This window comes from Mycobacterium sp. 1165178.9 (genome assembly GCF_001673555.1).
Classification (GTDB): domain Bacteria; phylum Actinomycetota; class Actinomycetes; order Mycobacteriales; family Mycobacteriaceae; genus Mycobacterium.
Genome location: NZ_LZMB01000055.1, coordinates 1 through 42,453 on the forward strand (window position 1 = coordinate 1; position 42,453 = coordinate 42,453).

The following is a 42,453-nucleotide window of genomic DNA, read 5'->3' on the forward strand; positions in this document are numbered from 1 at the left end:
CCTTCGTCTTGTGCGGCTCGGCCGATCCCTTGCCCACACCGGCGGCCTTGAGCAGCAGCTTGGCGGCGGGCGGCGTCTTGAGCGCGAAGGTGAAGCTGCGGTCCTCGTAGACCGTGATCTCCACCGGGATGACGTTGCCGCGCTGGTTCTCCGTGGCAGCGTTGTATGCCTTGCAGAACTCCATGATGTTGACGCCGCCCGCCGCCAAGCTGCTGCTCAAGGCCGCCGGTGTGGGCAAGGGATCGGCCGAGCCGCACAAGACGAAGGTCGCCAAGGTCAGCTGGGATCAGGTCAAGGAGATCGCCGAGACCAAGAAGGCCGATCTGAACGCCAACGACATCGACGCGGCGGCCAAGATCATCGCCGGTACCGCCCGGTCGATGGGTATCACCGTCGAGTAATACCCGCATCACCACCGTGGGAGGGCCAGCTTCGGCCCGCTTCCAACCACGACCCAACACGATTGGATGAATCAATGAGCAAGAACAGCAAGGCATACCGCGCCGCCGCCGAGAAGGTGGACCGCGACAACCTCTACACCCCGCTGGAGGCGGCCAAGCTCGCCAAGGAGACGTCGTCGAGCAAGCAGGACTCGACCGTCGAGGTGGCGATCCGGCTCGGCGTCGACCCGCGCAAGGCCGACCAGATGGTCCGTGGCACGGTCAACCTCCCGCACGGCACCGGCAAGACGGCCCGCGTCGCGGTGTTCGCGGTGGGCGACAAGGCCGAGCAGGCCCAGGCCGCCGGCGCCGACATCGTGGGCAGCGACGACCTGATCGAGAAGATCCAGGGCGGCTGGCTGGAATTCGACGCCGCGATCGCCACCCCGGACCAGATGGCCAAGGTGGGTCGCATCGCTCGCGTGCTCGGTCCCCGCGGCCTGATGCCGAACCCCAAGACGGGCACTGTGACTCCCGACGTCGCCAAGGCCGTCGCCGACATCAAGGGCGGCAAGATCAACTTCCGCATCGACAAGCAGGCCAACCTGCACTTCGTGATCGGCAAGGCCTCGTTCGACGAGAAGGCCTTGGCCGAGAACTACGGCGCCGCGCTGGACGAGGTGCTGCGGCTCAAGCCGTCCGCCTCCAAGGGCCGCTACCTGCGCAAGATCGTGGTCTCGACGACCACCGGACCGGGCATCCCGGTCGACCCGGCCGTCACCCGCAACTTCTCGGAGGGCTAACCCCCGCACTCGACGATGCGGCGCCGCAGAAACGCGCGGCCGGGGTCGGATCCATTGGCCTGGAACGCCACTCGATACCAGTCGAGGGCTGCGGCGGTTCTCCCCGCGCGCCGCAGCAGGTCCGCGCGCACAGTCGCGACGAGATTGGAGCGGGTTAGCCGCGGGTCGTGTGCCACCTTGTCCAGGGCGGCCAAGCCGGCGTCGGGGCCGTCGCGGAATCCGATCGCCAGCGCCCTATTGGCGGCCACTACCGGCGATTCGGTCAGTCTGAACAGCCGGTCGTAGGCGGCGCAGATCCTCACCCAGTCGGTCTGCTCCCAGGACGGCGCCGTGGCATGCAGCGCGGCGATCACCGCCTGGGGCAGATAGGCGCCCGTCGACCCCTGGGCGCGCCGCAACCGGTCGAGCCCGCGCGAAATGCGCCCGCGGTCCCACCGGCGCCGGTCCTGGTCCTCGAGCGGCACCAGCATCCCGGTATCGTCCACCCGGGTCGCGCGCCGCGAATCATGCAGCAGCATCAGGGCGGATAAGGCGTGCGCCTCCGGCTCGTCGGGCAGCAGCGCGCACAACTCCGCGCCCAGCCGGATCCCTTCGTCACACAGGTCGTCCCGGATGGCCGACGGTCCCGCGGTCGACCAGTAGCCCTCGGTGAACACCGAATAGACGCAACCGAACACGTGCGGGGTGCGTTCGGGCAGCAACTCCGGCGGTGGCACCCGCAGCGGGATGTTGGCGTGCCGAATCTTGTTCTTGGCGCGCGTGATTCGCTGACCGATGGCCGCCTCGGTCTGCAGCAGCGCACGCGCGATCTCGCCGACGGTCAAACCGGAGACCAGCCGCAGCGTCAGGGCCAATTGCGACTGCCGGTCCAGCGCCGGGTGGGCGCAGGTGAACATCATCCGCAACTCGTCGTCGCGAACCGGATGCGGGTCGGTGCGATCGGTACGCGCCCTGACGTCGTCCAGCACAGCCGCCAATTCCTTTCCGGGACGCGCGGACTCGCGGCGCAGCCGGTCCCGCGCCCGGTTACGGCCGACTGTTACCAGCCAGCCGCCCGGGTTGGCGGGCACCCCATCGTGCGGCCAGGTGCGCAGCGCTTCGGCGCAGGCCTCCTGGACGGCGTCTTCGGCGACGGTGAGGTCACCGGACCACCGAGCGAGGGCGGCCACGGCGGGTCCCCATTCCCGGCGGAAGACGCCGTCCAGGTTCGCCATGCTCTTAGAGGGCCGAGACTCCAGCCAGCTGCCGCAACTGCACCGTCGAGGCGGGGATCATCGACGCGATCTTGACGGCCTCGTCGCGGTCTGCGGCGCCCAGCAGGTAGATCCCGGTAGCGATTTCGGCGCCCTCCACGTATGGCCCGTCGGTGATCAGCACCTCGCCGTTGCGCACGCGCACGGTCGTCGCCGTGGATCGATCGTGCAACGCGGCACCGCCGATGATGTGATCGCCCGCGGCCGCGTGGAGGTCGGCGTGCTTGGCTGCCACCGCCTCCCACTCCGGTGTGCCCGGCGTGTGGGCGGAGGCGGGCGGCTCCAGCAGCAGCGCGAGCCAGTCGTTGCCGGTGAGCTTGCGGGACAGCTCAACTGAGTGGACCGTAGGCCACACTTCCACGGCCCCGAACGCGGCGAGCGGGACGTCGCGCGCCAGCGCCAGCGCCTCGTCGAGGTTTTCCGCCTCGAACAAGTAGTAGCCGCAGGCCACCTCCGCGGTCTCGGCAAAGGGCCCGTCGGTGACCACCGGCGCGTCCGGGCCGCCGGTGATGACCGCCGCTGCGGCGGCGGGAGCCAGTGCATCTCCAGACTTGATCGCGGGGCCGGCTTTGGCGTGGAAGTTCTCCCATTCCGCCATCGCGGCGGCCGCATCGTCGGGTGTGCGGTCTTGCTCTTGGCTGATCAACAGCGCGAAGTACTGCATGTTCGTCACCTCCGGTTGTGAGCGAAGCCCCGTGCTCCACTCTCTACCCATTCGACGAACGCCGCAGCGCCGATCCGACAGTGAATCAGGCGGCGGCTCCCGGCTTGAGGTAGGTCACCAGGCTGACATCGAGCATCTCCTCGGTGAAGTAGTGCTCGCAGCCGCGCAGATACTTGATGTAGCGGTTGTAAACCTCTTCCGAGGTGACCTCGATGGCCTTGTCCCGGTTCGACTCGAGCGTGTCGCCCCAGATGTGCAGCGTCTTGATGTAGTGCGGCCGCAGTGAAAGCGGTTCGGGCACAACAAATCCCGCCTTCTCGCCGTGGTCGACCATCATCTGGGTGGACGGTAACCGGCCGCCCGGGAAGATCTCGGTGACAATGAACTTGATGAACCGCGCCGTCTCGAAGCTCAGCTTCTTGCCGCGCGCCGCCAGGTCGTACGGGTGGTAGCTGACGCTGCTTTGCACGGTCATCCGGCCGTCGTCGGGCATGATGTCGAACGTCCGCTTGAAGAAGTCGTCGTAGTTCTCGTGACCGAAGTGCTCGAAGGCCTCGATCGACACGATGCGGTCGACGGGCTCGTTGAAGTCCTCCCAGTTCTGCAGGCGAACCTGGCGCGAGCGCTCGCTGTCGATCGAACCGAGCAACGCCTCGGCGCGGGCGTGCTGGTTCTTGGACAGCGTCAGGCCGATGACGTTGACGTCGAATCGCTCGACCGCGCGCTTCATGGTGGTGCCCCACCCGCAGCCGATGTCGAGCAGCGTCATGCCCGGCTTGAGGTCCAATTTGTCCAGGTTGAGATCGATCTTGGCGTACTGGGCCTCTTCCAGGGTCATGTCGTCGCGCTCGAAGTAGGCGCAGCTGTAGATCCGGGACGGGTCCTGGAACAGACCGAAGAAGTCGTCGGAGACGTCGTAATGCGCCTGGATGTCCTCCGAACGCGTCCGCGTCTTCGTCGGGCTAGTCGGTTGCTCAGCCATTTTCGTCCTGTTCTCCTCCGATGAGGTGCACTTCCTGCGATCCGCGCACGCACCGGCGGGGGTCGCGTGTGACCAGCAACGATACCCAACGTCGAGACGTGAATCCGAAAGGGTGCACGTGCGCGTCGCGGTCCCGGCCGCAGACATGAAGTCTACTTTTCCAGGGTGAACTGACTCACGCCGACCCACCCCGACGGGGACGTGTCGGCGCGGCCTGGCCTGGCGCTATTTGGTGAGCGTGTACTGGGCCACGTTGGAGATGCCTTTGCGGAAAAGCTCCGCGCAGCCGGTCAGATAGCGCATGAACCGCTCGTAGACCTCTTCGGACTGGATCGCGATGGCGCGTTCGCGATTTGCCGCGAGATTGGCCGCCCACATGTCGAGCGTGCGCGCGTAATGCGGTTGCAGATATTGGGTGTGCTCGAGCGTGAATCCGCTGGCTCGGGAATTGTCGACGATATCGGGCTCGCCGCACATGTTCCCCCCGGGGAAGATTTCCTTGCCGAGGAAGCGCAAGAATCGCAGATCCGACATCGTGATCGTGATGCCGTGCTCGTGCCAGTAGTTCTGCGGGTGCGTGAAAATGCTGTGCATCAGCATTCGGCTCCCGTCGGGAAGGGTCTTATAAGCCCAATCCCAGAACGCGGGCCAACGTTCTTTTTTGAATGCGTCGAAGGCCTCGAAGCTGACGATTCGATCGACTTGCTCGTCGAATTCTTCCCAGCCCTGCAACCGGGCCTCGGTGCGCCGTGTCGTCGGGATCGCCGCCAGCCGCGCCTTGGTGCGCGCGTAGTGGTTGCGGCTCAGCGTGATGCCAATGACATTCACGTCGTACTTCTCCACCGCCCGGACCACGGCGCCGCCCCAGCCGCATCCGACGTCGAGCACGGTCATTCCCGGCTCGAGTTGCATCTTGTCCAGCGCCAGATCAATCTTGGCGAGCTGCGCCTCTTCCAGGGTCATGTCGTCGTTCTTGAAGTAGGCGCAGGTGTACACCATGTTCGGGTCGAGGAACAGCGCGAAGAAGTCGTCCGAAATGTCGTAGGTCGCCTGCGACTCTTCGTAATACGGCCTCAGCTTGGCCATTTGCGACACCCACCCTTCTGTGCCAACCGTACAACCCTGCGACATGTACCGAAAATCACGGGGATGCGTTTTGCATCAAATGTTTTTGGCTAGCGCGCCTCATTGAAGTTTTTCGCTAGCACGCCGATCACCTGATCCCACAACTGCTGTGGAAGATCATGACCCATGCCGTCGTATGTCACCAGTCGGGCCCCATCGATCGCCCGCGCCACGGCGCGCCCGCCGGACGGGCGCATCAGCTTGTCGGCCCGGCCGTGGATCACCACGGTGGGTGCGGTGGTCTGGCGGTTGTAGCGACGCAGGCTGCCGCTGCCCAGCACGGCGTCGAAGTGCCGGGCGACGCCCCACGGGTAGTAGCTCCGCTCGTAGCTTTCGATGGCCTCCGCCCGCAGTTGCTCCTCGGAAGCCAGATATCGCGGGCTGCCGATGATCTTGCTGACGCGAATGGCGTTGTCGATGATCACGTCGCGCGGGGAGCTCGGCGCCGGTCCCTTGATGAGCGCCAGCAATTGGCGAGGCCCGGGGGGCGGCAGGAACGCCGAATTGTTGCTGGAGAAGATGATTGCGAGTGATTTCGTCCGCTGCTGGAATCGCCCGGCGAAAATCTGGGCGATCATGCCGCCCATCGAAGCGCCCACGATGTGCGCCTGCTCGATGCCCAGGTGATCGAGCACGGCCGCAGCGTCGTCGGCCATGTCCTCTAGCTTGTACGCCGCTTTGCTCGGCAGACCCACAAAGGAGCGGGCCAACCGCGTCACCAGCGGCTGCCCGGCGCCGCGACGCTGGGTCTTACTCGAGAGGCCGACGTCGCGGTTGTCGTACCGGATGACGCGCAGGCCTTGGCCGACCAGCTTCTCGCAGAACGCCGTTCGCCACAGCAGCAGCTGGGCGCCCAGCCCCATGATGAGCAGCACGGGCGGGTCGTCGATGTCGCCCATGTCCTCGTAGTACAGCTTCAAGTCGCCTGACGTGGCGTTCCCGGTGCGGACCTCCATCAGACCTCGACGTCGGAGGAGTGCTCGCGGCTGACTTCGACCATGAAGTTCGCGAAATAGCCCGTCAGTTGCGGATCCGACATCATCTGCCACCTGGGCGCCAGCAGCTTCATGTACCGCTCGACGTAAAGGAACTGCTTGCCGATCAGCACCAGCTCGCGGGGGAGCTTGACGTCGTAGGCGTCGGCCAGCGTCGACAACTGCCGGCCGATGTCGGCGTAGGACATGTCGCCCAGCGTCTGCATGGTCAGCGGGGTCGCGAACTTCTCCAGGTCCTTGGCGGCCTCGGCCTCGGGCTTCATGGTGCCGACGGCGCCCATCAGCACCACGATCTTGCCCGCCGCGGCGTGGTCCTTCTTGACCAGCAGCGCGTACACCAGCTCGCGCAGCAGCCAGCGGGTGCGGGGATCGATGCGGCCCATGATGCCGAAATCGAAGAAGACGATGCGGCCCTGGTCGTCGACGTAGAGGTTGCCGGCGTGCAGGTCGCCGTGGAACAGCCCGTGCCGCAGCCCACCCTCGAACAGCGAGAACAGCAGCGCCTTGACCAGCTCGACGCCGTCGAACCCGGCCTTACGGATGGCCGCGACGTCGTCGATCCGGATGCCCTGCACCCGCTCCATGGTCAGCACCCGGTCGCTGGTGAAATCCCAGAACACCTGCGGCACCCGGATGTTCTTGCCCAGCGGGGAGGCGTGCAGGTGCGACACCCAGGCCTCCATCGACTGGGCCTCCAGCCGGAAGTTCAACTCCTCGGCCAGGTTGTCGGAGAAGTCGGCGACCACGTCTTGCGCCGAAAGCCGGCGGCCCAGCTTGGCCAGTTCGACGGCCTGTGCGAAACGCTTGAGGATCTGCAGGTCGGCCGCGACCCGGCGCCGGATGCCCGGCCGCTGGATCTTGACGACCACCTCCTCGCCGGTGTGCAGGGTGGCGTAGTGCACCTGCGCGATGGACGCCGACGCGAACGGCGTCTCGTCCCATTTGGCGAACAACTCCGACGGGTCGCCGCCGAGGTCTTCGACGATGAGCTTGTGCACTTCGCCGGAATCGGCGGGCGGCACCCGGTCGAGCAGGCCGCGGAACTCCCGGGACAAGGACTCGCCGAACGCCCCGGGACTGGACGCGATGATCTGCCCGAACTTGACGTACGTCGGTCCCAGGTCGGCGAAGGTCTGCGGCAGCTGCTTGATCACCTTCTGCTGCCACGGACCCCTACCCGGCAGCTTGGTGAGGATGCGAGCGCCCGTGCGGGTGACCTGCCAACCCGTCACGGCTACCCGGGCCGCTTCGACCGGCAACGGCACCCGGTCGAGCTTGGCCCCCTCTCGATGTTTGGTAGAGCTCATCAGTGCAGTGTGCCAAACCCGCACGGATGAATCCCAATCGTCAACTCGGGCGCCGACTGCTTTCCTCACTGTTCCAGGGCTGCACCCAGCCCTCGATCGCCCAGCCCTCCCGCGCGGCGATCAGCTCGTACATGGTGGCGCCGTCGATCGTCTCCCGGATGATGTCGGCGTGCCCGGCATGCCTGGCCAGCTCGTTGATCACGTGCAGGATCGCCCAGCGCACCGACCAGGCCTGCTGATCCTTGGGAAACCATGGGATGTCGTGCGGAACCGGCACCGCCGCGTCCAGGTCGGCGGTCTCCACCAGCCGCAGCGATGTCGCGTTCTGCGCCTCGAACGCCGCCAGCAGCCCGGCCAGCGTCTCGTCGGGCCGCATCACGTGCTGATCGGCGAACTCTGCGGCGATCTGCTCGAACGGGCGGGGGTCTTTCGGCGGCGCGTCCGGCGCGGCGGCCACGCGCGCCATCCAGCTGCGTTGCATTCCGGTGGCGTGCTTGACCAGCCCGCCGATCGACAGGGCGCTGACCGAGGGCGTGGAACGGGCCTGGTCGTCGGTGAGGCCGTGGCTGACCGCGAAATACGCGCTCTGGTGGTACGCCAGGAATTCGCGCAGGGCGCTGCGTTCGTCGGCCACCGGCGGGGCGAGGGCGGGCATCTTCAATCCCTTCTGCTGTGGACGTAAAGGTCGCGCAAGCAAGCGATTTCGGCACCATGGTGGATCGCTTCTCTATTGATGTGCAAGACCAGCTCGCTCAGCGGGTAGTCGGCGTAGGGTCCTTCGGCCGCACCGCAGCGGCGGGTCAGGTCCCCGGCGGACAGCGACCGCACGCCGTTGATCCACGCCGCATACGCCTGGTCGAGTTGGTGCAGCGCGGTGGCGGCGTCGGTCGCATAGTCCCAGCTCTGGTAATCGGCGGCCGGTCCGCCGAAATGGTGATGGGCGCGCATCGCGAAGACGCCGACGATGATGTGCGCCATGCGCCACGCGATTGTGGTGAACGGCGCGGGGGTGGGCGTCGGGAACGCGAAGTCGATTGACCCGTCCGGATGCACGGTCCAGCAGTCGGGCACCGGTTGCCAGAAGTACTCGTCGTCGGTCAGGCCGTCCACGCGTCGGCGCAGTTGATTGCGCCAGTGCCAGTCGAGTTGGTCAGCCAGTTGGGTCGTCAGATCCGCCATAACGGTCACCTTTCCAGCCATCCTGCGTCGCCGTAAGGTGCGGGCATGCAGGTGACTTCGGTGGCCTCGACCGAGCTGTTCGTCGGACCGCCCGAGACGCCGCTGCAACTGGTGCGCCTCGGTCTTGTCGGGTGTACCAAACCGACGCGGGTCCGCATCGACGGGGACGGTCTGACCGGGGAGGCGGTCGCCGACATTGGCGACGAGCTCGTCGAGATCGCGGTGGCCGTCGAGGACCCGGTCGCCGGGCAGGTCCGGCCCGCGCGAGCGCACGCCGGCGGTCAGCGGCTGCCGTTCGAGTTCACCGTGGCGGAACCGGGCTGGACCATGTTCATGGTCAGCCACTTTCACTACGACCCGGTGTGGTGGAACACCCAGGGCGCCTATACCAGCGAGTGGGCCGAGGACCCGCCGGGGCGGGCCCGCCAGACCAATGGCTTCGACCTGGTGCATGCGCATCTGGAGATGGCGCGCCGCGACCCCGAGTACAAGTTCGTGCTGGCCGAGGTCGATTACCTCAAGCCGTACTGGGACACCCGCCCCGAGGACCGGGCCGATCTGCGCCGGTTCATCGACCAGGGCCGCGTCGAGGTGATGGGCGGCACCTACAACGAACCCAACACCAACCTCACCAGCCCCGAGACGACCATTCGAAACCTGGTGCACGGCATGGGATTTCAGCGGCATGTCGTGGGAGCGAACCCGGCCACCGCGTGGCAGCTGGACGCGTTCGGCCACGATCCGCAATTCCCCGGGATGGCCGCCGACGCGGGGCTGACGTCGAGTTCATGGGCCAGGGGACCGCACCACCAGTGGGGTCCCGTCCACGGCGGCCCCGACAGCGGCCCGGAACCGCGCGGCGTCGAGCGGATGCAGTTCTGCAGCGAGTTCGAGTGGATCTCGCCGTCGGGCCGCGGCCTGCTCACCCACTACATGCCCGCGCACTATTCGGCGGGCTGGTGGATGGATTCCGCGCCGTCACTGGGCGAGGCCGAGAGCGCCACGTACGAACTCTTCGATCAGCTCAAAAAGGTTGCACTGACGCGCAATGTGCTGCTGCCCGTCGGCACCGACTACACCCCGCCCAACAAGTGGGTCACCGAGATCCACCGGGACTGGGCCGCGCGCTACACCTGGCCGCGGTTCGTGTGCGCGCTGCCGTGCGAGTTCTTCGCGGCGGTGCGCGCCGAACTCGCGGATGGGCGCTACGCGCCTCGAGAACCATCGCCCCAGACCCGGGACATGAACCCGATCTACACCGGCAAGGACGTGTCCTACATCGACACCAAGCAGGCCAACCGGTCCGCGGAGAACGCCGTGCTGCAGGCCGAGCGCTTCGCGGTGTTCGCCGGGCTGCTGACGGGCGCCCAGTATCCACAGGCCGCCCTGGCCAAGGCTTGGGTGCAGCTGGTCTACGGCGCACACCACGACGCCATAACCGGCTCGGAATCCGACCAGGTGTACCTCGACCTGCTGACCGGATGGCGTGACGCCTGGGAGCTGGGCCGCGCGGCCCGCGACAACTCGCTGGCATCGCTGTCCGGCGCGATTGACGGCGACGTGGTCGTGTGGAATCCGTTGACTTGCCCGCGCACCGACGTCGTGACCGTGCGCCTCGACCCGCCGCTGGGCGCCCGGGTTCGGGTGCTCGGCGCCGACGGTGTCGAGCTGGCGGCGCACGTCGAGCACGACGGCAGGTCGGTGAGCTGGCTGGCGCGCGAGGTGCCGTCGCTGGGCTGGCGGGCGTTTCGGCTGGTGCCCGGCGCAGGAGGCCGGCCGGCCGGCTGGGAACCGGTGGCGGGATCTGTGATCGCTAACGAGCACTACCGCGCCCAGGTCGACCCGGCGCGCGGCGGGGGAGTCGCCTCGCTGACCCAGGACGGACGCGAGCTGATCGCCGACGGGCGGGTGGGCAACGAGCTGGCCGTCTACGAGGAGTATCCGGCGCACCCGAACCAGGGCGAGGGCCCGTGGCATCTGCTGCCCAAGGGGCCGGTGGTGTGCTCGTCCGAGGGTCCCGCGCGGGTGCAGGCTTTCCATGGGCCGCTCGGTCAGCGGGTGGTGGTGCACGGCCGGATCGGCGGGCTGCTGCGCTACACCCAGACCCTGACACTGTGGCACGGCATCGCACGGGTGGATTGCCGCACCACGATCGACGAGTTCAGCGGCGCCGATCAGCTGGTGCGGCTGCGCTGGCCGTGCCCGGTGCCGGGCGCCATGCCGGTCAGCGAGGTGGGTGACGCCGTCGTCGGCCGCGGGTTTGCGCTGCTGCACGACGGCCCCCGCTCGGTGGACACCGCCGAGCACCTGTGGACCCTGGACAACCCGGCGTACGGCTGGTTCGGCCTGTCCTCGGCGGCCCGGGTCCGTTTTTCGGACACCGGCGTGCGGGCGATGTCCGTTGCCGAGGTGGTTTCGCCGGCCGAGGCGGTGTCCGGTCCGCTGGCCCGGGAGCTGATGGTCGCGCTGGTCCGCGCCGGCGTCACGGCCACCTGCAGCTCCGCGGACAAGCCGCGCTACGGCAACCTCGAGGTCGATTCCAATCTGCCCGACGTCCGCATCGCGCTGGGCGGGCCCGCCCGCAACGCCTTCGCCGCGGCCGTGCTGGCCGACGCCCCGGCGTACGCCGCAGAACTGAAGCGCCAGTTGGTGGCGACCGGCCGGGCCCGGGTATGGGTGCCGGCCGCCACACCGCTGGACGACGTGTGGCTGCCCGACGCCGACCTGCGTGCGCTCCGCGCGCTGCCGGTGCTGGTCATCGACGGCCACGACGAGGCCGGCCTACGGGCCGCGATCGCCGCCGTGGCCGACGACCTCGGCGACGCCGAGATCACCGTGTCGCAGCAAGCGCCCTCGGGGACGGGCGTCTTCGAGGACCGCACCGTCGCCGTGCTCAACCGCGGGGTGCCCAGCTTCGCCGTCGACACCGAGGGCACGCTGCACACCGCGCTGATGCGATCCTGCACCGGCTGGCCGTCGGGCATCTGGATCGACGACCCGCGCCGCACCGCGCCGGACGGGTCCAACTTCCAACTGCAGCACTGGACCCACACGTTCGATTACGCGCTGGTCAGCGGGGCCGGCGACTGGCGGCGGGCCGAGATCCCCACCCGCAGTGCGCAGTTCTCCCAACCGCTGCTCGCCGTCGCATCGGGCAGCCGAAGGGCATCGCTGCCGCCGGCGGGGTCGCTGCTGCGCGTGGAGCCCGCCGAATCGGTTCAGCTGGCCGCGCTCAAGGCCGCGGGCAACCCGCTGGCCGCGGGCAGCGGGGCGCCGCTGGACCCGAACGCGGTCACGTTGCGCTTGGTGGAAACCACCGGCGCGGGCGCCCGCGTCGTCATCGACTCCGACGTCGCGGCGGTAAGCGACCTGCAGCGCGCCGATCTGCTGGAAACGCATCCCGAACCCGTGTCCTCGGTCGAGCTGCACGGCTACCAGGTGGCGACCGTGCTGGCCCGCTTCGGCGCGACCCGGGCAGCGACCGGCGCCCCCGACCCGGTCCAGCACGCCGAGGCCGCGCAGCCGCTGTACGCGCGGTACTGGCTGCACAATCGCGGCCCCGCGCCGCTTGGCGGGCTGCCGGCGGTCGCCCACCTGCACCCGCCGCGGGTGACCGGGGAGGCCGGCGACGCGGTGACGTTGCGCCTCACCGCGGCCAGCGACAGCACCGACGCCACGCTGCGCGGCACGGTCACCCTGCGGTGTCCGGACGGCTGGACGGCCACGCCCGCCGAGCTGCCCTTCGCCCTGCCCAGCGGCGACCACCTGCACACCGACGTGGTGGTGTCTGTCCCGGCGCGCGCCGAACCCGGCCTGTACCCGGTCCACGCCGAACTGCGCCTCACCGGCGACGAGGTCCCGGCCTGCTGGCGCCAGCCCGTCGAGGATGTCTGCGTGGTGACGGTGGGCGCGGCAGCCGGTGAGCTCGTCTACCTGGCCGACGGTCCCACCGAGGTCAGGCTCGAAGCCGGCGAAGCGGGCACCCTGACCCTCACGGTGGGCAGCCACGCCTGCGCCGACCTGAATCTGGAGGCGCATCTGATCGGCCCGTGGGGCACCTGGGAATGGATGGGTCCCGGCGCGCTCGGCGCGGTGTTACCCGCCCGCGCCACCGTCGACCTACGCTTCCAGCTGACACCGCCGGCCTGGCTGGAACCCGGCCAGTGGTGGGCGCTGGTGCGGATCGGCTGCGCCGGCCGACTGGTTTACTCGCCGGCGGTGAAAGTGACGGTGACATGAGCGTCGAGCCGATAGCGACCGTTGCCGGGGTGCCCGTTGCGGTGGGCGTGCTCGACGACGCCGAAGCGCGCCTGCGCACCTCGCGCTTCGCGGCCGGCCTGCCGGTCAGCGGCACCAGCGAGGGCCGCCAACTGCGGCGCTGGCTGACCCAACTGATCGTCACCGAGCGGGTGGTCGCCGCCGAGGTGGCCGCGCGCGGGCTGAGCGGACGCGGCGCGCCGTCGGAGGCCGAGTTGCTGCCCGACGTGACGGCCCGGCTGGAGATCGGCAGCGTCGCCGCGGCGGCGCTGGCCGACCCGCGTGCCCGTGCGTTGTTCGCCGAGGTCACCGACGCGGTGCGGGTTTCCGACACCGATGTGGCCGCCTATCACGCCCGCAATCCGCTTCGCTTCGCCGCGCCGCAACAGGGCGAACACGGCTGGCGCACAACGGCGTTAGCGGCAGCACCGCTGCACGAGGTGCGATCGGCTATCGAAGAGCATCTGCGTGGCGCCGCACGGCGGCGCGCCTTCCGGCTGTGGCTGGACGCGCGCCGCGCCGCGCTGGTCGAGCTGGCACCCGGTTACGAGCATCCCGGCGACCCTCGCCAACCCGACAACACTCACCGGCACTGAGCGCCGTGCTCACCCTCAGCCTGGACATCGGCGGCACCAAAATCGCTGTCGCGCTCGCGGATTCGGGTGGAAAGCTGGTGTACACCGCCGTCCGCCCCACGCCGATCACGCCCGCCGCCGAGGACGTCTGGGCCGTCGTCGACGCGATGATCACCGACGCGCTGCAGGCCGCGGACTCTCCGGTCGGCGCCGTCGGGATCGCGTCGGCCGGGCCGATCGATCTGCGCGGCGGAGCCGTCAGTCCGATCAACATCGACAGCTGGGACCGTTTTCCGTTGCGCGACAGGGTCGCCGCGTCGGTGCCCGGACTACCCGTGGTGCTGGCCGGTGACGGCGTCTGTATGGCCCTGGCTGAGCACTGGATTGGAGCGGGGAGAGACGCGGACGCCCAATTCATGCTGGGCATGGTGGTCTCCACCGGGGTGGGCGGCGGACTGGTGTTCGACGGCGTCCCATACTCGGGGCGCACCGGCAACGCGGGTCACGTCGGGCACGTGGTGGTCGAACTGGACGGCCGGCCCTGCGCCTGCGGTGGTCACGGTTGCGTGGAGACCGTCGCCTCCGGGCCGTGGATGGTGCGTCGGGCGCGAGAGAACGGCTGGCCAGCGCCGCCCGGCGCCGGCGCCAGCGACCTGGCCGCCGCGGCGGTGGCCGGAGACCCGTTGGCCCAGCAGGCATTCCACCATGGGGCCAACGCGCTGGCCGCGACGATCGCCTCGGTCGGCGCGGTGTGTGATCTGGATCTCGTGGTGATCGGGGGAGGCGTCGCCAAATCCGGGCCGCTGCTCTTCGACCCGCTGCGGGCGAAGCTCGCCGAATACGCCGGCCTGGACTTCTTGTCCGGGTTGCGCGTGGTGCCGGGCGAGCTCGGCGGTGACGCCGGGCTGATCGGTGCGGCCCGGCTCGCGGGCCTCAGCTGACCCGCTGCATGTGCTTTCGGCCCCAGTCGCACAGGCTCGCCAGCACCGGGCCCAGCGTCCTGCCGTATTCGGAAATCGAATAATGCACACACGGCGGCACCGTGCGCGCGTCGTGGCGCTCGATGATCCCGGCGTCGACCAATTCATGCAGGTGCCGGATGAGCATGCGCTCGGTGATGCCGGGAATGCTGCGCCGCAGCTCGGCGGTGCGCATGGGGCCGTCGCACAGCCGCCACAGGATGGTGCCCTTCCAGCGGCCGTCGATCACCGACAGCGCCGCGTCGATCGGGCAGTCGCTGACTTCCTTCTTGGATACGGCCACGAGCACCTCCGCTGACTAATTTGTCAGTACCTTGATATTTGTCAGCATAACCGCCAGTGTCGTTGCCATGAACAACAGCATCGACGCGCTCGCGGTTGTGATCACCGGACTGTTGGTCGGCGTGGAGCTGGGGGTCGCGGTCTTCTTCCACCCGCTCATCGCGCGGCTGCCCGACGACGGCTTCCGCGCGGCCCGCGGCGGTGCCGCGCGAGCGCTGGGCACGACGATGCCGTTCTGGTACGCCGTCGTCCTGCTGGTGGTGGCCGCCCTCGCCGTGCAGGAGCGCGGCGAGCAGCGCGACTGGTTGTGCGGCATCGCCGCCGGCCTGATGGCCGCGGTGATACTGCTGACGGTGACCCTGCTGGTGCCGATCAACAACCGCATCGCGAAATGGCCGAGCACCGGCGAGCTGTCCCGCGAGCTCGCCGCCCGCTGGGATCGACGGCACCGCGCTCGGGTGATCCTGCTGCTGGCGGTGTTCGTCCTGCTGGCCCTCGCCGTTACCTGAGGCGGCCGTTTTGGCTGATCGCGCGGGGCCACGCTATTGTGTTAGCCGATCCACCGAAGACCGTCGGTCACCGAGCAATCGGTTGAAGGTCCGGGAGCATCCCGGCGGCCCACGCAGGAGGACGAGGCATCAGCGCCGGCCCGCGCCGGCGTCTTTTCACGCCCCGGCCGCTTCTGCGCCGGGGCGTTCGTCGTTCTTCGGGGAATCGAGACGACACGTCGCATTGACTTTCACTTCAGGAGGTAGGCATGGCCAGGGCTGACAAGGCCGCCGCCGTTGCAGACATTGCCGAGCAGTTCAAGGAAGCGACCGCGACCCTGATCACGGAGTACCGCGGTCTGACCGTCGCCAACCTGGCCGAGCTGCGGCGCTCGCTGGGTGGGGCGGCCACCTACTCGGTGGCCAAGAACACGCTGGTCAAGCGCGCGGCCTCGGAGGCCGGGGTCGAGGGGCTCGACGAGCTCTTCGCCGGCCCGACGGCCATCGCGTTCGTCAGCGGGGAACCGGTCGACGCCGCCAAGGCCATCAAGACCTTCGCCAAGGACCACAAGGCGCTGGTCATCAAGGGCGGCTACATGGACGGCCGGGCGCTGACGGTCGCCGAAGTCGAGCGCATCGCCGACCTCGAGTCGCGCGAGGTGCTGCTGGCCAAGCTGGCGGGCGCGATGAAGGGCAACCTGGCCAAGGCGGCCGGGCTGTTCAACGCTCCGGCGTCCGGGGTCGCCCGCCTCGCGGCCGCCCTGCAAGAGAAGAAGGCCGCAGAGGGGCCGGCAGCTCCGGCAGAGCCTGCGCCCGCCGCGGAGGCCACCGGAGAACCAGCGTCGGAAACACCCACTGAGGCGCCGGAAACCCCGGCCGAAGCCGAATAACACAAACCACCCCCGGAACCTGGAAAAAACAAGGAAGGACCCATACCCATGGCAAAGATGTCTACCGACGACCTGCTCGACGCCTTCAAGGAAATGACCCTGCTGGAGCTCTCCGACTTCGTGAAGAAGTTCGAGGAGACCTTCGAGGTCACCGCGGCCGCCCCGGTCGCCGTTGCCGCCGCCGGTGGTGGCGCCGCCGGTGGTGCGCCCGCCGAGGCCGCCGAGGAGCAGTCGGAGTTCGACGTGATCCTCGAGGCCGCCGGTGACAAGAAGATCGGCGTCATCAAGGTGGTCCGCGAGATCGTCTCCGGCCTCGGCCTCAAGGAGGCCAAGGACCTGGTCGACGGCGCGCCCAAGCCGCTGCTGGAGAAGGTGGCCAAGGAGGCCGCCGACGAGGCCAAGGCCAAGCTCGAGGCCGCCGGCGCCACCGTCACCGTCAAGTAAGTCAGTGCGCGCAGACCCCCGGGATCGCCGTCCCGGGGGTTTCGCGCGTTCAGCGCCTGGCCGACTGCAGCGACTGCGCCACTCGCTCGGGTGAATCCCCAAGGGCGGCAAGCAGATTCGTAGTCATCGCGGTAAGCACCGGTAGGACCGCCGAGTCGTCGTCACCGTAGTAGCCGGCCAGCTCCAGCATGACGAACCCGTGGATCAGCGCCCAGAACTGGGCCGCGGTGGCCACGACGGACGCATCGTCGTCGGGGGCGCCCACGGTGATTCGGCCGGCCAGCATGCACCGATGCACCCCGCGCACCACGTGGGCGAAGCTGGGGTGGCGCCGCTCGATCTCGGCGACCGTCAGTGTCAGGACGTTATGGGCGGGCGCGTTGATGCCGTGTGCGCTGGTGCTGCCGAACATCAGCCGGTACATGTGCGGGCGCCGGATGGCGTAGCGGCGGTAGGCCGCACCGACGACGAATAGATCGGCGACCGGGTCGTCGGTCTGCGGCACCGTCAGCGCGGCGTCGAACTGCCGCAGTCCCTCCTCGGCCATCTCGGCGATCAGCCCGCGCATCCCGCCGAAGTGGGTGTACACCGCCATCGTGGAGGTCCCTGCGGCGCCGGCCACCTTGCGTGTCTGCAGGGCGTCGGGCCCGTGCTCATCGAGCAGGCCGACCGCGGCGTGCAGCATCTCTTCCCGAACGCTGCGCTGAACGTCTGAAGTCATCGTTGCCATCTTCCCATCGGAAGCGTAGCGTGCCAATAACGCCGAAATAACAATGTTATAGGAGCTCAGCCATGGTGACCACGACAGCCGCGAAGCCCGGCAATCCGTACCTCGAGGACTTCCTGGCGCCGGTGAGCGCGGAAGTCACCGCGCACGATCTGCGCGTCACCGGACGCATCCCCGAACACCTCGACGGCCGCTACCTGCGCAACGGGCCGAACCCCGTCGCCGAGGTGGACCCGGCGGTCTACCACTGGTTCAGCGGTGACGGCATGGTGCACGGGGTCGCGCTGCGCGACGGGCAGGCCCTCTGGTATCGCAACCGCTGGGTGCGCACCGCGCACGTGTGCAGAGCATTGCATGAGCCGGCGCCCCAAGGGCTGAACCCGCGCGCCGGGATGCTCTCCGTCGGCCCCAACACCAACGTGCTGGAACACGCCGGTCAAACGCTTGCGCTCGTCGAGGGGGGCGGGGCGAACTACCGGCTGACCGAGGAGCTGGACACCGACGGGCCGTGCGACTTCGACGGCACCCTGTCCGGGGGCTACACCGCCCATCCGCACCGCGATCCCCGCACCGGCGAATTGCACGCGGTGTCTTACGCGTTCACCCGCGGGCGGACCGTGCAGTACTCGGTGATCGACACCTCGGGACGGGCTCGTCGGACCGTCGACATCGAGGTGTCGGGGTCGCCGATGATGCACGATTTCTCCCTGACCGACAAATACGTGGTGATCTACGACCTTCCGGTGACGTTCGATCCCGTGCAGGTGATGCCGACGAACGTGCCGCGTTGGTTGAGTTTGCCGGCCCGGCTCGTTATGCAGTCATTGATCGGACGCGTCCGGGTTCCCAGTCCGGTGACCACGATGATCAACAACAATCGCGAGCCGATCAGCCGGATGCCCTACCGCTGGAATCCTGACTACCCGGCGCGCATCGGAGTCATGCCGCGCGAGGGCGGCAACAAGGACATCCGCTGGTTCGACATCGAGCCGTGTTACGTCTATCACCCGCTGAACGCCTACTCCGAGATGCGCGGTGGCGCCGAGGTTTTGGTGCTCGATGTGGTCAGCTACTCGCGGATGTTCGACCGCGACCTGCGCGGCCCCGGCGACAGCCGGCCGACGCTGGACCGCTGGACCGTCAACCTCGCGACCGGGGCGGTGACCAGCGAACGCCGCGACGATCGCCCGCAGGAGTTTCCGCGCATCAACGAGGGCCTGCTGGGCGGGCGGCACCGATTCGGCTATGCCATCGGCACCGACGGCGGCTACCTCTCGAACGGGGCGTCCGAGATGTCCACCGCGCTGTACAAGCACGACTATGAGACCGGGTCGTGCGAGGTTGCTGCGCTCGATGCCGGCCTTTTACTCGGCGAGATGTCCTTTGTGCCCAACCCCGCGGCCCGCGCTGAGGACGACGGCATCCTGATGGGGTTCGGCTATCACCGCGACCACGACGAAGGCCAACTGGTTTTGCTGGACGCGCAGTCGCTCGAGCAGGTGGCCACCATCCACTTGCCCCAGCGGGTGCCGATGGGCTTTCACGGCAACTGGGCGCCCACTGGCTAACACGTGCGTCAAATAAGTCGTGCCGTACGGGCTTCCGCGTGATCTCAGGACGGCCAATTTTTGCCGCTGTCGTTCGCATCCCTGATGCCGTGTGGCAGGCGTGCGCTACAGTGACTCATGCCACATAAAAGGGCAGGTGGCGGGCACGACTGTCGACGGAAGGATTCCCCATGGGCGTCGCTATCGAGGTGAATGGACTCACGAAGTCCTTCGGTTCCTCGAGGATTTGGGAAGACGTGACGCTGGAAATCCCCGCCGGGGAGGTCAGCGTCCTACTCGGGCCATCGGGTACCGGCAAATCGGTTTTCCTGAAGTCCCTGATCGGTTTGTTGCGACCCGAGCGCGGGTCGGTCGTCATCGACGGCACCGACATCCTGCAGTGTTCGGCCAAGGAGCTCTACGAGATCCGCACGCTGTTCGGCGTCATGTTCCAGGACGGCGCCCTGTTCGGTTCGATGAACCTGTTCGACAACGCGGCGTTCCCGCTGCGCGAGCACACCAAGAAGAAGGAAGGCGAGATCCGTGACATCGTCATGGAGAAGCTGACCCTGGTCGGTCTCGGCGGCGACGAGAAGAAGTTCCCCGGAGAGATCTCCGGTGGTATGCGCAAGCGCGCCAGCCTGGCCCGCGCCCTGGTGATGGACCCGCAGATCATCCTCTGTGACGAGCCCGACTCCGGTCTGGACCCGGTCCGTACCGCCTACCTGAGCCAGTTGATCCTCGACATCAACGCCCAGATCGACGCCACGGTGCTGATCGTTACCCACAACATCAACATCGCCCGCACCGTCCCGGACAACATGGGCATGCTGTTCCGCCGCAAGCTGGTCATGTTCGGCCCGCGCGAGGTGCTACTGACCAGCGACGAGCCCGTCGTCCGGCAGTTCCTCAACGGCCGCCGGATCGGACCGATCGGCATGTCCGAGGAAAAGGACGAGGCGACCATGGCCGAGGAGCAGGCCCTGCTCGACGCCGGTCACCACGCCGGTGGTGTCGAGGAGATCGAGGGCGTCCCGCCGCAGATCACCGCCACCCCCGGCATGCCCGAGCGCAAGGCCGTCGCCCGCCGCCAGGCCCGGGTGCGCGAGATCCTGCACACCCTGCCCAAGAACGCGCAGGCCGCCATCCTCGACGACCTCGAAGGGACCCACAAGTTCCGGTCGCACGAGTTCGGCGACTAGTGCCCGGTGTCCGCCGGGTTCCGCGATAACTCCGCGTAACACTCCCGGCCCGCCCTCTTGACGACGGGCCGTAAACGGGCCAGTCTGTTGGGCAGCATGTATCCAGTGGTAAGTCGAGATGCCAGCCAGCGCCGATGTCCCTGGACTGCTAATGCTGGGCAGTTGAGGAATGCGCCGTCCTGCGCTATTGTTGGACGTTGCGCTGGCTACCTCCTGCCCACCTCACCCGCCACCTGACACCGTGGTCTAAGCCTGAGCCCCTCAACCGGCTTAGTTCTAGTTGCGCGTGAGATCCGGACAGATCGTCCGCCGGCCGAACCGACACAATTCGCGGCGAGCTGGCCGGTGGTCCCGGTCTTTGTGAGTCGCACGAGGTGCTGGAAGGATGCATCTTGGCAGATTTCCGCCAGAGCAAGACGGATCGCCCACAAAGTTCCTCTAACGGAAGTTCCTCAAACGGCTCCGTGCCTGGAGCCCCCAACCGAGTTTCCTTCGCCAAGCTCCGCGAACCGCTCGAGGTTCCGGGGCTGCTTGACGTGCAGATCGACTCCTTCGAGTGGTTGATCGGCGCGCCGCGGTGGCGTGAGGCCGCCGCCGCACGCGGGGACGTGACCCCGGTGGGTGGCCTGGAAGAGGTTCTCTACGAGCTCTCGCCGATCGAGGACTTCTCCGGCTCGATGTCGCTGTCGTTCTCCGACCCGCGATTCGACGAGGTCAAGGCGCCGGTCGACGAGTGCAAAGACAAGGACATGACGTACGCGGCCCCGTTGTTCGTCACGGCCGAGTTCATCAACAACAACACCGGCGAGATCAAGAGCCAGACGGTGTTCATGGGCGACTTCCCGATGATGACCGAGAAGGGCACCTTCATCATCAACGGCACCGAGCGTGTGGTGGTCAGCCAGCTGGTCCGCTCGCCCGGTGTGTATTTCGACGAGAGCATCGACAAGTCGACCGAGAAGCTGTTGCACAGCGTCAAGGTGATCCCGAGCCGCGGCGCGTGGCTGGAGTTCGACGTCGACAAGCGCGACACCGTCGGCGTCCGCATCGACCGCAAGCGTCGCCAGCCCGTCACCGTGCTACTCAAGGCGCTGGGCTGGACCAGCGAACAGATCACGGAGCGATTCGGTTTCTCCGAGATCATGATGTCGACGCTGGAGAAGGACAACACCGCCGGCACCGACGAGGCGCTGCTGGACATCTACCGCAAGCTGCGTCCGGGCGAGCCGCCGACCAAGGAGTCCGCGCAGACCCTGCTGGAGAACCTGTTCTTCAAGGAGAAGCGCTACGACCTGGCCCGCGTCGGCCGCTACAAGGTCAACAAGAAGCTGGGCCTGCACGCGGGCGAGCCGATCACGTCGTCGACGCTGACCGAGGAAGACGTCGTCGCCACCATCGAATACCTGGTCCGCCTGCACGAGGGCCAGGCCACGATGACCGTCCCCGGCGGCATCGAGGTGCCGGTGGAGACCGACGACATCGACCACTTCGGCAACCGCCGGCTGCGCACCGTGGGCGAGCTGATCCAGAACCAGATCCGGGTCGGCATGTCGCGCATGGAGCGCGTGGTCCGGGAGCGGATGACGACGCAGGACGTCGAGGCCATCACGCCGCAGACCCTGATCAACATCCGGCCGGTCGTCGCCGCGATCAAGGAGTTCTTCGGCACCAGCCAGCTGTCTCAGTTCATGGACCAGAACAACCCGCTGTCGGGGCTGACCCACAAGCGTCGTCTGTCGGCGCTGGGCCCCGGTGGTCTGTCCCGTGAGCGCGCCGGCCTGGAGGTCCGTGACGTCCACCCGTCGCACTACGGCCGCATGTGCCCGATCGAGACCCCGGAAGGCCCGAACATCGGTCTGATCGGCTCGCTGTCGGTGTACGCCCGGGTCAACCCGTTCGGGTTCATCGAGACGCCGTACCGCAAGGTGGTCGACGGTGTGGTCTCCGACGAGATCCACTACCTGACCGCCGACGAGGAGGACCGCCACGTGGTGGCGCAGGCCAACTCGCCGATCGACGCCAAGGGCCGGTTCGAAGAGGCACGCGTCCTGGTCCGCCGGAAGGCGGGCGAGGTCGAGTACGTGCCCTCGTCCGAGGTGGACTACATGGACGTGTCGCCGCGCCAGATGGTGTCGGTGGCCACGGCCATGATCCCGTTCCTCGAGCACGACGACGCCAACCGTGCCCTGATGGGTGCCAACATGCAGCGCCAGGCGGTTCCGCTGGTGCGCAGCGAGGCGCCGCTGGTGGGTACCGGCATGGAGCTGCGCGCGGCGATCGACGCCGGCGACGTGGTCGTGGCCGACAAGGCCGGGGTGATCGAGGAGGTCTCCGCTGACTACATCACCGTGATGGCCGACGACGGCACCCGGCACACCTACCGGATGCGCAAGTTCGAGCGGTCCAACCACGGAACCTGCGCCAACCAGTCGCCGATCGTCGACGCGGGGGAGCGGGTCGAGGCCGGCCAGGTCATCGCCGACGGTCCCTGCACCGAGAACGGTGAGATGGCGCTGGGCAAGAACCTGCTCGTGGCGATCATGCCGTGGGAAGGCCACAACTACGAGGACGCGATCATCCTCTCCAACCGGCTGGTTGAGGAGGACGTGCTCACCTCGATCCACATCGAAGAGCACGAGATCGACGCCCGCGACACCAAGCTGGGCGCCGAGGAGATCACCCGGGACATCCCGAACGTCTCCGATGAGGTGCTGGCCGACCTGGACGAGCGCGGCATCGTGCGCATCGGTGCCGAGGTTCGCGACGGCGACATCCTGGTCGGCAAGGTCACCCCGAAGGGTGAAACCGAGCTGACCCCGGAGGAGCGGCTGCTGCGCGCGATCTTCGGTGAGAAGGCCCGCGAGGTTCGCGACACCTCCTTGAAGGTGCCGCACGGCGAGTCGGGCAAGGTCATCGGCATCCGCGTGTTCTCCCGCGAGGACGACGACGAGCTGCCGGCCGGCGTCAACGAGCTGGTGCGCGTCTACGTGGCCCAGAAGCGCAAGATCTCCGACGGCGACAAGCTCGCCGGACGCCACGGCAACAAGGGCGTCATCGGCAAGATCCTGCCGCAGGAGGACATGCCGTTCCTGCCGGACGGCACCCCGGTCGACATCATCCTGAACACCCACGGTGTGCCCCGACGGATGAACATCGGCCAGATCCTGGAGACCCACCTCGGGTGGGTGGCCAAGTCCGGCTGGAACATCGACGGTTCGCCCGACTGGGCGGTCAACCTGCCCGAGCAGCTGCTGCACGCGCAGCCGAACCAGATCGTGTCGACGCCGGTGTTCGATGGCGCCAAGGAGGAAGAGCTGGCCGGCATGCTGTCCTGCACGCTGCCCAACCGCGACGGTGAGGTCATGGTCAACGGCGACGGCAAGGCGGTGCTGTTCGACGGCCGCAGCGGTGAGCCGTTCCCGTACCCGGTGACCGTCGGCTACATGTACATCATGAAGCTGCACCACCTGGTGGACGACAAGATCCACGCCCGTTCCACCGGCCCGTACTCGATGATCACGCAGCAGCCGCTGGGTGGTAAGGCGCAGTTCGGTGGCCAGCGCTTCGGTGAGATGGAGTGCTGGGCCATGCAGGCCTACGGCGCGGCGTACACGCTGCAGGAGCTGTTGACCATCAAGTCCGACGACACCGTCGGCCGGGTCAAGGTCTACGAGGCGATCGTGAAGGGCGAGAACATCCCGGAGCCGGGCATTCCCGAGTCCTTCAAGGTGTTGCTCAAGGAGCTGCAGTCGCTCTGCCTCAACGTCGAGGTGCTCTCCAGCGACGGTGCGGCGATCGAGCTGCGCGAAGGCGAGGACGAGGACCTCGAGCGGGCAGCAGCCAACCTGGGAATCAACTTGTCCCGCAACGAATCTGCGTCTGTTGAGGATCTGGCTTAGCGGTGACGCCAAGCCAGCCTCTTATTGGTAACTAAACCCGCAAGGGGAAAGGGAGTTACGTGCTCGACGTCAACTTCTTCGATGAACTCCGTATCGGTCTGGCCACCGCGGAGGACATCAGGCAATGGTCTTACGGCGAGGTCAAGAAGCCGGAGACGATCAACTACCGCACGCTGAAGCCCGAGAAGGACGGCCTGTTCTGCGAGAAGATCTTCGGACCGACTCGCGACTGGGAGTGCTACTGCGGCAAGTACAAGCGTGTCCGCTTCAAGGGCATCATCTGTGAGCGCTGCGGCGTCGAGGTGACCCGCGCCAAGGTGCGTCGCGAGCGGATGGGCCACATCGAGCTGGCCGCGCCCGTCACGCACATCTGGTACTTCAAGGGCGTGCCGTCGCGGCTGGGATATCTGCTCGACCTGGCGCCGAAGGATCTCGAGAAGATCATCTACTTCGCCGCCTACGTGATCACCTCGGTCGACGACGAGATGCGCCACAACGAGCTCTCGACGCTCGAGGCCGAAATGATGGTGGAGCGCAAGGCCATTGAGGACCAGCGCGATGCCGACCTGGAGGCCCGTGCCCAGAAGCTCGAGGCCGACCTGGCCGAGCTGGAGGCCGAGGGCGCCAAGGCCGACGCGCGCCGCAAGGTCCGCGACGGCGGCGAGCGCGAGATGCGTCAGCTGCGCGACCGGGCCCAGCGTGAGCTGGACCGGCTCGAGGAGATCTGGACGACCTTCACCAAGCTGGCCCCCAAGCAGCTCATCGTCGACGAGAACCTCTACCGCGAGCTGATCGACCGCTTCGGTGAGTACTTCACCGGCGCCATGGGTGCGGAGTCGATCCAGAAGCTGATCGAGAACTTCGACATCGACGCCGAGGCCGAGATCCTGCGTGACGTCATCCGGAACGGCAAGGGGCAGAAGAAGCTTCGCGCCCTCAAGCGGCTGAAGGTCGTCGCCGCGTTCCAGCAGTCGGGCAACTCGCCGATGGGTATGGTGCTCGACGCCGTTCCGGTGATCCCGCCGGAGCTGCGCCCGATGGTTCAGCTCGACGGTGGCCGGTTCGCCACGTCGGACCTGAATGACCTGTACCGCCGCGTGATCAACCGCAACAACCGCCTCAAGAGGCTGATCGACCTCGGCGCGCCCGAGATCATCGTCAACAACGAGAAGCGGATGCTGCAGGAGTCCGTGGACGCGCTGTTCGACAACGGCCGTCGCGGCCGCCCGGTCACCGGGCCGGGTAACCGCCCGCTGAAGTCGCTGTCGGATCTGTTGAAGGGTAAGCAGGGCCGGTTCCGCCAGAACCTGCTCGGTAAGCGTGTCGACTACTCGGGCCGTTCGGTCATCGTGGTCGGTCCGCAGCTCAAGCTGCACCAGTGCGGTCTGCCCAAGCTGATGGCGCTGGAGCTGTTCAAGCCGTTCGTGATGAAGCGACTGGTCGACCTCAACCACGCGCAGAACATCAAGAGCGCCAAGCGCATGGTGGAGCGTCAGCGTCCCCAGGTGTGGGATGTCCTCGAAGAGGTCATCGCCGAGCACCCGGTGCTGCTGAACCGCGCACCCACCCTGCACCGGCTGGGTATCCAGGCCTTCGAGCCAATGCTGGTGGAAGGCAAGGCAATCCAGCTGCACCCGCTGGTGTGTGAGGCGTTCAACGCCGACTTCGACGGTGACCAGATGGCGGTGCACCTGCCGCTTTCCGCCGAGGCGCAGGCCGAGGCCCGCATCCTGATGCTGTCGAGCAACAACATCCTGTCTCCGGCGTCCGGCCGTCCGCTGGCCATGCCGCGTCTGGACATGGTGACCGGTCTGTACTTCCTGACCACCGAGGTCGAGGGTGACAAGGGCGAATTCAAGGCCGCCGCCAAGGACGAGCCCGAGGTCGGGGTTTACTCCTCGCCGGCCGAGGCGATCATGGCGGCCGACCGTGGCGTGCTGTCGGTGCGGGCCAAGATCAAGGTGCGGCTGACCCAGTTGCGCCCGCCCACGGAGATCGAGGCCGAGCTGTTCGGCGCCAACGGCTGGCAGCCGGGCGACGCCTGGATGGCCGAGACCACTTTGGGCCGTGTGCTTTTCAACGAACTGCTGCCGGTGGGCTACCCGTTCGTCAACAAGCAGATGCACAAGAAGGTGCAGGCGTCGATCATCAACGATCTGGCCGAGCGCTACCCGATGATCGTCGTCGCGCAGACCGTGGACAAGCTCAAGGACGCCGGCTTCTACTGGGCGACCCGCAGCGGTGTCACGGTCTCGATGGCCGACGTGCTCGTCCCGCCGCGCAAGAAGGAGATCCTCGACCAGTACGAGGACCGCGCCGAAAAGGTCGAAAAGCAGTTCCAGCGTGGTGCTTTGAACCACGACGAGCGCAACGAGGCGCTAGTCGAGATCTGGAAGGAAGCCACCGACGAGGTCGGTCAGGCGCTGCGTGAGCACTACCCGGCCGACAACCCGATCATCACGATCGTGGACTCGGGCGCCACGGGTAACTTCACCCAGACGCGAACGCTGGCCGGCATGAAGGGTCTGGTGACCAACCCGAAGGGTGAGTTCATCCCGCGTCCGGTCAAGTCGTCGTTCCGTGAGGGCCTGACCGTGCTGGAGTACTTCATCAACACGCACGGCGCTCGAAAGGGCCTGGCGGACACCGCGTTGCGTACCGCCGACTCGGGTTACCTGACCCGTCGTCTGGTGGACGTCAGCCAGGACGTCATCGTCCGCGAGCACGACTGCGAGACCGAGCGGGGCATCATCGTCGAGCTGGCCGAGCGTCAGCCGGACGGCACCCTGATCCGCGACCCGTACATCGAAACCTCGGCGTACGCGCGGACTCTGGGCGCCGACGCGGTCGACGAGGCCGGCAATGTCGTCGTCGCGCGCGGCGAGGATCTGGGCGACCCGTCGATCGAGGCCCTGCTGGCCGCGGGCATCACGCAGATCAAGGTGCGCTCGGTGCTGACGTGCACCACCGGCACCGGCGTGTGCGCGACTTGTTACGGGCGGTCCATGGCCACCGGGAAGCTGGTCGACATCGGCGAGGCGGTCGGTATCGTCGCGGCGCAGTCCATCGGTGAGCCCGGTACCCAGCTGACCATGCGTACCTTCCACCAGGGTGGTGTCGGTGAGGACATCACCGGCGGGCTGCCCCGTGTGCAGGAGCTGTTCGAGGCCCGCATCCCGCGCGGCAAGGCGCCGATCGCCGACGTCACCGGTCGGGTGCGTCTCGAGGACGGTGAGCGGTTCTACAAGATCACCATCGTTCCCGACGACGGCAGCGAAGAGGTCGTGTACGACAAGCTCTCCAAGCGGCAGCGGCTGCGTGTGTTCAAGCACGAAGACGGTTCCGAGCGGGTGCTGTCCGACGGCGACCACGTCGAGGTGGGCCAGCAGCTGATGGAGGGCTCGGCCGACCCGCACGAGGTGCTGCGCGTGCAGGGCCCCCGCGAGGTGCAGATCCACCTGGTCCGCGAGGTCCAGGAGGTCTACCGCGCCCAGGGTGTGTCGATCCACGACAAGCACATCGAGGTGATCGTTCGCCAGATGCTGCGCCGCGTCACCATCATCGACTCGGGCTCGACGGAGTTCCTGCCCGGCTCGCTGATCGACCGCGCGGAGTTCGAGGCGGAGAACCGCCGGGTGGTGGCCGAGGGCGGCGAGCCCGCGGCCGGACGTCCGGTCCTGATGGGTATCACGAAGGCGTCGCTGGCCACCGACTCGTGGCTGAGTGCGGCGTCGTTCCAGGAGACCACGCGAGTGCTGACCGATGCGGCGATCAACTGCCGCAGCGACAAGCTCAACGGTCTGAAGGAGAACGTGATCATCGGAAAGCTGATCCCGGCCGGTACCGGTATCAACCGGTACCGCAACATCCAGGTGCAGCCGACCGAGGAGGCCCGGGCCGCCGCGTACACGATCCCGTCCTACGAGGATCAGTACTACAGCCCGGACTTCGGCCAGGCCACCGGCGCCGCGGTGCCGCTGGACGACTACGGCTACAGCGACTACCGCTAGTCCACAACGAAAAAGCCCCGGGTTCGCCCGGGGCTTTTTCGTGCGTTGTGCCGCCGAACGGGAAGCTCACTTCACACTCGGCGCCGAACTAGCTTCACGTTCGCGGCCGACCTCTGAGTGCGTCGGGGCCCGTCACTAGACTGGCCGACGTGCTCATCGGTTCACACGTCCACAACGACGACCCGCTGGCCGCCGCGCAAGCCGACGGCGCCGACGTCGTGCAGTTCTTCCTCGGCAACCCGCAGAGCTGGAAGAAACCCAAACCCCGCGACGACGCCGAGGCGCTCAAAGCGTCGAGCGTGCCGCTCTACGTCCATGCGCCGTACCTCATCAACGTCGCATCGGCGAACAACCGCATCCGGATCCCGTCGCGCAAAATCTTGCAGGACACCTGCGACGCGGCCGCGGAAATCAACGCGACGGCGGTCATCGTGCACGGCGGCCACGCCGACGACGACGACATGGAAGCCGGTTTCGAGCGCTGGGTCAAGGCGCTGGACTACCTGGAAACAGACGTGCAGGTGTATCTGGAGAACACCGCCGGCGGCGACCACGCGATGGCCCGCTACTTCGACACCATCGGCAAACTGTGGGATCACATCGGCGACAAGGGAATCGGCTTTTGCCTGGACACCTGTCACGCTTGGGCCGCCGGTGAGGCCCTGATCGATGCGGTCGACCGGATCAAGGCCCTGACCGGCCGCATCGACCTGGTGCACTGCAACGACTCGAGGGACGCGGCGGGCTCCGGTGCCGACCGGCACGCCAATTTCGGCACCGGCCAGATCGATCCGGCGCTGCTCGTCGCCGTGGTCGAGGCCGCCGATGCGCCGGTGATCTGCGAAACGGCGGACGAGGGCCGCAAGGACGACATCGCCTTCCTGCGGGAGAACACCAAGGGCTGACCCCCGGCTATTACACCTCTTGTGCAACTGTCGAGAAAATGTAACATAGGGGCATGCCGGATACGCATGTCGTCACCAACCAGGTCCCGCCCCTGGAGAACCACAATCCCGCCAGCTCGGCGGTGCTGATCGAGGCCCTGATCCGCGAGGGCGGGCAATGGGGCCTAGACGAGGTGAACGAGGTGGGTGCGCTCTCGGCCACGCACCAGGCGCAGCGCTGGGGCGAGCTCGCCGACCGCAACCGGCCCGTCTTGCACACCCACGACCGCAACGGTCACCGCGTCGACGAGGTCGAATACGACCCGGCCTACCACGAGCTGATGCGCGCCGCGATCGCCCACGGCATGCACGCGGCGCCCTGGGCGGACGAGCGCCCGGGCGCGCACGTCGTGCGCGCCGCCAAAACTTCGGTGTGGACGGTGGAACCGGGCCACGTGTGCCCGATCTCGATGACGTATGCCGTCGTTCCGGCGCTGCGCTTCAATCCCGAGCTGGCCAAGGTGTATGAGCCGCTGTTGACCAGCCGCGAATACGATCCCGAGCTCAGGCTCGCCACCACCAAGCCGGGCATCACCGCGGGCATGTCGATGACCGAGAAGCAGGGTGGCTCCGACGTGCGCGCCGGCACCACGCAGGCGACCCCGAACGCCGATGGCAGCTACAGCCTGACCGGTCACAAATGGTTCACCTCGGCGCCGATGTGCGACATCTTCCTGGTGCTGGCGCAGGCGCCGGGTGGTCTGTCGTGCTTCCTGCTGCCGCGAGTCCTGCCCGACGGCAGCCGCAACCGGATGTTCCTGCAGCGGCTCAAGGACAAGCTCGGCAACCATGCCAACGCGTCCAGCGAGGTCGAATACGACGGCGCGATCGCGTGGCTGGTGGGGGAGGAAGGGCGCGGCGTGCCCACCATCATCGAGATGGTCAACCTCACCCGGCTGGACTGCACGCTGGGCAGCGCCACCAGCATGCGCACCGGCCTGACCCGGGCGATCTACCATGCCCAGCACCGAAAGGCGTTCGGCGCCTACCTGATCGACCAACCCCTGATGCGTAACGTGCTGGCCGACCTGGCCGTCGAGGCGGAGGCGGCCACCATGGTCGCGATGCGGATGGCCGGCGCCACCGACAAGGCCGTGCGCGGCGACCAGCGGGAGGCGCTGCTGCGCCGGATCGGCCTGGCGGCAAGCAAGTACTGGGTGTGCAAGCGCTCCACGCCGCACGCCGCCGAGGCGCTGGAGTGCTTGGGCGGCAACGGCTATGTCGAGGACTCCGGCATGCCGCGGCTGTACCGGGAGGCGCCGCTGATGGGCATCTGGGAGGGTTCGGGCAACGTCAGCGCACTGGACACGTTGCGCGCCATGGCAACGCGCCCCGAGTGCGTCGAGGTGCTGTTCGACGAGCTCGCCGATGGCGCGGGTCAGGACCCGCGCCTGGCCAACCACGTCGCGCGGCTGCGCGATCAGCTGGGCGACCTGGAGACCATCGCCTACCGCGGCCGCAAGGTGGCCGAGGACATCTGCCTGGCACTGCAGGGCTCGCTGCTGGTGCGCCACGGCCACCCCGCCGTCGCCGAGGCGTTCCTGACCACGCGCCTCGACCGGCAGTGGGGCGGTGCCTTCGGCACCATGCCGGACGGGCTCGACCTCGCACCGATCCTGGAGCGGGCACTGGTCAAGGGTTGAGCCGCAACATGACCCGCGCCGGCGACGATGCAGAGCGAAGCGATGAGGAGGAGCGGCGGCAATGACCCAAGCGATCAGGCCGGTCGACTTCGACAACCTCAAAACGATGACCTACGAGGTCACCGATCGGGTTGCGCGGATCACGTTCAACCGGCCGGACAAGGGCAACGCGATCGTCGCGGACACCCCACTGGAACTCTCGGCTCTGGTGGAGCGCGCCGATCTCGACCCGAATGTTCATGTCATCCTGGTGTCCGGCCGCGGCGAGGGCTTCTGCGCGGGCTTCGACCTGAGCGCCTACGCCGATCGCACCGGGTCGGCCGGCGGGACCGGCGCGTATCAGGGCACCGTGCTGGACGGAAAGACTCAGGCGGTCAACCATTTGGCGGACCAACCGTGGGACCCGATGATCGACTACCAGATGATGAGTCGCTTCGTGCGGGGCTTCTCCAGCCTCATGCACGCCGACAAGCCGACGGTGGTCAAGATCCACGGCTACTGCGTGGCCGGCGGCACCGACATCGCGCTGCACGCCGATCAGGTGATCGCCGCCGCCGACGCCAAGATCGGCTACCCGCCGACCCGGGTGTGGGGCGTCCCGGCGGCCGGCCTGTGGGCGCACCGCCTGGGTGATCAGCGCGCGAAAAGGCTGTTGTTCACCGGTGATTGCCTCACCGGCGCGCAGGCCGCCGAGTGGGGATGGGCGGTCGAGGCGCCGGATCCGGCCGACCTCGACGCGCGTACCGAGCGGCTCGTCGAGCGGATCGCCGCGGTGCCGGTCAACCAGCTGATCATGGTCAAACTCGCGCTGAATTCCGCTCTGTTGCAACAGGGTGTGGCGACCAGCAGGATGGTCAGCACCGTGTTCGACGGCGTCGCCCGGCACACGCCCGAGGGCCACGCCTTCGTCGCCGATGCTGTCGAGCACGGATTCCGTGAGGCGGTGCGGCATCGCGACGAACCCTTCGGAGACCACGGCCGCCGCGCGTCCGGGGTGTAGCCATGCCGGATATGACAGCACGGTCGGTGGTGCTCAGCGTGTTGCTCGGCGCACACCCCGCGCACGCCCGGGCCAGCGAATTGGTCAGGCTCACTTCCGATTTCGGTATCAAGGAGTCGACGCTTCGCGTGGCGTTGACCCGCATGGTCGGGGCCGGCGACTTGATCCGCTCCGCGGACGGTTACCGGCTCTCGGATCGCCTGTTGGCCCGTCAGCGCCGCCAGGACGACGCCATCGACCCTCGTGTGCAGCCGTGGAGCGGAGAGTGGGTCACGCTCATCGTGACCAGCGTGGGCAAGGACGCGCGCACCCGTGCCGCGCTGCGAACCGCGTTGCACGACAAGCGCTTCGGTGAACTCCGCGAAGGAGTGTGGATGCGCCCCGACAACATCGACGCGGACCCCGGTCCCGAGGTGAGCGCCCAGGCGAGGGTGCTGCGGGCGCGCGACGACGACCCCGCCGAACTGGCCGCGCAGTTGTGGGACCTGCCCGCCTGGGCTCAAACCGGCCATCGGCTGCTCGACGAGATGTCCGCGGCGCCAGACATTCCCGGCCGTTTTCTGGTGGCCGCGGCGACGGTGCGGCACCTGCTCACCGACCCGGTGCTGCCCGAAGAGCTACTGCCGCCCGACTGGCCCGGCGCCAGATTGCGGACGGCATACCACGACTTTGCCGCCGAGCTGCTGCGGCGGCGCGAACCACTATTTGCGGAGGCGACATGACTGACCCGGTGCGTATCGAGCGCAACGGCCCGGTGACCACGGTGATCATCGACCGACCGGCGGCCCGCAACGCGGTCAACGGCCCGACGGCCGCCGCCCTGTATGCGGCGTTCGAGGAGTTCGACCGCGATGACACCGCGTCGGTGGCCGTGCTGTGCGGCGAGGGCGGAACATTCTGCGCCGGAGCCGATTTGAAGGCCTTCGGCACCCCCGACGCCAACGCCGTGCACCGCAGCGGCCCCGGTCCGATGGGCCCGACGCGGATGGCGCTGTCCAAGCCCGTCATCGCCGCGGTCAGCGGTTACGCCGTCGCAGGCGGCCTGGAGTTGGCCATCTGGTGCGACCTGCGGGTGGCCGAGGAGGACGCCGTGTTCGGCGTGTTCTGCCGGCGCTGGGGGGTTCCCCTGATCGACGGCGGCACCGTGCGCTTGCCCCGGCTCATCGGGCACAGCCGCGCGATGGACATGATCCTCACCGGCCGCGCGGTGGCCGCCGATGAGGCCCTGGCCATCGGGTTGGCGAATCGGGTTGTCCCCAAGGGCCAGTCGCGGCAGGCCGCAGAGGAGATGGCGGCGCAACTGGCGGCGCTGCCGCAGCAGTGCCTGCGTTCGGACCGGCTCTCGGCGCTACGCCAATGGGGGACAACAGAATCCGAGGCAATGGACTTCGAATTCGCCAGCATCTCCAGGGTGGCCGCGGAGGCGAACGAAGGCGCCGGGCGTTTCGCCGCGGGCGCGGGACGGCACGGGGCGCCGGCCGGCTAGGTACGGGGCGGCGGCCGGGTAGCGACGCCCGCTCCTGCCCTACGGTGCCAGCCTTACCCGGCCGGGCGGCGTGGGCGGCGTGGGCGGGGAGTCCGGACCACCTCCGCCACCGCCGGGAGGGCCGCCCGGCGCGGGAGCGGCGGGCGGCTCCTGTTGCGGTCCCGGCTGCGGCTCCTGTTGTGGTCCCGGCGGCGTCTGTTTCGGTGGCGGTTTCACCACCGGCTGGGGCGGCGTCAAGATTTGAACCGTCGGCGGTGCGTCCGGCGGAAGTTGCGGTGGGTCCGGCTGACCCGTCTCCCCCGCGGGAAACTGCCACCTCAGGGCGGCGTAGCGGGTGTGCGCGGTGCCCCGCTGCGTCGGGTCCTGTGATCCGGGCACGGGATTCGCCATGGCCGAGATGGAAGCGATCTTCGCTTGATTGTTCGGACAGTAGGCCTCGACCGCGGCGGAGATGAATCGGGCAACGGTGCGCATGACGCGGTCGGGAGGGTATGGGCCGCCGCCCGAATTGGCATTGAACGCCCGTTGCTTCATGTCGTCGACTACGCCGTCGACCGGCATTCCGCCGTCGAGTTGGCGACAAATCCTGTGGGCGGTGGCGATGAGGCTCGGCACATTCTCTAGGGCGGGAATTTGCTTTTGGTCGAGCAGTGCCACGAATTGGTCGTCGGGGTTGGGATCGGCCGCCGCACTGTCGTGGGGCAGCATGACGACGCCGGTCAGTACCACGAAGGCCGTAACCAGGGCGCTGACGTGGTTGGTGCTGAACATGCCGGGATTCCGTTCTGCCGGCACGATCATATGCCGCGGCTGTGCGCACGGCACCTCGAGCGGCAGAGAAAATGGTTGTGGTGCAACCGCAAACGCTGCGCCGGAAATCTGGACCGCTCGGCGGCGCCGGCCACCGCGGCACCGGTGAAAACCGATGCCGGCGAACGACTACCGGTCAGCCGCCCTTGTTGATCGTGTTGCCCGAGCCGATCTCGTCGACCTTGGGGGCGCCGTCCTTGTAGGTAAGGGTGTTGTCCATCCCCAGCACGGTGATGCGGGTGTTGACCTTGTCGAAGGTGATCTTGTTGTTGGCGCCGGTGACGGTGACGGTCTCGCAGGTGCCCGTGACGGTCAGCGTGTTGTCCGAGCCACCGACGTTAAGCGATTTGCCGGTGGCGCAGTCGAGGGTGGTGGTGGTGCCCATCGATCCGTAGTTCATCGTGTTTCCGATCTCGAGGGACGCGGTGGTGCTCGCACTGCCCGATCCCGTCGTCGGGGCGGCGCCGGCACTGGTCGTCGCGGTCGTCGCGCTGCTTTTCGTGGTGGTCGTCGAAGAGCCCGCCGGCGGGCCGGCCGTCGAACTGCAGCCGGCCAGCACTAGGGCTGCGGCGGCCGGCGTGATGGCGAACACGGCCAGGCGCAGCGAACGGTCACGAATGTAGGCGGGCATGGTTCCTCGATTCTTGATCGGTTGTGGTGCCGTGATTTAGCCCGGCACCTGCTGGAGCCGGTTGGTCATGCCCAGTTCGCGGCCGCGGTCCCACAGGGCGGGCTGACCGCCCTTGTAGAACACCGTCTGGTTGTAGCCGTACACGGTGATGTCGTGCGACACCGAATCGGCGACAACGGTGTTCGACGAACCCATCACCGTGACGGCGTAACAGTTGCCCAGCGCGGTGACGTTGTTGCCGGTGCCGTTGACCATCAACGTGGCGTCGTTGCAGTCGATCGTCTGCTCGGTGTCCTCACCGACGATGTGGGTGTCACCGTTCTTGGCCTGCGCTACGTTCGGCGCGGCGGCGGCGGCAACGACGGCGATGACGCAGGCGGCCAGTGACCCTGCGACGGTCGTCCACTTCACTGCGGGCCCCCTCTTGGACGGGTCGGCTGCTCGAAACGAGGCAAGCATGACATTACGTCCATTTGCCTGCCCACTGGCAGATTTTGAATTCCTTTGCCCGGCGCTCCTATCCCCATGAGATTAATGTCTGGAAGGTCGTCAACTAGAGTCATTAGTTAACCGCAACCCGTTCATGCGATCGAAGGGCGACGCCATGGCAGTTCCACCGGATCCGCCGCCTGCGGCCGGGCGCCCACGCGCGGGACGGCCCGCCTCCCGTCCGGCCAAGCTGAGCCGGGACGGGATCATCGACGGCGCCCTGACGTTTCTGGATCGCGAGGGCTGGGACGCTCTGACCATCAACGCGCTGGCGATGCAGCTGGGCACCAAGGGGCCGTCGCTGTACAACCACGTCGACAGCCTGGAGGATTTGCGGCGCGCGGTGCGGATCCGCGTCATCGACGACATCATCACGATGCTCAACCGCGTTGGCGAGGGCCGTGCCCGCGATGACGCGGTGCTGGTGATGGCCGGCGCCTACCGCAGCTACGCCCACCACCACCCCGGCCGCTACTCGGCCTTCACGCGGATGCCGTTGGGCGGCGACGATCCCGAATACACGGCCGCGACCCGTGGCGCGGCCGCACCGGTGATCGCGGTGTTGTCCTCCTACGGCCTGGACGGCGAGGCGGCCTTCTACGCGGCAATCGAGTTCTGGTCCGCGATGCACGGGTTCGTTTTGCTGGAGATGACCGGTGTGATGGATGAGATCGACACCGACGCGTTGTTCTCCGACATGGTGCTGCGGCTGGCGGCGGGCCTGGAAAGGCGCACCGCCGCCGATGGTGCCCTGCAGTAGCCAGTACTCCGCCACTGGCGCCGATGGTGGCGACCCGCAGCGCCCGGCTACGCCGCGCTTGCGATCACCACTGGCGCCGCCGCCGCTTTGACCTGCGAGACCGGCGGCGGGTATTGTGGTCCCTCGTGCCTGGCGGCTTACGGCGCCTAACCGTAAGGGAGTGGATGCCGGGCGAATTCGCGTGTCCACGAAGCATCGGGCCTCCTCCGGTGCGCAGCGCATGCGACACACCCGGGCGCGGGGTGACGCGGCCGGACATAACTGCAGTACACAGACTTGAGAACGCTGGAAGTATGCCGAACACGAACACAGAAAGCCGGTAGATGCCAACCATTCAGCAGCTGGTCCGCAAGGGTCGCCGCGACAAGGTCGCCAAGGTCAAGACCGCGGCCCTGAAGGGCAGCCCGCAGCGCCGTGGCGTATGCACCCGCGTGTACACCACCACCCCGAAGAAGCCGAACTCGGCGCTTCGGAAGGTCGCCCGCGTGAAGCTGACGAGCCAGGTTGAGGTCACCGCCTACATCCCCGGCGAAGGCCACAACCTGCAGGAGCACTCGATGGTGCTGGTGCGTGGTGGCCGTGTGAAGGACTTGCCCGGTGTCCGCTACAAGATCATCCGCGGTTCGCTCGACACCCAAGGGGTCAAGAACCGCAAGCAGGCTCGCAGCCGTTACGGCGCCAAGAAGGAGAAGAGCTGATGCCGCGCAAGGGGCCCGCGCCGAAGCGCCCGCTGGTCAATGACCCGGTCTACGGGTCGCAGCTGGTGACGCAGCTGGTGAACAAAGTTCTGCTGGACGGGAAGAAATCGCTGGCCGAACGCATTGTTTATGGAGCGCTCGAAAACGCCCGGGAAAAGACAGGTACCGACCCGGTGATCACCCTCAAGCGCGCAATGGACAACGTCAAGCCCTCCCTCGAGGTGCGCAGCCGCCGCGTCGGTGGCGCTACGTACCAGGTCCCCGTCGAGGTGCGTCCGGATCGCTCCGTGACATTGGCTCTGCGTTGGTTGGTCAGCTTCTCCAAGCAACGCCGCGAGAAGACCATGGTCGAGCGGCTGGCCAACGAGATCCTGGATGCCAGCAATGGCCTCGGTGCCGCCGTCAAGCGGCGCGAGGACACCCACAAGATGGCCGAGGCCAACCGCGCCTTCGCGCACTATCGCTGGTAGGGGCTCCAACGGCGCCAAAGGCAGTGTGGCCGGGCGCCAACCGACAGCGAACTAACCAAGCAATCGAAAGAGTGGGAAGACTTCTGTGGCACAGAAGGACGTGCTGACCGACCTGACCAAGGTCCGCAACATCGGAATCATGGCGCACATCGACGCCGGCAAGACGACGACGACCGAGCGCATCCTCTACTACACCGGTATCAGCTACAAGATCGGTGAGGTGCACGACGGCGCCGCCACCATGGACTGGATGGAGCAGGAGCAGGAGCGGGGGATCACCATCACCTCCGCGGCTACCACCTGCTTCTGGAAAGACAACCAGATCAACATCATCGACACCCCCGGGCACGTCGACTTCACCGTCGAGGTGGAGCGCAGCCTGCGCGTGCTCGACGGTGCCGTGGCCGTCTTCGACGGCAAGGAGGGTGTCGAGCCGCAGTCCGAGCAGGTCTGGCGGCAGGCCGACAAGTACGACGTCCCGCGCATCTGCTTCGTCAACAAGATGGACAAGATCGGGGCCGACTTCTACTTCTCGGTGAGGACCATGGAGGAGCGGCTCGGCGCCAACGCCATCCCGATTCAGCTGCCCGTCGGCTCCGAGGGCGACTTCGAGGGCATCATCGACCTGGTCGAGATGAACGCGAAGGTGTGGCGCGGCGAGACCAAGCTCGGCGAGACCTACGACACCATCGATATCCCCGCCGAGCTGCAGGAGAAGGCTGACGAGTACCGCACCAAGTTGCTCGAGGCCGTCGCCGAGACCGATGAGGCGCTGCTGGACAAATACCTCGGCGGCGAAGAACTCACGATCGAGGAGATCAAGGGTGCGATCCGCAAGCTGACCATCAGCTCGGAGGCCTACCCGGTGCTGTGCGGCAGTGCCTTCAAGAACAAGGGTGTGCAGCCGATGCTGGACGCCGTCATCGACTACCTGCCCTCGCCGCTGGACGTGCCGCCCGCCGTCGGCCACGTTCCGGGCAAGGAGGACGAAGAGGTCACCCGCAACCCGTCGACCGACGAGCCGTTCTCCGCGCTCGCGTTCAAGGTCGCGACGCACCCCTTCTTCGGCAAGCTGACATACGTCCGGGTGTACTCGGGCAAGGTCGACTCCGGCAGCCAGGTCATCAACGCCACCAAGGGCAAAAAGGAGCGCCTGGGCAAGCTGTTCCAGATGCACTCCAATAAGGAGAACCCGGTGGAGACGGCCTCGGCCGGTCACATCTATGCCGTGATCGGGCTCAAGGACACCACCACGGGTGACACCCTGAGCGACCCGAACCAGCAGATCGTGCTGGAGTCGATGACCTTCCCCGACCCGGTCATCGAGGTGGCCATCGAGCCCAAGACGAAGAGCGACCAGGAGAAGCTGTCGCTGTCGATCCAGAAGCTCGCCGAGGAAGACCCGACCTTCAAGGTGCACCAGGACACCGAGACCGGCCAGACCGTCATCGGTGGCATGGGCGAGCTGCACCTGGACATCCTGGTGGACCGGATGCGGCGCGAGTTCAAGGTCGAGGCGAACGTCGGTAAGCCGCAGGTCGCCTACAAGGAGACCATCCGTCGCGTGGCGGAGAAGGTCGAGTTCACCCACAAGAAGCAGACGGGTGGCTCGGGCCAGTTCGCGAAGGTGCTGATCAACCTCGAGCCGTTCCACGGTGAGGACGGTGCGACCTACGAGTTCGAGAACAAGGTCACCGGTGGCCGTATCCCGCGTGAGTACATCCCGTCGGTGGACGCCGGAGCCCAGGACGCGATGCAGTACGGCGTGCTGGCCGGCTACCCGCTGGTGAACTTGAAGGTCACCCTGCTCGACGGGGCGTTCCACGAGGTCGACTCGTCGGAGATGGCGTTCAAGATCGCCGGTTCGCAGGTACTGAAAAAGGCTGCGCAGCAAGCGCAGCCGGTCATCCTGGAACCGATCATGGCCGTCGAGGTCACCACGCCCGAGGACTACATGGGCGACGTGATCGGCGACCTGAACTCCCGCCGTGGCCAGATCCAGGCCATGGAGGAGCGGAGCGGTGCGCGCGTTGTCAAGGCGCACGTGCCGTTGTCGGAGATGTTCGGCTACGTCGGCGACCTGAGGTCCAAGACTCAAGGCCGGGCGAATTACTCCATGGTGTTCGACTCGTACGCCGAAGTGCCGGCGAACGTGTCGAAGGAGATCATCGCGAAAGCGACGGGTCAGTAAAAATCTGCTGGGAGTAATCTTGCCGGGTCATTGGAATGCCTTGGACGCGGCACAACTGAAAACACCAACACTGCTTTAACAAGCACCAACTAGTCCAGGAGGACACAGAAGTGGCGAAGGCGAAGTTCGAGCGGACGAAGCCGCACGTCAACATCGGGACCATTGGTCACGTTGACCACGGCAAGACCACGCTGACCGCGGCTATCACCAAGGTTCTGCACGACAAGTACCCCAACCTGAACGAGTCCCGCGCGTTCGACCAGATCGACAACGCGCCCGAGGAGCGTCAGCGCGGTATCACCATCAACATCTCCCACGTGGAGTACCAGACGGAGAAGCGTCACTACGCCCACGTCGACGCCCCGGGCCACGCCGACTACATCAAGAACATGATCACCGGTGCGGCCCAGATGGACGGCGCCATCCTGGTGGTGGCCGCCACCGACGGCCCGATGCCGCAGACCCGTGAGCACGTGCTGCTGGCCCGTCAGGTCGGCGTGCCCTACATCCTGGTCGCGCTGAACAAGGCCGACATGGTCGACGACGAGGAGCTGCTGGAGCTCGTCGAGATGGAGGTCCGCGAACTGCTGGCCGCCCAGGAGTTCGACGAGGACGCCCCCGTCGTGCGGGTCTCGGCGCTCAAGGCCCTCGAGGGCGACGCCAAGTGGGTCGAGTCGGTCGAGCAGTTGATGGAGGCCGTCGACGAGTCGATCCCGGACCCGGTCCGCGAGACGGAGAAGCCGTTCCTGATGCCTGTCGAGGACGTCTTCACGATCACCGGCCGTGGCACGGTGGTCACGGGCCGTGTCGAGCGCGGCATCATCAACGTCAACGAAGAGGTCGAGATCGTCGGTATCAAGCCGACCAGCACCAAGACCACCGTCACCGGTGTCGAGATGTTCCGCAAGCTGCTCGACCAGGGTCAGGCCGGCGACAACGTCGGGCTGTTGCTGCGCGGTATCAAGCGTGAGGACGTCGAGCGCGGTCAGGTCGTGACCAAGCCCGGCACCACCACCCCGCACACCGAGTTCGAGGGCCAGGTCTACATCCTGTCCAAGGACGAGGGCGGTCGGCACACGCCGTTCTTCAACAACTACCGTCCGCAGTTCTACTTCCGCACCACCGACGTGACCGGTGTGGTGACGCTGCCGGAGGGCACCGAAATGGTGATGCCCGGTGACAACACCAACATCTCGGTGAAGCTGATCCAGCCCGTCGCCATGGACGACGGCCTGCGGTTCGCGATCCGTGAGGGTGGCCGCACCGTCGGCGCCGGCCGGGTCGTCAAGATCATCAAGTAATTCGAATCGCCACAAAGCCCGGATTGCCGAGTCGGCAATCCGGGCTTTGTGCGCCTAACTGGCTCGGACCAAAGCGGAAGAGTCCCTGCGGTAGCGGGGCCGCCTGGTTTAGGATTTGCCCATCTTTTCCTGACGGTAGCGTTGCGGGGGGTTGGCATGTCGTTCGTTCAAGCGACGCCCGAATTCGTCGAGGCAGCCGCGGGGGACCTGGCCACTATCGGGTCGACGATCACCTCTGCCAACACCGCCGCGTTTGGTCCGACATCGGGTGTGCTGGCCCCCGGCGCCGATGAGGTGTCGGCGAGTATCGCCGCACTCTTCGATGCGCACTCCCAGGTCTATCAGGCGCTCAGCGCCCAGGCGACCGCGTTCCACAGCCAGTTCGTCGAGCTGATGAACGGTAGTGCGGCACACTACGCGTTCGCCGAGGCCGCCAACGCCGCGCCGCTGCGGGCCGCGGCGGCCCAGGCGTCGGTGGCCGCACAGGTACCGGCGGTCAGCGCCGGCGCCGTGGGTACGTCCGCACCGGCCGCGCCCCCGGGACCGCTGGCGGCGGCGGTGACGCGGGTGGCGGCCGCGACGCCGCCGGCATCGGCCGGCACGCCGGTTGCGGCGGCTCCGGCGGGATCGGCGACGCTGGCCTCGGCCACCACGCGGGCCGGCGCGGCGCGAGTCGTGACGCCGGCTTACGCGCCGGCGACATCTCCGGCCACCGTCCAGCCAACGGCGTCGGTGGCGACGCCGGCCGGCGCTTCCGCCGTGGCCCCGCCGACCGGAGTGCCGCCGCAGACTTCCGCGGCTTCGACGATGCCGGTGTCGGCGCGCACCGTGCCGCACCCAGCGGCCGCCGCGCAGCCGGAGACCCAGGCGGGCACGCCGGTCAAGCGGGTGCCGGTCGCGCCCCCCGAGCGGTGACCTGACGCGGTTTGCGTGTATCGGGTTCGCCGCGACTCCGTGGGCGCTAATCTGACACGGATTCCCCAGTAAGTGACAGGAGGGGCATGTGTTAGCGCGCTACCTTAAGGCACAGTTGGTGGTTTTGCTGTGCGGCGGTCTGGTCGGACCGATCTTCTTGGTCGTGTACTTCACGCTCGGGCTCGACAACCTGCTGCAGTGGATGCTCTACGTCGGCCTGCTGATCACCGTGGCCGACGTGTTGGTCGCGCTCGCGTTGGCAAACTATGGGGCCAAGTCGTCGGCTAAGGTGGCCGCCCTCGAGCAGAACGGGGTGTTGGCGCTCGCTCAGATCACCGGGATCACCGAAACCGGGACCTGGGTGAACAACCAGCAGGTCGTCAAGGTGCACCTGCACATCGCGGGCCCCGGAATCCTGCCGTTCGACAGCGAAGACCGGGTGATCGCCAGCGTCACCCGGCTCGGCAACCTCAACGCCCGCAAGGTGGTGGTCCTGGTCAACCCCACCACCAGCGAATACCGGATTGACTGGGAGCGAAGCGCTCTGGTCAACGGGCTGGTGCCCGCGCAGTTCACCGTGGCCGAGGACAACAAGACCTACGACCTGAGCGGGCAGACGGGCCCGCTGATGGAGATCCTGCAGATCCTGAAGGCCAATAACGTCGCGCTGGCGGACGCCGGCGCGCAGATGTCCAGCGCGATGATATCGGCGCCCTCGCGGGCCAGCCGCACCGCGTGCGAGCGCCCCTGCCCGCGGGCGGCCCCGGTGATGAATGCGACCCGTCCCTGCAGTGCTCCGGCCTGTCCAGCCACGTCTAACCCCTTCGACCGCCGATAGATCAAGCCAGGCTAGCAGCGCAACTGAAACGTGTTCTAATTCACCCGGCGCCGCCGAGCGAGCTCCTAGATTTCGGAGATGATCGACGCGCGCCGGCTCGTGTATTCGTCGTCGGTCAGCGCCCCACTGGCGTGCAGATCCTTCAGCTCCTGCAACCGCGCGGCGATCGACGGTTCGGGTGGCGTGACGACCGCCGCCGCCGCGGGCGCCGCGGCGGCGGCGGCCGGGGCGGGTTGCGGGCCCCGGAATCCTGCCGTTCGACAGCGAAGACCGGGTGATCGCCAGCGT

General features: G+C 67.4%; 37 protein-coding genes and 3 pseudogenes. 23 read left to right on the forward strand and 17 right to left on the reverse strand.

Annotated elements, in window-relative coordinates; translation table 11 throughout:
- Positions 1–202: pseudogene (locus A5652_RS02715) on the reverse strand (50S ribosomal protein L11); the annotation flags it as partial.
- Between A5652_RS02715 and A5652_RS02720 the strand changes: the two are divergent.
- Together A5652_RS02720 and rplA are read left to right on the forward strand one after the other, a co-directional pair.
- Positions 192–401 (forward strand): annotated as a pseudogene (locus A5652_RS02720) (50S ribosomal protein L11); the annotation flags it as partial. The pseudogenes A5652_RS02715 and A5652_RS02720 overlap by 11 nt on opposite strands.
- A gap of 74 nt (positions 402–475) precedes the next feature.
- Positions 476–1,183 carry a 50S ribosomal protein L1 gene (gene rplA, locus A5652_RS02725; protein WP_067346377.1) on the forward strand — a complete coding sequence of 236 codons (708 nt, stop codon included), beginning with the start codon at positions 476–478 and terminating at the stop codon, positions 1,181–1,183.
- On the opposite strand, the gene A5652_RS02730 is transcribed toward rplA, so the two are convergent.
- From A5652_RS02730 to A5652_RS02765, 8 genes are all read right to left on the reverse strand, one after another.
- Positions 1,180–2,397 carry an RNA polymerase sigma factor gene (locus A5652_RS02730; protein ID WP_067346379.1) on the reverse strand — a complete coding sequence of 406 codons (1,218 nt, stop codon included), beginning with the start codon at positions 2,395–2,397 and terminating at the stop codon, positions 1,180–1,182. The genes rplA and A5652_RS02730 overlap by 4 nt on opposite strands.
- Positions 2,398–2,401: 4 nt before the next feature.
- Positions 2,402–3,100: a YciI family protein gene (locus A5652_RS02735; protein WP_067346382.1), complete on the reverse strand. Its 699-nt coding sequence runs from the start codon at positions 3,098–3,100 to the stop codon at positions 2,402–2,404.
- A gap of 85 nt (positions 3,101–3,185) precedes the next feature.
- Entirely contained in the window at positions 3,186–4,082 is an 897-nt protein-coding gene (mmaA4, locus tag A5652_RS02740) for a hydroxymycolate synthase MmaA4 (RefSeq protein ID WP_067346390.1), read from the reverse strand.
- A gap of 225 nt (positions 4,083–4,307) precedes the next feature.
- Complete coding sequence (locus A5652_RS02745) at positions 4,308–5,168, reverse strand: cyclopropane mycolic acid synthase family methyltransferase (protein ID WP_067346392.1); 861 nt, start codon at positions 5,166–5,168, stop codon at positions 4,308–4,310.
- Positions 5,169–5,257: 89 nt separating this feature from the next.
- Positions 5,258–6,163, reverse strand: coding sequence for an alpha/beta fold hydrolase (locus A5652_RS02750; RefSeq protein ID WP_067346394.1), 906 nt, complete (start codon positions 6,161–6,163; stop codon positions 5,258–5,260).
- On the reverse strand, positions 6,163–7,509 hold the full coding sequence (locus tag A5652_RS02755) for an AarF/ABC1/UbiB kinase family protein (RefSeq protein ID WP_067346397.1): 1,347 nt from the start codon (positions 7,507–7,509) through the stop codon (positions 6,163–6,165). The genes A5652_RS02750 and A5652_RS02755 overlap by 1 nt, the downstream gene beginning before the upstream one ends.
- A 40-nt stretch (positions 7,510–7,549) precedes the next feature.
- Positions 7,550–8,143, reverse strand: a complete 594-nt coding sequence (locus A5652_RS02760) for a DinB family protein (RefSeq protein WP_067346453.1) — start codon at positions 8,141–8,143, stop codon at positions 7,550–7,552.
- A gap of 23 nt (positions 8,144–8,166) precedes the next feature.
- Complete coding sequence (locus tag A5652_RS02765; RefSeq protein ID WP_067346401.1) at positions 8,167–8,688, reverse strand: DinB family protein; 522 nt, start codon at positions 8,686–8,688, stop codon at positions 8,167–8,169.
- Between the two features lie 45 nt (positions 8,689–8,733).
- Between A5652_RS02765 and A5652_RS02770 the strand changes: the two genes are divergently transcribed.
- The 3 genes from A5652_RS02770 to A5652_RS02780 are packed head-to-tail and all read left to right on the forward strand — an operon-like array spanning position 8,734 to position 14,461.
- Positions 8,734–12,927 carry an NEW3 domain-containing protein gene (locus A5652_RS02770; protein ID WP_067346403.1) on the forward strand — a complete coding sequence of 1,398 codons (4,194 nt, stop codon included), beginning with the start codon at positions 8,734–8,736 and terminating at the stop codon, positions 12,925–12,927.
- The gene (locus A5652_RS02775) at positions 12,924–13,541 is read left to right on the forward strand and encodes a malonyl CoA-ACP transacylase (protein ID WP_067346404.1); all 618 of its coding nucleotides are present in this window, start codon (positions 12,924–12,926) and stop codon (positions 13,539–13,541) included. The genes A5652_RS02770 and A5652_RS02775 overlap by 4 nt, the downstream gene beginning before the upstream one ends.
- A gap of 5 nt (positions 13,542–13,546) precedes the next feature.
- The gene (locus A5652_RS02780; RefSeq protein WP_067346405.1) at positions 13,547–14,461 is read left to right on the forward strand and encodes an ROK family protein; all 915 of its coding nucleotides are present in this window, start codon (positions 13,547–13,549) and stop codon (positions 14,459–14,461) included.
- Here A5652_RS02780 and A5652_RS02785 read toward each other — a convergent pair.
- Entirely contained in the window at positions 14,454–14,783 is a 330-nt protein-coding gene (locus A5652_RS02785; protein ID WP_065122070.1) for a helix-turn-helix domain-containing protein, read from the reverse strand. The genes A5652_RS02780 and A5652_RS02785 overlap by 8 nt on opposite strands.
- 67 nt (positions 14,784–14,850) lie before the next feature.
- On the opposite strand from A5652_RS02785, the gene A5652_RS02790 reads away from it, so the two are divergent.
- The 3 genes from A5652_RS02790 to rplL all read left to right on the forward strand — a co-directional run bounded on the left by A5652_RS02790 (position 14,851) and on the right by rplL (position 16,604).
- Positions 14,851–15,291 (forward strand): DUF1772 domain-containing protein, encoded by a 441-nt coding sequence (locus A5652_RS02790; RefSeq protein ID WP_065121952.1) that lies wholly within the window; start codon positions 14,851–14,853, stop codon positions 15,289–15,291.
- Between the two features lie 248 nt (positions 15,292–15,539).
- Positions 15,540–16,160, forward strand: coding sequence for a 50S ribosomal protein L10 (rplJ, locus tag A5652_RS02795; RefSeq protein ID WP_067346406.1), 621 nt, complete (start codon positions 15,540–15,542; stop codon positions 16,158–16,160).
- Positions 16,161–16,208: 48 nt separating this feature from the next.
- On the forward strand, positions 16,209–16,604 hold the full coding sequence (gene rplL, locus A5652_RS02800) for a 50S ribosomal protein L7/L12 (RefSeq protein WP_065121950.1): 396 nt from the start codon (positions 16,209–16,211) through the stop codon (positions 16,602–16,604).
- Between the two features lie 49 nt (positions 16,605–16,653).
- On the opposite strand, the gene A5652_RS02805 is transcribed toward rplL, so the two are convergent.
- The gene (locus A5652_RS02805) at positions 16,654–17,325 is read right to left on the reverse strand and encodes a TetR/AcrR family transcriptional regulator (protein WP_067346409.1); all 672 of its coding nucleotides are present in this window, start codon (positions 17,323–17,325) and stop codon (positions 16,654–16,656) included.
- A gap of 71 nt (positions 17,326–17,396) precedes the next feature.
- Here A5652_RS02805 and A5652_RS02810 point away from each other — a divergent pair, with 71 nt between their 5' ends.
- The 9 genes from A5652_RS02810 to A5652_RS02850 all read left to right on the forward strand — a co-directional run bounded on the left by A5652_RS02810 (position 17,397) and on the right by A5652_RS02850 (position 33,062).
- Positions 17,397–18,899: a carotenoid oxygenase family protein gene (locus A5652_RS02810; RefSeq protein WP_067346419.1), complete on the forward strand. Its 1,503-nt coding sequence runs from the start codon at positions 17,397–17,399 to the stop codon at positions 18,897–18,899.
- A gap of 170 nt (positions 18,900–19,069) precedes the next feature.
- Positions 19,070–20,080, forward strand: coding sequence for an ABC transporter ATP-binding protein (locus A5652_RS02815; protein ID WP_065121948.1), 1,011 nt, complete (start codon positions 19,070–19,072; stop codon positions 20,078–20,080).
- A 392-nt stretch (positions 20,081–20,472) separates the two neighbouring features.
- Positions 20,473–23,979 carry a DNA-directed RNA polymerase subunit beta gene (locus A5652_RS02820; RefSeq protein WP_156745121.1) on the forward strand — a complete coding sequence of 1,169 codons (3,507 nt, stop codon included), beginning with the start codon at positions 20,473–20,475 and terminating at the stop codon, positions 23,977–23,979.
- Between the two features lie 59 nt (positions 23,980–24,038).
- Positions 24,039–27,989, forward strand: coding sequence for a DNA-directed RNA polymerase subunit beta' (locus tag A5652_RS02825; RefSeq protein ID WP_067346434.1), 3,951 nt, complete (start codon positions 24,039–24,041; stop codon positions 27,987–27,989).
- Positions 27,990–28,138: 149 nt separating this feature from the next.
- Entirely contained in the window at positions 28,139–28,894 is a 756-nt protein-coding gene (locus A5652_RS02830) for a deoxyribonuclease IV (protein ID WP_067346435.1), read from the forward strand.
- Between the two features lie 53 nt (positions 28,895–28,947).
- Complete coding sequence (locus tag A5652_RS02835) at positions 28,948–30,576, forward strand: acyl-CoA dehydrogenase family protein (RefSeq protein ID WP_067346436.1); 1,629 nt, start codon at positions 28,948–28,950, stop codon at positions 30,574–30,576.
- Between the two features lie 61 nt (positions 30,577–30,637).
- Positions 30,638–31,576, forward strand: a complete 939-nt coding sequence (locus A5652_RS02840; RefSeq protein ID WP_067346445.1) for a crotonase/enoyl-CoA hydratase family protein — start codon at positions 30,638–30,640, stop codon at positions 31,574–31,576.
- A 2-nt stretch (positions 31,577–31,578) separates the two neighbouring features.
- Positions 31,579–32,298, forward strand: a complete 720-nt coding sequence (locus tag A5652_RS02845) for a PaaX family transcriptional regulator C-terminal domain-containing protein (protein WP_067346446.1) — start codon at positions 31,579–31,581, stop codon at positions 32,296–32,298.
- On the forward strand, positions 32,295–33,062 hold the full coding sequence (locus A5652_RS02850; protein WP_067346447.1) for a crotonase/enoyl-CoA hydratase family protein: 768 nt from the start codon (positions 32,295–32,297) through the stop codon (positions 33,060–33,062). The genes A5652_RS02845 and A5652_RS02850 overlap by 4 nt, the downstream gene beginning before the upstream one ends.
- A gap of 39 nt (positions 33,063–33,101) precedes the next feature.
- Here the strand turns inward: A5652_RS02850 and A5652_RS02855 are convergent, their stop codons facing one another.
- From A5652_RS02855 to A5652_RS02865, 3 genes are all read right to left on the reverse strand, one after another.
- Entirely contained in the window at positions 33,102–33,833 is a 732-nt protein-coding gene (locus tag A5652_RS02855) for a DUF732 domain-containing protein (RefSeq protein WP_067346454.1), read from the reverse strand.
- Between the two features lie 175 nt (positions 33,834–34,008).
- Positions 34,009–34,503 carry a DUF3060 domain-containing protein gene (locus A5652_RS02860; RefSeq protein WP_067346448.1) on the reverse strand — a complete coding sequence of 165 codons (495 nt, stop codon included), beginning with the start codon at positions 34,501–34,503 and terminating at the stop codon, positions 34,009–34,011.
- A gap of 36 nt (positions 34,504–34,539) precedes the next feature.
- Entirely contained in the window at positions 34,540–34,914 is a 375-nt protein-coding gene (locus tag A5652_RS02865) for a DUF3060 domain-containing protein (RefSeq protein WP_067346449.1), read from the reverse strand.
- 193 nt (positions 34,915–35,107) lie between these two features.
- Here A5652_RS02865 and A5652_RS02870 point away from each other — a divergent pair, with 193 nt between their 5' ends.
- The 6 genes from A5652_RS02870 (at position 35,108) to A5652_RS29010 (ending at position 41,327) form a co-directional block, all read left to right on the forward strand.
- The gene (locus A5652_RS02870; RefSeq protein WP_067346456.1) at positions 35,108–35,752 is read left to right on the forward strand and encodes a TetR/AcrR family transcriptional regulator; all 645 of its coding nucleotides are present in this window, start codon (positions 35,108–35,110) and stop codon (positions 35,750–35,752) included.
- Between the two features lie 323 nt (positions 35,753–36,075).
- Complete coding sequence (gene rpsL / locus A5652_RS02875; RefSeq protein ID WP_007767794.1) at positions 36,076–36,450, forward strand: 30S ribosomal protein S12; 375 nt, start codon at positions 36,076–36,078, stop codon at positions 36,448–36,450.
- A complete protein-coding gene (gene rpsG / locus A5652_RS02880) occupies positions 36,450–36,920 on the forward strand; it encodes a 30S ribosomal protein S7 (protein ID WP_007767793.1) in 471 nt (156 codons plus the stop codon). The genes rpsL and rpsG overlap by 1 nt, the downstream gene beginning before the upstream one ends.
- 85 nt (positions 36,921–37,005) lie before the next feature.
- The gene (gene fusA, locus A5652_RS02885; protein WP_067346450.1) at positions 37,006–39,111 is read left to right on the forward strand and encodes an elongation factor G; all 2,106 of its coding nucleotides are present in this window, start codon (positions 37,006–37,008) and stop codon (positions 39,109–39,111) included.
- Positions 39,112–39,221: 110 nt separating this feature from the next.
- Entirely contained in the window at positions 39,222–40,412 is a 1,191-nt protein-coding gene (gene tuf / locus A5652_RS02890; RefSeq protein ID WP_044483827.1) for an elongation factor Tu, read from the forward strand.
- A gap of 156 nt (positions 40,413–40,568) precedes the next feature.
- On the forward strand, positions 40,569–41,327 hold the full coding sequence (locus tag A5652_RS29010; RefSeq protein WP_067346451.1) for a PE family protein: 759 nt from the start codon (positions 40,569–40,571) through the stop codon (positions 41,325–41,327).
- Between the two features lie 327 nt (positions 41,328–41,654).
- Here the strand turns inward: A5652_RS29010 and A5652_RS29070 are convergent, their stop codons facing one another.
- From A5652_RS29070 to A5652_RS28300, 3 genes and pseudogenes are all read right to left on the reverse strand, one after another.
- Positions 41,655–41,921, reverse strand: a complete 267-nt coding sequence (locus A5652_RS29070; protein WP_369805733.1) for a hypothetical protein — start codon at positions 41,919–41,921, stop codon at positions 41,655–41,657.
- Positions 41,922–41,987: 66 nt separating this feature from the next.
- A pseudogene (locus A5652_RS26355) lies at positions 41,988–42,140 on the reverse strand (SDR family mycofactocin-dependent oxidoreductase); the annotation flags it as partial.
- A gap of 90 nt (positions 42,141–42,230) precedes the next feature.
- The coding region (locus tag A5652_RS28300; RefSeq protein WP_232001071.1) for an SHOCT domain-containing protein at positions 42,231–42,453 on the reverse strand (223 nt) is incomplete at its 5' end.

Coding starts and splice junctions, on each gene's coding strand:
- A5652_RS02745 (WP_067346392.1), bottom strand. CDS start 5,168: ATGGCCAAGCTGAGGCCGTATTACGAAGAGTCGCAGGCGACCTACGAC.
- A5652_RS02835 (WP_067346436.1), top strand. CDS start 28,948: ATGCCGGATACGCATGTCGTCACCAACCAGGTCCCGCCCCTGGAGAAC.
- A5652_RS02765 (WP_067346401.1), bottom strand. CDS start 8,688: ATGGCGGATCTGACGACCCAACTGGCTGACCAACTCGACTGGCACTGG.
- A5652_RS02840 (WP_067346445.1), top strand. CDS start 30,638: ATGACCCAAGCGATCAGGCCGGTCGACTTCGACAACCTCAAAACGATG.
- A5652_RS02755 (WP_067346397.1), bottom strand. CDS start 7,509: ATGAGCTCTACCAAACATCGAGAGGGGGCCAAGCTCGACCGGGTGCCG.
- A5652_RS02845 (WP_067346446.1), top strand. CDS start 31,579: ATGCCGGATATGACAGCACGGTCGGTGGTGCTCAGCGTGTTGCTCGGC.
- mmaA4 (WP_067346390.1), bottom strand. CDS start 4,082: ATGGCTGAGCAACCGACTAGCCCGACGAAGACGCGGACGCGTTCGGAG.
- A5652_RS02855 (WP_067346454.1), bottom strand. CDS start 33,833: ATGTTCAGCACCAACCACGTCAGCGCCCTGGTTACGGCCTTCGTGGTA.
- A5652_RS29010 (WP_067346451.1), top strand. CDS start 40,569: ATGTCGTTCGTTCAAGCGACGCCCGAATTCGTCGAGGCAGCCGCGGGG.
- rplJ (WP_067346406.1), top strand. CDS start 15,540: ATGGCCAGGGCTGACAAGGCCGCCGCCGTTGCAGACATTGCCGAGCAG.
- A5652_RS02870 (WP_067346456.1), top strand. CDS start 35,108: ATGGCAGTTCCACCGGATCCGCCGCCTGCGGCCGGGCGCCCACGCGCG.
- rplA (WP_067346377.1), top strand. CDS start 476: ATGAGCAAGAACAGCAAGGCATACCGCGCCGCCGCCGAGAAGGTGGAC.
- A5652_RS02790 (WP_065121952.1), top strand. CDS start 14,851: ATGAACAACAGCATCGACGCGCTCGCGGTTGTGATCACCGGACTGTTG.
- rpsL (WP_007767794.1), top strand. CDS start 36,076: ATGCCAACCATTCAGCAGCTGGTCCGCAAGGGTCGCCGCGACAAGGTC.
- A5652_RS02860 (WP_067346448.1), bottom strand. CDS start 34,503: ATGCCCGCCTACATTCGTGACCGTTCGCTGCGCCTGGCCGTGTTCGCC.
- A5652_RS02815 (WP_065121948.1), top strand. CDS start 19,070: ATGGGCGTCGCTATCGAGGTGAATGGACTCACGAAGTCCTTCGGTTCC.
- A5652_RS02775 (WP_067346404.1), top strand. CDS start 12,924: ATGAGCGTCGAGCCGATAGCGACCGTTGCCGGGGTGCCCGTTGCGGTG.
- rpsG (WP_007767793.1), top strand. CDS start 36,450: ATGCCGCGCAAGGGGCCCGCGCCGAAGCGCCCGCTGGTCAATGACCCG.
- A5652_RS02850 (WP_067346447.1), top strand. CDS start 32,295: ATGACTGACCCGGTGCGTATCGAGCGCAACGGCCCGGTGACCACGGTG.
- rplL (WP_065121950.1), top strand. CDS start 16,209: ATGGCAAAGATGTCTACCGACGACCTGCTCGACGCCTTCAAGGAAATG.
- A5652_RS02735 (WP_067346382.1), bottom strand. CDS start 3,100: ATGCAGTACTTCGCGCTGTTGATCAGCCAAGAGCAAGACCGCACACCC.
- A5652_RS02730 (WP_067346379.1), bottom strand. CDS start 2,397: ATGGCGAACCTGGACGGCGTCTTCCGCCGGGAATGGGGACCCGCCGTG.
- A5652_RS02750 (WP_067346394.1), bottom strand. CDS start 6,163: ATGGAGGTCCGCACCGGGAACGCCACGTCAGGCGACTTGAAGCTGTAC.
- A5652_RS02805 (WP_067346409.1), bottom strand. CDS start 17,325: ATGACTTCAGACGTTCAGCGCAGCGTTCGGGAAGAGATGCTGCACGCC.
- A5652_RS02770 (WP_067346403.1), top strand. CDS start 8,734: ATGCAGGTGACTTCGGTGGCCTCGACCGAGCTGTTCGTCGGACCGCCC.
- A5652_RS02810 (WP_067346419.1), top strand. CDS start 17,397: ATGGTGACCACGACAGCCGCGAAGCCCGGCAATCCGTACCTCGAGGAC.